This is a genomic window from Paenibacillus xylanilyticus, from assembly GCF_013359935.1.
GTDB classification, from domain to species: domain Bacteria; phylum Bacillota; class Bacilli; order Paenibacillales; family Paenibacillaceae; genus Paenibacillus; species Paenibacillus xylanilyticus.
This window is the reverse complement of the sequence record NZ_JABMCB010000198.1, coordinates 115,344-169,450: the sequence shown is the minus strand read 5'-3', so window position 1 is coordinate 169,450 and position 54,107 is coordinate 115,344. Positions and strand designations below refer to the sequence as shown.

Annotated in this window: 49 protein-coding genes and 1 pseudogene (1 of these 50 only partly in view); 16 read left to right on the top strand and 34 right to left on the bottom strand. The window is 47.2% G+C overall.

Features of this window, described 5'->3' with window-relative positions:
* Window positions 1-533 precede the first annotated feature (533 nt).
* Window positions 534-992, bottom strand: coding sequence for a hypothetical protein (locus HP552_RS24285; protein WP_175397963.1), 459 nt, complete (start codon window positions 990-992; stop codon window positions 534-536).
* Window positions 993-1,098: 106 nt separating this feature from the next.
* Here HP552_RS24285 and HP552_RS24280 point away from each other — a divergent pair, with 106 nt between their 5' ends.
* On the top strand, window positions 1,099-1,422 hold the full coding sequence (locus tag HP552_RS24280; protein ID WP_175397962.1) for a hypothetical protein: 324 nt from the start codon (window positions 1,099-1,101) through the stop codon (window positions 1,420-1,422).
* 97 nt (window positions 1,423-1,519) lie between these two features.
* Here HP552_RS24280 and HP552_RS24275 read toward each other — a convergent pair whose 3' ends face one another.
* The 6 genes from HP552_RS24275 to HP552_RS24250 form a co-directional block, all read right to left on the bottom strand.
* Window positions 1,520-2,131: an SMI1/KNR4 family protein gene (locus HP552_RS24275; RefSeq protein ID WP_246311033.1), complete on the bottom strand. Its 612-nt coding sequence runs from the start codon at window positions 2,129-2,131 to the stop codon at window positions 1,520-1,522.
* A 245-nt stretch (window positions 2,132-2,376) separates the two neighbouring features.
* A complete protein-coding gene (locus HP552_RS24270; protein ID WP_175397961.1) occupies window positions 2,377-3,678 on the bottom strand; it encodes a WD40 repeat domain-containing protein in 1,302 nt (433 codons plus the stop codon).
* A 21-nt stretch (window positions 3,679-3,699) separates the two neighbouring features.
* Window positions 3,700-4,434, bottom strand: coding sequence for an SMI1/KNR4 family protein (locus HP552_RS24265; RefSeq protein WP_175397960.1), 735 nt, complete (start codon window positions 4,432-4,434; stop codon window positions 3,700-3,702).
* 54 nt (window positions 4,435-4,488) lie between these two features.
* Entirely contained in the window at window positions 4,489-5,049 is a 561-nt protein-coding gene (locus HP552_RS24260) for a hypothetical protein (protein WP_246311032.1), read from the bottom strand.
* Entirely contained in the window at window positions 5,046-5,696 is a 651-nt protein-coding gene (locus tag HP552_RS24255; protein ID WP_175397959.1) for a hypothetical protein, read from the bottom strand. Before HP552_RS24255 ends, HP552_RS24260 begins: the two co-directional genes overlap by 4 nt.
* A gap of 34 nt (window positions 5,697-5,730) precedes the next feature.
* Window positions 5,731-6,339 carry a hypothetical protein gene (locus tag HP552_RS24250; RefSeq protein WP_175397958.1) on the bottom strand — a complete coding sequence of 203 codons (609 nt, stop codon included), beginning with the start codon at window positions 6,337-6,339 and terminating at the stop codon, window positions 5,731-5,733.
* A gap of 283 nt (window positions 6,340-6,622) precedes the next feature.
* On the opposite strand from HP552_RS24250, the gene HP552_RS24245 reads away from it, so the two are divergent.
* From HP552_RS24245 to HP552_RS24235, 3 genes are all read left to right on the top strand, one after another.
* A complete protein-coding gene (locus HP552_RS24245) occupies window positions 6,623-7,612 on the top strand; it encodes a multicopper oxidase domain-containing protein (RefSeq protein ID WP_175397957.1) in 990 nt (329 codons plus the stop codon).
* A gap of 53 nt (window positions 7,613-7,665) precedes the next feature.
* Window positions 7,666-8,349, top strand: a complete 684-nt coding sequence (locus HP552_RS24240) for a Crp/Fnr family transcriptional regulator (RefSeq protein ID WP_175397956.1) — start codon at window positions 7,666-7,668, stop codon at window positions 8,347-8,349.
* A gap of 127 nt (window positions 8,350-8,476) precedes the next feature.
* Window positions 8,477-8,902: a YlbF/YmcA family competence regulator gene (locus HP552_RS24235; RefSeq protein WP_175397955.1), complete on the top strand. Its 426-nt coding sequence runs from the start codon at window positions 8,477-8,479 to the stop codon at window positions 8,900-8,902.
* A gap of 102 nt (window positions 8,903-9,004) precedes the next feature.
* Here HP552_RS24235 and HP552_RS24230 read toward each other — a convergent pair whose 3' ends face one another.
* The gene (locus HP552_RS24230; RefSeq protein WP_175397954.1) at window positions 9,005-9,736 is read right to left on the bottom strand and encodes a ZIP family metal transporter; all 732 of its coding nucleotides are present in this window, start codon (window positions 9,734-9,736) and stop codon (window positions 9,005-9,007) included.
* Between the two features lie 198 nt (window positions 9,737-9,934).
* Window positions 9,935-10,657, bottom strand: a complete 723-nt coding sequence (locus HP552_RS24225; RefSeq protein ID WP_175397953.1) for a YwiC-like family protein — start codon at window positions 10,655-10,657, stop codon at window positions 9,935-9,937.
* Between the two features lie 49 nt (window positions 10,658-10,706).
* On the opposite strand from HP552_RS24225, the gene HP552_RS24220 reads away from it, so the two are divergent.
* The gene (locus tag HP552_RS24220) at window positions 10,707-11,408 is read left to right on the top strand and encodes a Crp/Fnr family transcriptional regulator (RefSeq protein WP_175397952.1); all 702 of its coding nucleotides are present in this window, start codon (window positions 10,707-10,709) and stop codon (window positions 11,406-11,408) included.
* A gap of 138 nt (window positions 11,409-11,546) precedes the next feature.
* Here the strand turns inward: HP552_RS24220 and HP552_RS24215 are convergent, their stop codons facing one another.
* The 6 genes from HP552_RS24215 to moaA form a co-directional block, all read right to left on the bottom strand.
* The gene (locus tag HP552_RS24215) at window positions 11,547-13,058 is read right to left on the bottom strand and encodes a nitrate/nitrite transporter (RefSeq protein WP_175397951.1); all 1,512 of its coding nucleotides are present in this window, start codon (window positions 13,056-13,058) and stop codon (window positions 11,547-11,549) included.
* Window positions 13,059-13,784: a respiratory nitrate reductase subunit gamma gene (narI, locus tag HP552_RS24210; protein ID WP_175397950.1), complete on the bottom strand. Its 726-nt coding sequence runs from the start codon at window positions 13,782-13,784 to the stop codon at window positions 13,059-13,061. It lies immediately after the preceding gene.
* Entirely contained in the window at window positions 13,781-14,419 is a 639-nt protein-coding gene (gene narJ, locus HP552_RS24205) for a nitrate reductase molybdenum cofactor assembly chaperone (protein WP_175397949.1), read from the bottom strand. Before narJ ends, narI begins: the two co-directional genes overlap by 4 nt.
* A gap of 23 nt (window positions 14,420-14,442) precedes the next feature.
* A complete protein-coding gene (gene narH, locus HP552_RS24200; RefSeq protein WP_175397948.1) occupies window positions 14,443-15,912 on the bottom strand; it encodes a nitrate reductase subunit beta in 1,470 nt (489 codons plus the stop codon).
* On the bottom strand, window positions 15,902-19,666 hold the full coding sequence (locus HP552_RS24195; RefSeq protein WP_175397947.1) for a nitrate reductase subunit alpha: 3,765 nt from the start codon (window positions 19,664-19,666) through the stop codon (window positions 15,902-15,904). Before HP552_RS24195 ends, narH begins: the two co-directional genes overlap by 11 nt.
* Window positions 19,667-19,744: 78 nt before the next feature.
* Window positions 19,745-20,743 carry a GTP 3',8-cyclase MoaA gene (moaA, locus tag HP552_RS24190; RefSeq protein ID WP_175397946.1) on the bottom strand — a complete coding sequence of 333 codons (999 nt, stop codon included), beginning with the start codon at window positions 20,741-20,743 and terminating at the stop codon, window positions 19,745-19,747.
* Between the two features lie 323 nt (window positions 20,744-21,066).
* On the opposite strand from moaA, the gene HP552_RS24185 reads away from it, so the two are divergent.
* Genes HP552_RS24185 through HP552_RS24170 form a run of 4 tightly spaced genes read left to right on the top strand, consistent with a single transcriptional unit; the run spans window position 21,067 to window position 23,517 of the window.
* On the top strand, window positions 21,067-21,300 hold the full coding sequence (locus tag HP552_RS24185; protein ID WP_175397945.1) for a DUF2249 domain-containing protein: 234 nt from the start codon (window positions 21,067-21,069) through the stop codon (window positions 21,298-21,300).
* 49 nt (window positions 21,301-21,349) lie between these two features.
* Window positions 21,350-21,937 carry a DUF2249 domain-containing protein gene (locus HP552_RS24180; protein WP_175397944.1) on the top strand — a complete coding sequence of 196 codons (588 nt, stop codon included), beginning with the start codon at window positions 21,350-21,352 and terminating at the stop codon, window positions 21,935-21,937.
* Window positions 21,938-21,951: 14 nt separating this feature from the next.
* Window positions 21,952-23,184, top strand: coding sequence for a hypothetical protein (locus HP552_RS24175; protein WP_175397943.1), 1,233 nt, complete (start codon window positions 21,952-21,954; stop codon window positions 23,182-23,184).
* Between the two features lie 24 nt (window positions 23,185-23,208).
* A complete protein-coding gene (locus HP552_RS24170) occupies window positions 23,209-23,517 on the top strand; it encodes a metal-sulfur cluster assembly factor (RefSeq protein WP_175397942.1) in 309 nt (102 codons plus the stop codon).
* Between the two features lie 153 nt (window positions 23,518-23,670).
* Here the strand turns inward: HP552_RS24170 and HP552_RS24165 are convergent, their stop codons facing one another.
* From HP552_RS24165 to HP552_RS24115, 11 genes and pseudogenes are all read right to left on the bottom strand, one after another.
* Entirely contained in the window at window positions 23,671-24,012 is a 342-nt protein-coding gene (locus HP552_RS24165) for a cupin domain-containing protein (RefSeq protein WP_175397941.1), read from the bottom strand.
* Between the two features lie 135 nt (window positions 24,013-24,147).
* Window positions 24,148-26,097 carry an ABC transporter permease gene (locus tag HP552_RS24160; protein WP_175397940.1) on the bottom strand — a complete coding sequence of 650 codons (1,950 nt, stop codon included), beginning with the start codon at window positions 26,095-26,097 and terminating at the stop codon, window positions 24,148-24,150.
* Window positions 26,072-26,842 (bottom strand): ABC transporter ATP-binding protein, encoded by a 771-nt coding sequence (locus HP552_RS24155; RefSeq protein ID WP_175397939.1) that lies wholly within the window; start codon window positions 26,840-26,842, stop codon window positions 26,072-26,074. The genes HP552_RS24160 and HP552_RS24155 overlap by 26 nt, the downstream gene beginning before the upstream one ends.
* A gap of 361 nt (window positions 26,843-27,203) precedes the next feature.
* Window positions 27,204-27,341: pseudogene (locus HP552_RS24150) on the bottom strand (alpha/beta hydrolase); the annotation flags it as partial.
* 151 nt (window positions 27,342-27,492) lie between these two features.
* A complete protein-coding gene (locus HP552_RS24145; protein WP_175397937.1) occupies window positions 27,493-28,482 on the bottom strand; it encodes a sensor histidine kinase in 990 nt (329 codons plus the stop codon).
* A complete protein-coding gene (locus HP552_RS24140) occupies window positions 28,483-29,193 on the bottom strand; it encodes a response regulator transcription factor (protein ID WP_175397936.1) in 711 nt (236 codons plus the stop codon).
* Between the two features lie 83 nt (window positions 29,194-29,276).
* A complete protein-coding gene (locus tag HP552_RS24135) occupies window positions 29,277-30,302 on the bottom strand; it encodes a diacylglycerol kinase catalytic domain-containing protein (RefSeq protein ID WP_246311031.1) in 1,026 nt (341 codons plus the stop codon).
* A complete protein-coding gene (locus HP552_RS24130; protein ID WP_175397935.1) occupies window positions 30,299-31,339 on the bottom strand; it encodes an SPFH domain-containing protein in 1,041 nt (346 codons plus the stop codon). Before HP552_RS24130 ends, HP552_RS24135 begins: the two co-directional genes overlap by 4 nt.
* Window positions 31,340-31,511: 172 nt before the next feature.
* A complete protein-coding gene (locus HP552_RS24125) occupies window positions 31,512-32,534 on the bottom strand; it encodes an iron-hydroxamate ABC transporter substrate-binding protein (RefSeq protein WP_175397934.1) in 1,023 nt (340 codons plus the stop codon).
* 162 nt (window positions 32,535-32,696) lie between these two features.
* Entirely contained in the window at window positions 32,697-37,025 is a 4,329-nt protein-coding gene (locus HP552_RS24120) for a glycosyl hydrolase 53 family protein (RefSeq protein ID WP_175397933.1), read from the bottom strand.
* A gap of 343 nt (window positions 37,026-37,368) precedes the next feature.
* Entirely contained in the window at window positions 37,369-38,082 is a 714-nt protein-coding gene (locus HP552_RS24115; RefSeq protein ID WP_175397932.1) for a YceI family protein, read from the bottom strand.
* A gap of 189 nt (window positions 38,083-38,271) precedes the next feature.
* Here HP552_RS24115 and HP552_RS24110 point away from each other — a divergent pair, with 189 nt between their 5' ends.
* The 4 genes from HP552_RS24110 (at window position 38,272) to HP552_RS24095 (ending at window position 42,508) form a co-directional block, all read left to right on the top strand.
* The gene (locus HP552_RS24110; protein WP_175397931.1) at window positions 38,272-38,958 is read left to right on the top strand and encodes a response regulator transcription factor; all 687 of its coding nucleotides are present in this window, start codon (window positions 38,272-38,274) and stop codon (window positions 38,956-38,958) included.
* Entirely contained in the window at window positions 38,943-40,406 is a 1,464-nt protein-coding gene (locus HP552_RS24105; RefSeq protein WP_175397930.1) for a HAMP domain-containing sensor histidine kinase, read from the top strand. The genes HP552_RS24110 and HP552_RS24105 overlap by 16 nt, the downstream gene beginning before the upstream one ends.
* Window positions 40,407-40,696: 290 nt before the next feature.
* The gene (locus HP552_RS24100) at window positions 40,697-40,849 is read left to right on the top strand and encodes a DUF1540 domain-containing protein (RefSeq protein WP_175397929.1); all 153 of its coding nucleotides are present in this window, start codon (window positions 40,697-40,699) and stop codon (window positions 40,847-40,849) included.
* Window positions 40,850-41,050: 201 nt separating this feature from the next.
* Window positions 41,051-42,508, top strand: coding sequence for a 4-hydroxyphenylacetate 3-hydroxylase family protein (locus HP552_RS24095; protein WP_175397928.1), 1,458 nt, complete (start codon window positions 41,051-41,053; stop codon window positions 42,506-42,508).
* 29 nt (window positions 42,509-42,537) lie between these two features.
* Here the strand turns inward: HP552_RS24095 and HP552_RS24090 are convergent, their stop codons facing one another.
* The 3 genes from HP552_RS24090 to HP552_RS24080 are packed head-to-tail and all read right to left on the bottom strand — an operon-like array spanning window position 42,538 to window position 44,417.
* Window positions 42,538-43,104, bottom strand: coding sequence for a nitroreductase family protein (locus HP552_RS24090; protein WP_175397927.1), 567 nt, complete (start codon window positions 43,102-43,104; stop codon window positions 42,538-42,540).
* Window positions 43,105-43,155: 51 nt separating this feature from the next.
* Window positions 43,156-43,959, bottom strand: coding sequence for a hypothetical protein (locus tag HP552_RS24085; protein ID WP_175397926.1), 804 nt, complete (start codon window positions 43,957-43,959; stop codon window positions 43,156-43,158).
* A gap of 5 nt (window positions 43,960-43,964) precedes the next feature.
* Window positions 43,965-44,417: a flavodoxin gene (locus HP552_RS24080; RefSeq protein WP_175397925.1), complete on the bottom strand. Its 453-nt coding sequence runs from the start codon at window positions 44,415-44,417 to the stop codon at window positions 43,965-43,967.
* 250 nt (window positions 44,418-44,667) lie between these two features.
* Here HP552_RS24080 and HP552_RS24075 point away from each other — a divergent pair, with 250 nt between their 5' ends.
* The 3 genes from HP552_RS24075 to HP552_RS24065 all read left to right on the top strand — a co-directional run bounded on the left by HP552_RS24075 (window position 44,668) and on the right by HP552_RS24065 (window position 46,758).
* Complete coding sequence (locus HP552_RS24075) at window positions 44,668-45,531, top strand: class I SAM-dependent methyltransferase (protein WP_175397924.1); 864 nt, start codon at window positions 44,668-44,670, stop codon at window positions 45,529-45,531.
* Window positions 45,531-46,259, top strand: a complete 729-nt coding sequence (locus HP552_RS24070) for an RluA family pseudouridine synthase (RefSeq protein ID WP_246311030.1) — start codon at window positions 45,531-45,533, stop codon at window positions 46,257-46,259. The genes HP552_RS24075 and HP552_RS24070 overlap by 1 nt, the downstream gene beginning before the upstream one ends.
* A gap of 157 nt (window positions 46,260-46,416) precedes the next feature.
* Complete coding sequence (locus tag HP552_RS24065; protein WP_175397923.1) at window positions 46,417-46,758, top strand: MGMT family protein; 342 nt, start codon at window positions 46,417-46,419, stop codon at window positions 46,756-46,758.
* 136 nt (window positions 46,759-46,894) lie between these two features.
* Here the strand turns inward: HP552_RS24065 and HP552_RS24060 are convergent, their stop codons facing one another.
* From HP552_RS24060 to parE, 5 genes are all read right to left on the bottom strand, one after another.
* Window positions 46,895-48,406, bottom strand: a complete 1,512-nt coding sequence (locus HP552_RS24060) for a DHA2 family efflux MFS transporter permease subunit (RefSeq protein WP_175397922.1) — start codon at window positions 48,404-48,406, stop codon at window positions 46,895-46,897.
* Window positions 48,403-48,849: a MarR family winged helix-turn-helix transcriptional regulator gene (locus HP552_RS24055; protein ID WP_175397921.1), complete on the bottom strand. Its 447-nt coding sequence runs from the start codon at window positions 48,847-48,849 to the stop codon at window positions 48,403-48,405. The genes HP552_RS24060 and HP552_RS24055 overlap by 4 nt, the downstream gene beginning before the upstream one ends.
* A gap of 237 nt (window positions 48,850-49,086) precedes the next feature.
* Entirely contained in the window at window positions 49,087-49,527 is a 441-nt protein-coding gene (locus HP552_RS24050) for a MarR family winged helix-turn-helix transcriptional regulator (protein WP_175397920.1), read from the bottom strand.
* A 229-nt stretch (window positions 49,528-49,756) separates the two neighbouring features.
* The gene (gene gyrA / locus HP552_RS24045; protein ID WP_175397919.1) at window positions 49,757-52,219 is read right to left on the bottom strand and encodes a DNA gyrase subunit A; all 2,463 of its coding nucleotides are present in this window, start codon (window positions 52,217-52,219) and stop codon (window positions 49,757-49,759) included.
* Between the two features lie 12 nt (window positions 52,220-52,231).
* Window positions 52,232-54,107, bottom strand: the 3' portion of a protein-coding gene (gene parE / locus HP552_RS24040) for a DNA topoisomerase IV subunit B (protein WP_175397918.1). It continues 104 nt past the right edge of the window; the window shows 1,876 of its 1,980 coding nt (coding positions 105-1,980); its start codon lies off the right edge, out of view; it ends in the stop codon at window positions 52,232-52,234.

The following is a 54,107-nucleotide window of genomic DNA, read 5'->3' as shown; positions in this document are numbered from 1 at the left end:
TCATTTTGAATCTGACGAGATTAAAAATCTCAATTGTGCTTCGAAATCATACAGTCAGATGACGTGTACCGATTTCTCAGCGTCGATCTTGCAAGCAAGATCGTTACTCACTCGTTGTTCAGTTTTCAAAGATCAAACTTCATTCCCGACTCTTTCAAGGCCGGAATTAGAATATACCACATATCTTCTTAACTTGTAAAGATATTTCTCAAAATATTTTTTGAGTTTTCCGGGCTTCTTGCGGCCGGAAGAATAATATATCATTTTAGGAGCCAGCTTTCTAGTTGTAAAATGTTCCAGTAGTAATCTACCACATCATAGAGAGCAGCTTCCCTTATATCTTTCTTTTTCTAAAACCACCCATAATTAGCTCTCCAATAAAGTCTGCACAGAATTGCTCTCTTCGAAGGTCTTTTTCGAGAATCGAGATAATCATATTAGACTCACTGAAACTGCCTTAAACCCCAAATCGGGAGAAGTTTTAAATCTGCAATTTGGCTTTAGTTTTGATATAGCAATTAGATAGGGGACATTTAGAAGACAAACGATAACCCAGGAATACGATTCATGAGATCTGTCGCTTCTTCTTCTGTAATGCGCATACCACATCCGTCCTCATGGGCTTCCGTATACAAATAGTCACTCCCATCTTCCTTCAGAAAGCACAGATCATCTGGCATAGAAGGATACAGCCAATCCAGGAAACCATCGGCCTCTTCCTTCAGGATCTGCCCAGAGCCTGGCGTACATTCATATATATTGTAGATTCCTTCAGTATAAAACGCTCTTGTCTTCATCATCATTTCTTCCGTGGTACAACTTTCTATCAGATACGGCTTCAATCTCTGTAAAACTCTCGCTACTCCTGCAGGAGTTTCCTCTTTATATCGTCTGTCCACAAGGAAAAAGCGCCCTGTTTTCTCGATCAATTCGTCAATTAAATGTATGTATGCAGCCCCTATCGGAGCCGTATGAAAAGGTATCGCTCTCATTCAAATCCCCCTTAATATTCAACTTGTTCCGACGTTATAGCAGTGTCACGTGATTGCATTATGGCATAGGCTGATATCACCAATCCAAATACAGGAGGCTTATCACATGGCATACGTACCTGGTTCGGTTTCATCTCCGTCATCTGCCGGATATCCCTATCCATACTACCCGCCAGCACCGCAACCACCTTATCCCTATCCTTATCCGTACCCCTATCCATACCCGCCATTTTACCCGCTGCCCTTGCCAATTCCCGTCGGAGGCCCTTGGTGGCATGGCGGATATCCGGGAGGAGGGTATCCCGGCGGCCATCACGGACCATTCCCGGGTGGTGGCTATCACAGCGGCCCATACGGTGGAGCTCCCGGGGGGCATGGAGGCCCTTCAGGTGGGGGGTTTCACGGTCATCGGTTTTTCCAGCAGGGATAACATTCGAACCATTCAGGAGCTGCTGCATGCAGTTCCTGCAATTTTAATTTTTTTCATTTGTTGAGTAGCAACCGCTTCAACATCCAGAGAACCTGGGTCAGTACTCAATCTCATCCATGATCTCCAGGTTGCGGTTGGATTCTTGCAGCAGGCTCTTAAAGGTATCTGTTTTATAATAAACAAAATCCGGATCATGCACATAAATGATAATCTGACCATAACTACCCTGATCTGACGGATCAAAGTCCAGCATTAGATACAGGGAACCCCCAGCCATCGTCGCAAATGGAATCCACGGTTCATGAAATAAATAAGGCTTGATCTCCGGATCCAGTTTACTGATCTCTTCTGCCGAATAGTGCTCTTCCAGCTTCTCACTCCGCTCGCAGAAATATTGCTTGGTTTCCCGGATTTCCTCCAGTGACATCAAGTAAAACGGGGTACATTCCTCTCTCTTGGCATCACCAGTATACAGGACATGAAATGCGTAACCACTGCCATTCTTGCACTTGTAGAATTCCCGAAAATCTTCTGGCAGGCGGACACCAAACTCTCTCTCAAAAAGAGCCAGGCTGTCTTCGGAAGCCCCTCCCAGCTGCTGATATTCTTCATACAACTGTCTAATCTCTTCATCCTTCACTTTTTTATGTAATAATTCATTCAAATGATTCATCTGCTCATTCATTCTTTCGTTCATATCCGTTTGCATAAGACTCCCCCATTCTCAGCTGTATTATGTCCGTTCATGCATATACGACTTGTAACCCAGAACGCCTCCTTTTCCCACCATCTTCGATCAGGATCATGACTGCGTAAGAAAGCAGATTCAGCCACTCTTCCATTTAGAGCAACCTGTTCATCCGAAATAAGTTTGTTGCTGCGCAGCATTCCATCAGGCTCGACCGCCCATGAACGCCCAGATCTTTTTTAACATCTATGGTCCAGATAACCATCCTACCAACGTAACGGTTCTTCTCCACGCCACACAACAAAACGCTCCAGTTCACGGAGAGTTCCTGTTCCAATACTGTAGTCATCCATTCGGTCGGAATGCAGATTAAGGATATGCACCATGCCCCCATACGTACCTACTGCGAGCTTGGATTGATCAGGCGAGATTGCCAGAGAATAAATGGTGCTGCCTACAAAATGTCTCCATACCTCCTGCCCCTTCTTATCCACACATTTGAGGTAACCATATGCATCGCCAAGAACCATACCTTGTGGTATTTCTACGGCAGCATATACACGAGCGCTTTCATCCATCATAGGCCAATCTTCTTTCGATTCATTGCCTTCCACTTCATCCAAATTCACCTGCATCGTAACTCCATTGTAAAAATGGCACGCATTAAACCAGACGTACTGATGATCTCTGGTAAACACCGCATGATGCGGGTAACTGGATTCAGGATAAAGCGCATAGGTATGATGACGTTCACGATCCAGAAGCATATGGTCACTAACCTGACTGCCAAACGCAATCCATCGACCATCCTGAGACACCGCTGCATGCCCCATGGAAATCTGTGTATCCTCCAATTCGTGCTCCTCCACCTCTGCAGGATCAGGGTGCATCGGAGATACCTTGCCATGCTCCACCAGATAAATTCCGTAATGGGACAAAATGATAAGCGCCTGACCACGATCAAACGGAATGAGACCTTCGAGTGTGCGTTCCGGATATTCACAGTCAGCAAGGGATTCGATTCGGGGCAGCGCCTGATGAATGGCTGATTGGATGTCGTCCCAGCGGAACATTGCCACTTCTTTTCCTTCCAGATGACGATCTGGCTGTGTAATCACGCGGATCCCCTCAGTGCCTGCCAGAGCATACTGTTCACCATCCGGCGACTGCCCAGCGAATTGATATTGTGGAAAAGAACGCACATGTTCGTGATCACCGGTATATACGCATCCTTTATCCGTCAGAAAACCACTATTAAAGACAACAGTATCGTTATCCAGATATCCCGCTACGCGCACGGCCTGCATGGATGACTGAAATGTTTCATTGAATGGCCAAGTTGCCGCGGGTAATTCCTTACGCAGTCGATGCAGATCGTTCTGTACGTTTCCCTTCTTCACCATGTCCCATACTTCCGCACTGAACTCTGCCCGTCCGTCGTTCGCCAGTTTCGATTCATCCGGCACTTCTCCCGCGATACTTCTGCGCACAAAATCATTTACACTCTGGGCGTAGCGTTTCCCTTCCTTCCTCCACTTTTCTGCAATTTTTTCGTTTAACCAACTCATCCATGATTCCTCCACTCCGTCTCAATTCATGATTCTACAGTGATGTGCGAGCAAAAAATGCTCTATATCGTAATCCGTGGTCCCTTCCACCCCGTGGATCTCTTCATAAAAGAGGGCAATTTCCCTGCCATTCGCATAATTAAAACGCAGGTATCCACCAATGGAAGCCATGAAGAGCTTGCATGTATACTCATTTTCCATCACCGCATCCCACTTGAACTGTGCTTGACATAAGCTGGCCAGATGTTGGATTGACGTCCGATCCTTGTGATCTTCCAAATGATAAAAAGTGTGATTTCTCAGCTCATTCCAGGGTTCAAAATAGCTTGGCTTTATCGTTTCAGCTTGACCGTAGTACCCACAATAGATTCGGTCCAGCGTGTCGCCAAACTCCGATTCCGTATGTTTCCACAAAGTAATCTGCTCATCGTGGCGAGGGAGCCACAAAAGTCCGTCAATTTCAGGATGAATGGCCAGGAAGTCGCCATCCACGGAGCTACCTATGCTAATACAATCCTCCAGCTGTTGTTGACTGACAGGGGTAACGTCGGTATGCATCCAAAAGTCATATTCTGCAAAAGGCTTCAATACCTCGTGATCCGGCCTCTGTACGTTCATCCAGCCCGAATAGGTTCCTTCCCCATATTGCTCGAGCCACTGCCGATAAGAAACTGGCAATGAAACGGAATGCTGCTGCTCAAAACGTAAAAGCTCCTCTGCGGATACTGGTTTAAGCGTACGGGTTACCACATACATTAATGACATCTCCTATCTTCAGGTCATTCTTCTACAAATCAAATGATGGATTTCTCAGGCAAGCTCCTCCTGAACAATTTCTGTTTTTACACCTTTACGATTCACGATGCGAATGGAGAACGCATCATATCCATCCCGTTTAACCTGGTTAAAATCCATGCAATCGCCAGTGATCAATTCGTAGGTTCCATCTTCATCCACATCTTCCCCGAATTCCTCATCCCACGGCACATTGTAAAAGGCTGACAAGTGGACTTCAAACGTATCCTCTCCCTCCACGTCCAGATATGGACGCAGCGACCTTTTGCTCAGTTCTTCCTCCGGATAAGTTTCACACAACATTGCATCATAACCATGTTTAGCTGCATCGATAAGCAAATAACGCTCTCCGGTCACAGTGTGCTCTGCATATACGATTAATGGTGTCGAATCCTGCCAGGTTATCAGATCATCTTTCATCAAGTCACCATAATAAAAGATATGGAACTTGTCATGACCATCCTTTGTCTGCAACTTGCCTTTCCACTCGACTTCCTGGTTCTCCCCAGCCGTTACTTTTTGAACGATCCCTTCCAGATATGCTGGTCCATTATGTACGCCAAACAAATTCATCATCTCGCCTCCGCTTTATTCATTCGTATCCATACGATTTTTTGTTCTTCATCAACCGTCAGATTTACATCAACGTTCAGCTTGTCGTGAAATAATGCCGTAATGTTAATGTACGGATCACGCGCCGCTTCACTTCCTCCATTATGGGAACGAGTCATCCCCTGATGAATAATGGATTTTACCAAATTCCCATCGCCTTTGCCCGTCGTTTCGTAGGTATAGATCTCCTGCTCTTCTTTGTTATAAAAATGAAGTGAGGTTGTATAATCCTTAGCATTTGAATATTCTTTTTCCGACCTTACGTACGTCGTTTCGGGAGAATGATATTCCACGTTACCTGCTAGAAAAGGATTCTCATTACCTGGTGTGACGCCATACTCCTGATAAGCCAATTGAAAAAGGTAGTTGATATGGTTCATATCCACCCGGTAATATAACTGGCGATTGTCCTCACTCTTATCCATGGCTGCGAAACTGTTCACGAGCGGCCATGCATCATACGGTTCCCGATTTACATCTACCGCGAGCACATAGTCTGATAGCACTCTCTCTTTTTGGAATACACCGTACGTCTGTAAAATAAAATAGGCAGGGATGAGAAGACTACCTAAAATTATTCCAAATATAAGTAGTTTGGCACGTAATTTCATTCCATTCCTCCTCGTCGCTTCCCTTGGTTCCTCCTCAGCCTGTCTTGTGCAAAAGCTTGGTCAGCGCGCGAACCATCTGGTCCCTGTTTTTCGCTTCCTTCATGTAAACCGGGAGATAATGTGACGCCGTCTTGAGCGGTACATTCCCACGTCTCACTCGCAAATCGGCAGAAACATATGAAATCAGGTAATTTAAATGCGCTCGATTAACAGCCCACACCAATTTACCTCGAACATAGTCCAGAAAATACAGCTCCATACCGAAGATTGGATCTCTCCCGTCCCGAGTGTCCATAATATATCTTTTGCAAACAGGCTTGCTATGCAGCTGGGTTTGATTGACGGCGCCGCAGTGTGGACAATCAATGTGTGTTGATTTGTGCGAAGTCTGTTTATCGTCTGTCACTTCGATATTGAACCAACGTTCACACAGAACACAATTACCCTTGGCATGATATTGATATACCGGCTTTTCCACCCCATGAGCATAACATGCTGAGCATTTCCACTGCATTTGATCCTGACATTGCTCGATATAAGCGTGACCGCCGCATGTCTGACATTTGACATCGACACGTTCACCTCGGCGGAGCACCCAATAGAAGTTATATTTATAGGCTCCTTCATCCTCGAACTGTTTCATTTCAAATCTACTCCTCTCACTGGAAACAAATATGTTTTATATGCGCTACCGCAAATTCAACCATCAATATTTTCCATTCCACCCCATTTAAAATTATAAGTAACTCCATCGCGTAGTACAAGAAACGTGCCATATCTGCGGAAATTTTAAAAAAACGAATCATCTCTGGAGAGTGTGTTTCAGGTCACACCTGTCTCCAGTGAACTGTCGTACACTAGACATGGCTGCATCATGATATTGGTTTATTTGTGAATTATATCACTTGAATAAGGTTGTGTTCCCCATGTTCTCTTGGTTGAGTCTAATCAAATTGTCTTTTGCATTGACATTAAGTACGGCCGTCCTTTCCCATTGCAATGCTGCGGAAATAGATAAGCCTGTTCAGCACGACGCTGCTCCTGTGGAGTCAACCAGTCGTCAACCTGTTGATCCCGTCATCCGCAGAGAAGGCTCAAAAGTGTACATTGAGATGACAGCCCAAGTCACCGATATCGAGATCTCCGCAGGAGTAATCTATAATGCCTGGACTTTTAACGGCACCGTACCTGGACCCATTCTGCGCGTAACCGAAGGCGACACATTAATTTTCACTTTGAAAAATAAGGATTCTGCCTTGCCGCACTCCATGGATTTTCATGCCGTACACGCTTCACCAAGCAGCAAATTCGTAGACGTTATGCCAGGTGAGGAGGGTACATTCACTTACAGCACATCGTCGCCCGGAGTCTTCATGTATCATTGCGGAACAAGTCCGGTTCTTGCCCATATCGCGAACGGCATGTATGGCTTGATTATTGTCGAGCCGAAGGCCGGCTACCCTTCTGACGGGCAGATTGATCGTGAATACACACTCGTACAAAGTGAATGGTACAAAGAGCATAGCTACGATGCTTTTATGAATGATGAGCCGGATTACGTTGTTTTTAATGGCAACGACTATGGTCTGGTCAACTCCCCTTTGCTCGCCAAGACTGGTGATACGGTGCGAATTTATGTAAGCAATGCAGGGCCAAACGAAGTCTCCTCCTTCCATGTCGTCGGGACCATTATGGACCGGGTCTACATGGATGGAAATCCCCGTAATATCCAATATGGATTACAGACGGTTATGCTTCCTGCAAGTGGAGGTGCAGTCGTCGAGTTTACCGTAACGGAAGAGGGCGATTATCCCATTGTTACCCATCAGTTCAAACATGTATCCAAGGGTGCTTCTGCTGTTCTTCGTGTAACCTCTGATGGCAAGAATCACGGAGGAAAGGCGATGAAGCACTAGTCCCTTCTATATCCTCAACACATAAATCGAATGAAACGAGGTGGATCCTGATCATGATGTGTGATTCTCAAATCAAGGCTCCCTGCTTTGTCAAAGTCCCCCTTTTCCAGCACCTCGCACCGGAAGAATCCACCCTGCTCGCTTCCTTGCTGCAATCACGGAGCTATCATAAAGGGGAAATTGTTGTGAAGGAAGGGGAAGGTTCAGCTAAGTTATACATGGTTCATCAGGGATGTGTGAAATTATCCAAATACGCCGAGAACGGCAAAGAGCATATTGTCCGCTTCCTGTTTCCCGGTGATTTCTTCGGGCATGACGCTCTGTTACACCAAAAACCGTATGGAGTTCATGCAGAGGTGTTGGAAATATCAACTTTATGCACCCTTCATAGGCAGGACTTTGACAGATTAATAGACCATAATCCGATGCTTGCTTATCATTTTCTTCTGGCTGTTTCCGATCTTCTTGAACAATCCGAAGACTGGAATACTGCCCTTAGTTTAATGAACCCTGAACAACGAATTGCTAAGCTTTTATTGAATTTTCATACGAGAAATATGGAGACAAATGGAATCAAGCTTCCTGTTTTCAAAAAGGATATGGCACTGCTGGCAGGCATTACGCCCGAAACCTTGAGTCGCAAACTGGCCATCCTGCAGTCTGAAGGTCTGCTTCAGGTAGCTGGGAATGTCATTCATCTTCTTCAACTGGAAGAGCTTCAGCAAAGAATTCAATAATCCGGGTATAGAGCCCCCGAACAGGAACGTTATATAACTCATACAAGATGTGAGTATCGTCACAGTGCACCACGAGGATCAGGTATACAGTGATAATAAAAGGAACACTCTACAGGAGGTTAACAAGATGAGTACAATCGTAAAAATGGACAAACAGGCGATCATGCTTAAAATGGAAGAATTATGTTCCGTGTTGCTACAGGATAAAGGTTACCGTGAGATGCGGGAGATGATCGATCAGTTTGCCGCAGATGAGCAGGCTACAGCGCAATATGAGCAGTTTATGGAGAAACATCAGGCTCTGGAGGAAAAAGAACGTCAAAATATTGAATTGCTGACATCCGAAATGCAGGTGTACGAACAAGAAGAACGTGCGCTCTATGATCACCCGCTTATCCGCAGATTCATGTATGCCCAGCGTGAGTTTAGCCTTTTGCATCAACAGATCAGCCAGTATTTCACCAAATCCGTTGAATTAAACCGGCTGCTCAAACCGGGTGAAGTGCACAAGGAAGCATGTGGTTGTGGAGGGAACTGTTCAAGTAATCATTGAGAAACCACTCGTATTCATTGGCAAGATAAAAGAGTATCCGTACCTCAACATTATACTTGAGCGGATACTCTTTTTTTGGTACGTTGCTTTTACTTGGAGATTTTACAGATCAAGCAGCAGGGACACGAGAAGCCCCATGGAAGCAATAAAGCCTACGATGGGCCCGCCTTCTTCAAAAGCTTCAGGCATCATGGTGGAGCAGATCATGGCTATAATACCGCCACCTGCAAACGCCCCAATGGCCGCAGCCATCTCATCCGGAAGCTGTTCCAGAAATAGATACCCACACAAGGCTGCAAGCGCAGAAATCAGTAGTACACCAAGCCACATCAGGATAATTCTGGACTTGGTGTAGTTATTGCCTCGCAAACCCACTGTACTCGATAGACCTTCAGGGATATTGCTGACGAAAATAGAAACGATGAGTACCACACTCACGCCCTTTCCGGTCAGCAGGCTTGCGCCTAGCATGATGGATTCCGGAATGGCATCCATAACCGTACCTGCAAAAATCCCGAGCCCGCTCTGGCTGCTGCCTCCGGGTTTCGAATGTGCTGAACGTTTGCGCCCAGCACCGCCTTTACTGGATATAAGCAGGTCGAACAAAGTGTACACCACAGCACCCGCCGTAAATCCGATTGCTGTCGGGATAATCCCGCCATCATTCAGTGCATCTCCAATCAGTTCAAATGAAGCTGCCCCAATCAATGTTCCCGTACCGAAGGCCATAATCCAGCCAATCACCCGTTTGGGAATCTTGAGAAACAGTGCAGCAAGCGCACCAATAACTACTGCTGAAGCGGAGATGCCTCCCCACATGAATGCAGTCCACATCCGGGTCATCCCCTCTCATGTCTATATAACATCTATCCTTTCATTAACCTGGGTTGCTGCCCCAAAAACATCAAGGAGCCATGCCGCAAGATAAGATGCATATTGCCTGATCGTCTGTATTCCTCATCACATGCCATGTGATCTATGTCACCCGTTAATTTCAGATATCGCGTTATGATAAAATGATGCTGACTAAGACTAAAAGAGAACAAACCAAGCCAGGAATTGCACCGCTCCAGCAATCTCGATCATGCCCACTTTCATGGGGCGCAGAGTCCGACCAGCATATACAAATGCTCGAACAGCCGAGTAGACATATGCTAAGCTCATCCATGGATATCCGGCTAAGACGGGAATGATGAGCAGGATGATATGTAGGAGACGGGTCATGGTTACCCAGCGTTTGTTGTTTCGTTCCCGGAAGACTGATTTCACAAAGAACGTACTTCCTGTAAAATGTAAAAAGGAAAACAACAGAACGCTTGCCATACGGTAATCCCAGACTCCCGTTCCAATGAGATATGCTGCTGCGCCTCCAAGCGAGAACATCAACATGGCACACAGATCATTCGAAAGCGAACGTTCAGCCTTGTGTCTGACATGCCAGATATTAATGAGCAATAATATGACCAGAACTGGGCCAAAGGCCAGTATGGAAGGATGCCCGATCAACGGCGGCACCAGACATACCGCTGCAGCCATCCCATATATAACTGCCCATGTGTACAGGCGGCGATGATCTGCTTTTCTTTTAAGAGATTGCAGCATAGGGTATGCCGCCAGGTATAATCCAAGCCATGCCATAAATAGTGGCAGATGCAGCCACTGTGGTCCGCTGGCCATTACGCCTGCCCCAAAAGGTACACTTACCATGGCCCACCCGCCATGTTCATGAGGAATAACGATTCTAGGTACTGTCACTTCACCATTGACCTCCTAATGGATATGGATATAGAAAGGAAGAATCTTAATGCGCAGGGAAAACAAAGATACGGCAGCGGAGTTCCTCCAACAGTTCCCCATTTTCCAGGATCTGAGTCCTGAGGAATTGAAGCAGGTTGAGGATATCGCCATTTCAAGAAACATTCATAAAAAAACGGTTATTTTTGCCGAAGGCAGCGAAAAGGAAGCTGTATTTTTTATCCGAACCGGCATCGTAAAAGCATATAAAACGGATGAGAACGGGCACGAGCAGATCGTTTCCTTTCTGAAAACGGGAGATATGTTCCCGCATACGGGCTTCTTCAACGCCCATCCTTATCCTGCTACAGCGGAAGCCATCACTCCAGCGGAATTGATTGCCATCCCGGTCAGACTGTTTGAACGCCTGATGCTAAATACACCAGCCATTGCGATCAAAATCATGCGGGTACTCGGCGATAAAATTCGCGAACTGCAGGATAAACTGCAAGTGCTCTCCGGTCAGGACGTGCGCAACCGTGTGCTGTCCTTCCTGTTGATGTTGGCTGAGCAGCACGGTCAGCCTTCCGGTCACAAAATCATTATCAACCTGCCCATGACCCATCAGGAATTCGCCAATTCCATTGGCACGACCAGGGAAACAGCCAATCGTTTGTTGAATCAGCTCACCAAGGAAAATCTGCTTGAAGTGGATCGCAAACAAATCATTATCCATGATCTGCAGGCCTTGAAGCATCAACGCGACACGTAAGCAGATATCAAAACTCTACCTCTAATGCTAAGATTTAATGAACATAAAATCGTATAAACTAATTACGAATGAAAAGACCTTAACACCAATGACACTGTTGTTAAGGTCTTTTGCCGTATTCACTCGTCATGCAGCATATTATGCTGAAGGAAGATCCCTTTTCCCCATATCACTGAACATGCCCGCATAGAACTTTACTTCCCCAGCTTCATTGCGGATCGCAGTAATACTCAGCCATTCCAAATATATCTCTCCGTTTTTCTTCCGGTTCCATATCTCTCCCTGCCAATACCCTTGCTGCTTCAGATCAGCCCATAGCTGTTCATAGAATGATTTATCCTGTTTGCCTGATTTCAGCAGGCTGGGCTTCTGCCCCACAGCTTCATCGGACCGATAACCGGTTACTGCTGTAAAAGCCGGATTCACGGAGCGAATAACGCTGTTTGTATCCGTAATCAGGATGGCCTCGATCGTGTTTTCCAATATGCTCGCAGACAGCTGAAGCTTCTCCTCATAGAACATCCAGAAGACAAGCACCAAACTCACCAGTGCAATCATTGAGAGTGCCATAAATCCGATCGCATAATGACCTGTCATGCTGTATAGCAGCGTCAACATTAATGGTGGGAAAAAGCCGCCAAGTCCCCCCATTGCAGATATAATACCGTTAGCGACACCTGGTTGTTTGACGAAATACATTGGAACCAGCTTAAAAATAGTTCCGTTTCCCGTACCGGCGCATAAGGCAACGGTCAGGCAACCAACCGTATACATGTAAATTGACGGCGCGAAGGATAATACGATCGCTGCAACAGTTAATCCGCCGAATACAAACATCAGTATTTTAAAGGAATTAAAGCGGTCTCCAAGCCAGCCCCCGACCGGACGCATAATGGTAGCAACCAATATGAATCCCGCTGTACGTATCCCTGCATCCACTTTATCCATCTGAAAGTGACTGACCAGGAAATTGGGAAGGTACACGGTGAACGCCACGAAGGAACCGAAGGTCAGGAAGTAAAATAAACACAGCAGCCATAATTTAGGACTTCGCGAGACCGCTTTTAATTGTTGGATCAGCGGTACGTTAACCCTTGTTTCCTGTTTGTCGCCCAATACAAAATTCAAGGCAGCCATTCCCAGCAGCAGAATGCTGTACAGGAGAACCGTTTTGGACCACCCCATCTGATCCGCAATCAGCGGAGCACCAAAAGCAGACAATGCAGTTCCCAGATTACCGATACCATAGATCCCGTTAACAAATCCGTGTCTCTCTTTGGGATAATATTTGGGCAGTGAAGTTACACCTACGGAAAACACCGCTCCGCCAATCCCGAGAAAAAAACCTCCTATAATCAAATCCAGAAAAGAAGTGGATCGGCTGATCCACCATATTGGCGCGAGCAGCAGAACAAAACTGATCATAAAAATATTGCGTGCCCCATATCGGTTTGTCCAGTATCCAATCGGGATCCGGGCAACTGAACCAATGAGTACAGGAATAGCTGTAGACCAAGCTAGCTGTGAAGAGGTCAACGCAATATCCTCTTTAATAAATGGCATTAAGGAAGATAGTATAACCCACACCATGAACCCGAGAACCAAACTTGCCGTTTGCAAAGGCAGTTGGACTTTGCCTTTGTTCTGCATTTACATCGCCCTTTCTTTGTTTGGTTTTTGATCTGGATAAACAGACCCGTCACGTCTGCGGTACAATACATAACTGCGCTTAAGGTAACCGAGCGGCATGCTTAACATGTGCACAAGACGGGTAAACGGAAAGACGCAGTACAGGACAAACGAAAGCAGGATGTGTACTTTAAAGTTCATAGGCACGGTCTGCATCAACGTTGGATCAGGCTGAAATACCATTAACCCGCGCAGCCAAGGGTTGATCGTAGTACGGTAATCAAAGCCGGTATGATTTACTGCATTAGCAGATGTCGCCAATATACCGGTTATGATGACGACAAGAAGCATGACGAGGGCAATCCAGTCCCCTGTACTGCTTGTCGCTCGCACTTTGGTGGCCACGTATCTGCGTACCAGCAGTATGACTCCCCCGGCAAACGCGATAATTCCCGCAGGCAACCCGCCCGCAATGGCAATCAGATGATAGCCTTCGTCACTTAGGCCAATCCAGCGATAGAATTCCACCGGAACAATTAATCCCGCAATATGGCCACAGATCACTGCGAATATGCCAATATGAAACAGCAAGCTTCCCCATTTCAGCATACGTTTTTCTAACATCTCACTGGACTTGGATGTCCAGCTGAAAGGATTCGTTACGTACCTCCATATGGTTGCAGTTACACAAAAAATGAGAACCATGTAAGGGAGGGCACCCCATAAGAACAACTCCGGTGTGCTCATCGGCTCCCCCTCCCCATCCAGGTTGGCACGGCTTGCGGTGCCTGGGTATGGTCCTGAACTTCTTCGTCAACATGAGCAGGCTTGGGGATAACCTTCAAGATTTGCTTTAATAATGGTCCGTAGGGGCTGTTCTGCCCCAATACACTATCTGTGATCGTTACCAAAGACTTATAACAACTCGACACCACTCCATAAGCATCTTCAGAAGGAGCCTCCGCTATAAATTCAAGCACCACGGGCAAATAATCGGGCAGCTCATTCAATTCCATGTAAAACCCCGCAGCTTCGTATCTGCGTTTCAAGTCAATTAAAGCAGGCCCCCGGTCCCTTTCGTCTCCATAGAGAGCATAGGTTAAGTATAAATTTGATTTTTTATCAAAATCAAACGTCCGTACGTATCTGTCCTGCCAGATCGTGGAATCTACAGATTCCGCTTCGTCAACAAATGTAAGAATTACCCTTTTTATTGTTTCATCCATGAAAGATTGCACAGCAGATCGAACACCCTGCAGCCCTTCTCTCCATGCTGTATCTGGATACTGCAGCAGATAGGAGGTCAGCTTACATACTTTTCTAGCCCCACCCACCCGTTCGTCCGATGCCTGACTCCATTCCGTATTTATATCGGTCGTCATCGTAGTCGTTGTCTCCTCTCCCATCAGAATACACCGCAGGAGCCTGGTCCCCCTGCAAAATCAAGCCCGCAGCTTCCTTGTTCACTGAAGAGATCCGCCACTTCCTCCCGATGAGCAGGCGGGATCACAAAGCGGTCATTATATTTGGCAATAGCGAGCAGTCGGTACATGTCTTCGACTTCCTGTTCGTCCATACCCACCCGGTTAAGCAACGCAGGATCACTGGTTTTTCCGGTTTGCTGATTCCGCATGTGGATCCGCATGACCGCCATTTTGCGCAGTACATCACGAATGCGTTCCGTGTCTCCTGCGGTGAGCAGATTGGCCAGATATTCTACAGGTATTCGCATGTTGTCAATGGCAGGGAAGATATCATTTGCATCCAGCGAACTTCCCTGCCCTTCTACCCGATTCGTGATCGGGCTCAGCGGAGGAATATACCATACCATCGGCATAGTCCGGTATTCCGGGTGAAGCGGAAGTGCAATGCGCCAGTCCACAACCATTTTGTAGATGGGCGACTGCTGAGCGGCGATGATCCAATCCTCCGGAATGCCGGCCTCCCTTGCTTCGCGAATTACTTCAGGGTCATGCGGATCCAGAAAAATATCCATTTGTGATTCATACAAATCCTGTTCACTCTCCGCGGAAGCCGCCGCTTCAATGCGGTCTGCATCGTATAACATCAGACCAATGTATCGGATACGACCGACACAGGTTTCCGAACAGATCGTTGGTAAACCCGCCTCAATCCGCGGAAAACACAGGGTGCATTTCTCGGCTTTGTTGGTCTGCCAATTGAAATATACTTTTTTGTAAGGGCAGCTGGACACACAGAATCTCCAGGCTCGGCACGCGTTTTGGTCGACCAGCACAATACCGTCCTCTTCCCGTTTGTACATCGCTCCCGAAGGGCAGGAAGACACACAGGAAGGATTAAGGCAATGTTCACAGATTCGCGGAAGGTACATCATGAACACCTGTTCAAAATCCATTTTGATCGATTCCTCGACACCCTTCATGTTGGGATCTTCCATCCCGGTCACATGTGCACCGGCCAGATCATCTTCCCAGTTCGGTCCCCACTCCAGGTTCATGTATTCACCCGTAATTTGGGATTTGGGTCTAGCCACGGGCTGATGCTTTTTCTCTGGACTACTCGTCAATTTCTCATATTCATAGGTCCAGGGTTCGTAATAATCGTCGATGGTCGGCTGATCCGGATTATGGAAGATATTAAGCAATCGTCTGGTACGTGTACCGGATTTCAACTCCAGCTTGCCATTTTTCATCTCCCAACCGCCGCGATACCGCTCCTGATTCTCCCACTGTTTGGGATAGCCGACTCCCGGCTTGGTCTCTACATTATTCCAATACATGTATTCCGCACCCGATCGGTTTGTCCATGTATTTTTGCACGTAACGCTGCACGTGTGGCACCCGATACATTTATCCAAATTCATGACCATGCTGACTTGTGCTTTAATCTTCAAGCCAATCCACCTCCTGCAGTTTTCTAATGATGACATTCAGGTCACGCTGGTTGCCTGTTGGGCCATAATAATTGAATCCATAGCTTAACTGGGCATATCCGCCGATCATGTGGGTCGGCTTCACATGAATCCTTGTCGGACTGTTGTGCGTACCTCCGCGGGTTTCTGATATTTTGGTCCCCGGAACGTTAATGTGCCGATCCTGGGCGTGATACATGAATGCCATTCCGCGAGGAATCCGGTGAGTAACCACTGTACGGGCTACGACAACACCGTTCCGGTTAAAACATTCAATCCAGTCATTATCGACAAGCCCCGCTTCCTCCGCATCCTCATGATTCATCCAGATCGTCGGGCCGCCCCGAAACAGCGTCAGCATGGGCAGTGCATCATAGTACATGCTGTGAATCGACCACTTGTTGTGAGGCGTGAGATAGTTGAGGACAATTTCCTTGCCGCCTTCAATAGGACGTTTGCTGTTAGGGTGGAAAGGCGTATGTTTCAGCACTGGTTTGAACGTCGCCAGTGTCTCCCCGAACTCGCGAAGCATTTCATGGTCAATGTAGAATTGCTGTCTGCCTGTCAGTGTACGCCATGGAATAAGCCGTTCCACGTTGGTTGTAAATGGCGAGTAGCGTCGGCCGCCCTTTTCCGATCCGCTGAATGCTGGTGACGTAATAACCGTTTTGGGTTTGGAGGTAATCTCATCAAAAGTAAAACATTCTTCTGAACGCTCTTCTGCCAAGTCCTTGAGATGCAAATCTGTTTTTTGCTCAAGCGACTCCCATGCACGTACCGCCATCTTGCCGTTTGTTGTTGTGGATAGGGTCAAGATGGCTTCAGCCACATTTCGGTCAGTGCTCAAGTCAGGACAACCTTGCCCTGCTCCCGCTTGCCTGCGCGTACCCAGAATGCCCTTGAGTTTCTCGTACTCTTCGCTGGCTGACCAAGAGATGCCCTTGGTTCCAATCGGTTTATCCTTCACCACAGGACCAAGCGAGGTCATCTTGTCATATACCGCCGCATAGTCGCGTTCCACAACCTGAATGTGAGGCATCGTTTTGCCGGGAACAGGCTCACATTCTCCCGCACTCCAGTCTCTGATCTCGCCATACGGCTGAGCGAGTTCATCGGGTGAATCATGCAGCAGCGGTGTCGCCACAATCTCATGCTGTGGTCCGTCGAATTGCTGCGCGGCCATCTCCGAGAAGACACGTGCGATCTCCTTGAAAGTGTCCCAATCCGAACGGGACTCCCATTGCGTGGCGACTGCCGGATTAAACGGATGCACGAACGGATGCATATCCGTGCTGCTTAAATCACTTTTTTCATACCAGGTCGCAGCTGGCAAAACGATGTCGGAATACATCGCTGTTCCTGCCATGCGAAAATCAAGATTGATCATCAGATCCAGCTTGCCCTCGGGTGCTTCATCCACCCACTCCACGTGTTCTGGCCGTAGGCCATTATCATCATCGTTCAGCAAGCCATTCGTTGCACCGAGCAAATGTTTCAGGAAATACTCATGACCTTTGCCCGAACTGGAGATCAGATTCGCTCTCCATACAAACAGCACACGAGGGAAATTCGCCGGGTCATCCGGCTGTTCGATGGAGAACTTGAGGTTTTTATTTTTCAATTCCGATGCCACATAAGCACCCATTTCCTCTTTCGTTGTGGCTCCAGACTTGATAGCATCTTGATGCAGATCAATCGAATTTCGATTGAATTGCGGATAAGACGGAAGCCAGCCCATGCGGGCAGCCATGACATTGTAATCTGCGACATGCTGGAATCGGGGTTCACCCTCCAGTGCTGAAGTCAGCTCGCCTACTTTCGTTTCCTCGTATCTCCATTGGTCCGTTGCAAAATAGAAAAACGATGTACCGTTCTGAAGACGTGCTGGCCCTGTCCAGTCACGGGCAAAGGCAATCGTCTGCCATCCCTCCGCGGGACGAAGTTTCTCCTGTCCGACATAGTGAGCCCATCCCCCGCCATTAACGCCCTGACAACCGGTCATGAGAATCAGGTTGATAATCGCACGGTAGATCACGTCCGAGTTGTACCAGTGGTTGATCCCGGCTCCCATGATAATCATGGAACGTCCCTGGGTATCTATCGCATTCTGGGCAAATTCACGCGCAATCTGCACCACGGTTTCCTGCGGTACGCCTGTAATCTGTTCCTGCCACGCAGGTGTGAACGGCTTCACTTGCCCACCATTCAGCAAACCATCCACTGACTCATACGCTGTACTTCGTCGAGCCCGCGCCATGTCAGGGATAGTGATTACTTCGGCAGAATCTGCTGACCGTGTCATTTCACGTTCTACTCCATACTTAGCAAGGACCAGATCATACACTGCAGTTACCATAATCCAGCGATCCTCAAGCCATATTTGACGAACAGGAATTTGACGTTCCATAACATGCCTTCCCTCATCGTCAAAATAAGGCAGCTGAATCGTGACCAAGTCATGATGCACCCCGAGAAGAGATAACCGTGGATCAATGGGTTCGCCATTCTCGACCTGTTCCATTTTCAGATTCCAGGTCCCTTCCTCACCCCAGCGGAATCCCAGGCTTCCTTTCGGCATCGCATATGTACCGCTGTTATCGTCGTAGACGAGTGTTTTCCAGGCCATATTGTTGCCCGTGATGCCCAAGTCCTCTCCGACAAGAAATCTGCCGGCTGTGTGTACTCCATTTTTCTCCTCCACGATCAGCAGGTTTGGAAAATCCGTATATTGTTTGGCATACTGCATGAAATATTCCGTAGGTTGTTCGATATAGAATTCTTTGAGAATTACATGTCCCATAGCCATGGCAAGAGCTCCGTCAGTACCTTGTTTGACTGACATCCATGTGTCCGCAAATTTGACATATTCGGCATAATCCGGGCTGATGGATACGACCTTCGTTCCCCGGTAGCGTGCTTCAGCCAAAAAATGAGCATCTGGTGTACGCGTCATTGGCAGGTTGGAACCCCAGACAAGAATATATCCGGAATTGTACCAGTCACTGCTCTCCGGCACATCGGTTTGATCGCCCCAAATCTGTGGTGAGGCTGGAGGCAGATCGGCGTACCAGTCGTAGAAGCTGAGCAGCGGCGATCCCATCAGGGACAAGAATCGCGAACCTGCGGCATAACTGACCATTGACATGGCAGGAATAGGCGAAAAGCCAATAATTCGATCAGGACCGTACTGCTTGATCGTATGAATAAGGGAAGCCGATATAATCTGCGTTACTTCACTCCATGACGCACGGATCAATCCCCCCTTACCGCGAACGGATTTGTATTTTTTGACCTTATCCGGATCATCCGCAATACTGGACCAGGCCTTGACCGGATCACCATGCAATTGAAGTGCCTCACGCCACAGATCCAGCAATGCTCCTCGAACGTAAGGATATTTAACACGCAGCGGACTGTAGAGATACCAGGAAAAACTCGCTCCGCGCGGACATCCTCTTGGTTCGAATTCCGGCATATCCGGACCTGTGGAAGGATAATCGGTGGCTTGCGTCTCCCAGGTAACAATTCCGTCTTTCACATAGATCTGCCAGCTGCAGGATCCGGTGCAATTGACGCCATGTGTCGAACGCACAACTTTGTCATGCTGCCAGCGCCGCCGATAGACGTCCTCCCAGTCCCGGTTTTCCGGTGACATCTCGCTCCAGCCCTCCGCATTCTTTTCCCGTTTCGCAAAATATTTAAGTTTCCCCATCCATGGTGTGCTTTGCTTACTCATTGTTTTCCTCCTGCTAATATGACATGTAGTTTCAGATCGGAATCACATCCAGAGCCGACATTTATCACTTTTATTCTGCTAACCACCGATTTGGGACATATGCCGGAGGGACGGAACACCTCGGATCTCTTCACCTTTTAGAGCCTTGAGCATGTCGTGTGTCTCGGGCTTAACCCCCAGTGCTCTGAGAAACATGGCTTGAACCTCACTGTCGTTCCCGACATGTGGACGTACGTTGAATTCATCCGACCAATAAAGACAGGGCTTGATATTCCCGTCTGCCGTCAATCTCATTCGGTTACATGTACCGCAAAAGTGACTGCTTACAGGGTGAATCAGACCAAATGTACCAGCTGCCCCATCAATACGGTAACTATCTGCCGGGCCATTACTATAGACATCACAGCTTGTGTAATTCCACCTTGCTTCGCATGTATCCAACACTTGCTGCAAAGACATGAAACTCGATTTCCAGGCATCACCGCTCTCCCCTATGGGCATGTATTCGATGAAGCGGACATGAATCTCATCATCCAGAGTCAAGCGCAGAAAATCCTCCACCTCATCATCATTCACGCCTTTCATTAGCACCACATTCAGCTTAATCGGCTGAAGTCCGGCTTTTTGGCTGGCTCTCACTCCATCAAGCACACGTTGCAGTCTTCCTCCCCTGGTAATTTTGGCAAACCGTTCAGGGTTCAGGGAATCCAAGCTGATATTCACTCTTGTCAGCCCTGCTGCTTTCAGTTGGTCCGCACAGGCGGCCAGATAAATGCCATTCGTAGTCATTGCAATATCTTCAATGCCAGGAATCACAGATAAATTTGCAATTAGTTGGTCAAGTCCTTTTCGAACAAGAGGCTCCCCTCCGGTCAAACGCAATTTTCTGATTCCGAGTGGAGCAAGCGCCTGAACAACGGAGACAACTTCTTCATGTGACAAAATCTGATCCGCTGGCTCAAACTGCATGCCTTCCTCTGGCATGCAGTATACACATCGCAGATTGCAGCGGTCTGTAACCGAAATTCGAAGATAATCATGAATTCTTCCAAAGGGGTCGACCAGTCTTGCTTTCATATCAGGCTCCTCCTTCCTCTGGGTATGATCTCTCTATGACTGGATGGAGGATTGAAACCATCCCTCTCATCACTTGTCATCTTGTCGCTAAATATAAGGATGTCTCCGTATCGTAACTGTGCAAAAAATCACAATAACTGAAACATAATGCACATCACCTATTTCTAAATCTCCCGTAATCCGCGTCCCTAGCTGGAAGCGAGTGAAAATAAGGCAAGATTATGACAAAACAAAATGTGTGAGCACGCTCACACAGGTGTCTACACATCTTTTTTATACTCAGTTTGCAGCACAACACTAAACCGATTCAGGAGGAACAACCCATGAACACATATGCAGCAACCATTAATGCAACCGAGTATCCACCGCATCTGAAACATAAAATCATTTTCGAGACTTTTGAACAATTGCCGCCGAATGAAGCCATGCTGCTGATCAATGACCATGATCCGGTGCCCTTGCGTTTCCAGTTTCAATCCACTCATCCAGACGGTTTCACCTGGGAATATATCGAACAGGGTCCGTCTGTCTTCCAGATCAAAATCAGTAAATTGTAAAATGGAAGCTCCAAACTGAGCACGAACTTAAGGATTGGATGTGAGCCGTATGTCTTCAACGGATTACCGAATAATAGAACTCGATGTCCGGCCCCATTTAAGCAAAAAGATAGAGCCGTTCCAACTCATTATGAGTACCGTTAAGGGGCTGAACCCCATGGATGTGTTTGTGCTCCACACTCCTTTCAAGCCGACACCCCTGCTCGGCATTCTTAAAATGAGAGGCTATTCCCATACTTCGGAACGAATCAATGCCGAGCATTGGTGTACCACATTCGTACACCGGAAAAATAAAACATGGTCCAAGGACGTGACATTCAATAACGCAGAAGTCCTGAACCCGGAAGAAGCTTCCTCTGGCTGCACCGGAGAGTCTGAATCAACTAAATTTACTTACAGCTCTGATGAGACGACCCTGTCCCCAACCATCACATTGGATAACCGGGGATTAGAGCCGCCACAGCCCATGATGAGAACACTGGCCGTACTAAAGCGCTGTGAGCCTGGACAGATGGTTCTCATTCATAATGACCGTGTTCCTGTATTTCTGATGGAAGAGCTGAATAATCTCGGATGCTCTTACACCGTAGAGGATCAGGTGGATGGTACAGCCAAGCTTAGAATCGTAAAAGGATAAGGGAGGGAAGCGTCATGTCCAGGCTGCCATTTTGGTTTATCGGTACAGGCATCCTCGGATTTATTGCGTACCATGCGTTTTCCCTTCTGTCCCTGACAGGCTGGCTTGGTGATGAGTTACGAGGGCCGGAAGGATGGTTCCATGCCCATCTGTTTGTCTTGGGATGGGCGACCATGCTGGCCATGGGGGCTGTATATCAACTGACTCATGTGATTTTGCAATCGGATATTTATAGTACACGGCTTGGTTACATTCACTATATGATCTTTAGCATCGGCGTCCTTGGCATGTTATATGGTTTCATTCGGGCAGATGTGCACTGGCTTGCTTGTTTTGCTACCTGTGCCCTGATTGGGATTCTGCTGTTCGGGTGGAATATGGCGGTCACGCTATATAAAGCATCGCAATGGAACCCGATTACGGTAAGTACGGCCTGTGCTTGTTTCTATTTGGTTCTTACCGGATTGACGGGTATGCTGATGGGATTGAATTTTGCCTTCGGACAATGGGACGGACTGCATGAACGAATATTCGGGGCTCATATCTGGATGGGGACCATCGGGTGGTTCGGCATGTTAATTACGGGATTCAGCTACAAAATGCTGCCCATGTTCTACCTGTCGCATAATTACCCGGTCCGACTTCAAAAGGTAGTCCTGTTATTGTGGAATGCAGCTGTAATCACAGGGATTATGGCATTTCTGACCGATCTGAAAAGAGGTATGCTCTGGCTCGCACTCCTGTTACTGACAGCAGGTATGCTGGTTTACGTATATCATTTGGAACAAATCCAGGAAAAACGTCACAAAAACAATCCCGGCCCAGGCATACGCTGGTCTGTCTACGTAAGCCGTGCTCTGGCAGCATTTATGGTTGCCCTGTTGATCTATGCTTCGCAAGAACCCGAACTACTGCTTCATCCGCGGGTTCTCCTTCTTGCAGGCTGGATCTACCTTGGTGGCTGGGTCTCATTAACCATTCTGGGTTATGCATCGAAGATTGTCCCCTTTCTATGGTGGACGCACAAATATGGCAAGCAAGCCGGAAAACCAGGAACGCCTCTTATGGCTGGCATGTTAAGTCAACGACATGTGAGCTGGGGATTGATCGCAATGGTTGCTTCCAGTCTTCTGCTTATCAGTGGTGTGTTGATCAATCTGGCAGAGGTGATGATGGTCGGCGGTACCCTTTTATCTATCTTCTCTATGGCTTATATCTTCATGATTGCAAGGGTGTTCAAACATTAAGAATGGAACTGGAGCGTGGAACGTATGGAACAGACGGAACAGGTGAACCCACTAGTTGAATGTCTTAAGGAGGTCTACGACCCGGAGCTAGGCGTTAACATTGTTGATCTTGGGCTCATATATGAAGTTCAGGAGGAGCCGGAACGGGTTTCGGTCCGCATGACATTGACCACTCCGGGCTGCCCGCTTCATGATACGATTCTCGGAGCTGTGAAATGGGTATTGCAGGAGCATACAGATCATAAGGATGTCGATGTACAGTTGGTATGGGAACCCCAGTGGTCTCCCGAGATGATGTCGAATGAAGCAAAGGAAATGCTGGGATACTTTTAAGTTGGTAATCCATATGGCTCGTGAGACGAACATATAAACACGATAAAAAACGTACTAAAACTCTGCATTTAAGAGAGTATAGTACGCTTTTTGCTTGGTATGATTTTTTATTATTGTTGTGGAATTTTACAGACTGGAGCGATTCAGTTCCATTTATACGTCCCGGGCATACGATTCATCGGGCACCTTGCTCAATACAACAAATAACCGTGCTTCACGTGATCCCGTGTTATGGAACGCAAAGGTGTCCTCTCCACTGCAGCAGACTACATCCTCCTGCCGGATCTCTTGTTCAACACCATCCAAGCTCAACGTTCCTTCCCCTTCCATAACAAGGACAATCACATCCGTTCCCGGATGTTTATGAACAGGCAGTTGTTGTCCCGGCAAAAAATGAAGTGCAAATGTCACCCCACCGTTGTGTTGAAACAAAATGCGCTTTGTAAAACGTTCTGGATGAAACTCCTTTATGGCTTGTAAAGAGATTGTGCTCATCGTTTATTCCTCCTTCGATGTTCTGGAATAAATTCATCATAGAGCACAATAGCCGGGATCACCTTGATTGGAATCAAGGAATCCCGACTATGGCTCTCCATGATATTCTGTTGAGCAACGCCGGCTTAGTATGATCTATACCATCATTTTGCGCAGCGAAGAGATATATTTTGCACGAATAACAAAGAAATAAAATGTCTGTGCCAGCAAAAACGCACCGAATACAGTTAATACGGGAACGGTATAGTTGGCGATCCCGAATTGAGTCAGGAACGGTCTAACTACAACCAGTGTTTCCACGATCGAGATCAGAATAGGGAAGAAAAAGAGAACCGCAATCTGAATTGTGGATGATCTCTTCATCTCCTGGAAACTGAGTCCCATCTTCGAAAGGGAATGTACCATTCTTCCATCTGCTTCGAGATCCGTGTGCAATCGGAAGTACAGAAAACTTGCTGACGAGATTGAAAAGATCAAACCGATAAAAATACCCAAGAAGGTAATTAGCGCTGTTGTCTGTCTGAATTCTTCGAAATCAGTATATCGTGTCGTAAAATAACCGGAGAATTCCCTATCCGCAGAGCGCTCCTTTATGACTTCATCGATGTCTTTCAAGCGGTCACTGACCAGAGCTTCAGATGATTCACGATCCGGTACAGACTGTCCCCATGATGGGATTTGATAAAGATATTTGCCAGAAAGCTCGCGCTTATCTAATGACTTCGTGAGTTCGTTATATTCTTGATCATTGATAACCGCCACGGCTGTTGAATAGAGGATATCGCTATATACTGGGTCTTTTTCAGTATGCTCGATGTTGACTTCCAGAGACTCCGATTCGGTATTCAGCACGAGCTGATCTCCATCCGCATGTGGACGAAATCTTTCATTCTCTAACGGCCTGTCATCATTCCTGGAATCAATAAAAATTCCTGAGTGATCTGCCAAAGTGTACGTCGGTTTGCTTCGCATGGTGTTGAAACGGTTGAAGTCACTTAAGGACATCACTGTTATACGCATGTCATCCGTGTTCGCATATAGATACTCCAGATAAACCTCCTGATAATCCAGGCCGGCAGCGTCCAGAACCTCATTAACAGGAGCCATATTGGGCTGGTCTAATGCACTATATACGTTGTAACGAATCGGGAACACATTGTCTTTAAAGACCTGACGATTTTGCTGATCCAGGGATAGGATGACTACAGCGCTCATCGATGCGATGGCAATCACGACCGTCACCATAAACAGCATGCGTGCATTATCCTTAATCTTGTAACTCATCTCTGAAATCCACAACAATCGGGTTCCGTGCCACACCCGCTTACGGTTGCGTTTCATCAATCGAATAGCCAGAACTGAGAGCTGGGAGTAGAAAAAATAGGTCCCAGCTATGCCTGCTACCGCAGCGATCAGTATGTTTCCACCCGATAAATCATTGTATAGGGCAATAAAACCGACCGACAGCAACGCAAGCCCTATAAGTGAAAGCAGCCAGGATGCTTTGGGCTCCTTTTTCGGTTTACTCGTACCTTTTAACAACTCGAGCGCCCGCTTGTTACCGATAAAAAGCAACGTAAACAGGGAAATACAGAAAAACAGCAGCAAAAAGGCACCAACCGTAATCAAAATCGCTTTTGTCGGGAAATAAAAGGGCAGATCCTCCATACCGATAAACCGAGTAGTGAGCATAAGAAACAGCTTGGACAGCAACATGCCACCACCTATTCCAGCCACAATGGACAGGGAACCAATCAGCATATTTTCCATGATGACGAGTCTTCGAATCTGTCCTGGTTCTGTACCCAATATGGTCAAGATGCCGAATTCCTTATTCCGCGATTTTAGAAAAGCACTGATGGAGTACATGACGAAAAAGATTGCAAATACATACACAATAATTGAAGCAATTTGCATTCCAGACGCCGTTGTCTTGCCAATCGGCATATTCGCCACATAAGGATGATAGCTGAATACCGCATAAGCGAAGAAGATCATAACCATAAATACACTACTCAGAAAAAAGGCAACATACGCCCGTCCATTCCGCCGAATATTATTAAACGCGAACTGAGGAAAGCTCATGTGAATTACCTCCCCAGAAGGATAAAGTGTCGATGATCCGCTGAAAGAAGGTCTGACGGTTATCCCCGCGATGGACCTCTGCAGCCAGTTTGCCATCCTTGATAAATACGATGCGATGACAGAAACTGGCGGCAAGTGGATCATGCGTCACCAGCATGATGGTCGTTTTCTCTTGCTGATTAATCTGTTCAAGTGATTCCATCACGGCTTGCGAAGAGGTGGAATCCAATGCCCCTGTCGGTTCATCCGCGAGCACGATCGATGGCATGTTAATCATTGCTCTGGCAATGGCTGTACGCTGCCGCTGTCCGCCTGAAATTTCATAAATGCGTTTATCGAGTATGTGATCAATCCCGAGCTGGTTCGTGATCCGTGTCAGCCTGCTCTCCATTTCCTTATATTTTACCTTGTCCAGCGTTAACGGCAATACGATATTCTCTGCAACCGTCAGCGTATCCAGCAGATTGAAATCCTGAAATACAAATCCGAGTTCCCTGCGCCGGAACATGGCGAGTTCTTTTTTTCTCATATCAAAAGGATTCATGCCGTTAATCAGCACTTTGCCCGAACTGGGTTCATCTATTGTAGAGACCATATTCAGGAGCGTCGTTTTACCACTTCCTGAAGGACCCATAATGCCAACAAACTCACCCTGTTTGATCGTCAGATGAATATCGCTAAGGGCCTGAGTTTGAACTTTACCCTGGTATATTTTATTAAGTGCCGAGACCTGTAACATCTCCATAACTATTCCCCCCAATGTATCATTCTTGTGTTCCCTTATTTTATCCTAACGGACCGGCTTCAGGCCCGCCATCGATTTACCTTAAACTTTCCTTACAGTGAACTTAAGGTTATGTTCTCTTCCATGATGTAAATTAAATCATAGCTGTTCTTGTATTTCAGCTCTACGAACCGGGCTTTTCGAATGAGTACAAAAAAAAGAAGACATGACGCATAGAGCAACGTCATGTCCTTGCTGAAACTAACCCCGAACTTATCACATTTAGAATGCCAATTACGATATGACCGATTCAGATCCCAGATCCCATACCACCCTTATTCCATCCTAATTATTCTAATCCTTTAACCCAATTTCCCACCGTATTCTGACCGAATATCGCCAGATTCAGTGGCATTTCTGCAACATAGACCCGGTGCCCCCTTTTAGCGAGTTCCCTAGCCAATGGGGAATAGCTCTCCGGTTCTACCAAGCCTCCTGGATAAAAAATGATGTTGGGCTTGATCGACTGCATATCTTCCGCTCTCCGAGACATTCATCAAAAAGCAAAAAACAGGACAGCCAATCGTGCCTGGCCAACCTGATCACACACATAAACATCTGATTCCGAATTACAATACTGCCCTTTTTTACTGCCAACTGGCATAGTGCTCTTACTTTTGATTCATCCAACTGAAGCGGACCAGCGTTCCTTCGTCTAGTTTGGAGAATAGTTCAACCTGGTTCCCCAGACGTGCACTGATCTCGCGGACAAGATATAGCCCCATGCCGGTGGATTCATGATACTGTCTTCCCCTCTCCCCTGTGAAGTAAGGATTAAACACTCGATGAATGTCTTCCGCTGATATGCCAATTCCTTCATCCTGAACATCCAAAATGGTGCGGTCTCCCTGAACGTATGCGGTCATAATGACCTTTTTGCCAGATCTGCTGTCCGAGTAGTTAACGGCATTCGTCAAGATTTGGGTAAACATAAAACGCAGCCATTTGGCATCACTGTATATGTGGAGATCGCCTTCAATTCGGATGTCCGGTGTGATGCCTTTGCGAATAAACAGGCGACGATTTTCAGCAATACTTCCTCGGATCACTTCACCAAGAGAGAGACGCTCTACACGAAAGTCTCCTTCAAACTGCTCTAATCTGGAAGAATGAAGAACCATCTCCAGCCCTTTGCGCATTTTGTCCAGTTCATCCTGAATGCTTCCAGCTGTCTGATCCTCCACATCCTCCAGTGTTAATTGAATGATTGACAATGGCGTCTTCATCTGATGAACCCAGCGATTCATAAAAACGACCTGCTGCTCGTTTCGAGTACGCAGTTCACCCAGCTCTTGCTGTCGATTTCGTTCTTGTTCATGGATTAACCCTTTAATGGCTTCTGCCATTGGAGCATGACCCAGCGGCTGAAAAGGTTCCCTGACCAGCTGCTTTGGCTCGTGCAGTGCGCGGTAGACATGATGAAGCTGAGCATAACGCACAAACAGGTACACGACGAAGATAACCGTACTGATCAACATGCCGTACAAGACAATACTAATAGGACGAGCTTCGCCCGAAAGCCAGTATACTGAAGGGACTATCAGCATCTGAAGCAAATAGAAACCAATCAGGGGTAACTGGTCTCTGAAGAAAAGTCTCATTTACAGTCCCTCCTGAGCAGCCGTCCCCAGATCGAGTAAACGGTAGCCCGCTCCCCGCACCGTCTCCAGCAAATCCTCTGCACCCAGATCCTTCAGCTTGCGACGAACACGGGTTATATACACATTCAATGTATTATCATCGATAAAGTGCTGATCCTCCCACATCAGATCAAGCAAACGTTCGCGGCCAACCACACGCCCAGCCTTGCTCATCAATGCTTCAACCAGGACAGATTCTTTCTGGGTCAGCTCCACAGTTAGATGATGAAGTTCAAGTACAAACCTTTCGGGGTAGAGCACCATGGGTCCATTTCTCACTTTTAACTCTTGCTGTGCTGCAGCATACGTGCCATACGCCCTGCGCAGATGGCTTCGCACCTTGGCTAAAACCACCTCGTATTGAAAAGGTTTGGTAATATAATCATCCGCACCGTGTTCCAGCGCCATAACCTGATCCATACCGCTGTCACGTGCTGAAATAAATAAGATGGGACATATGGAATGCGTACGGATCTGCCTGCACCAATAGTATCCATCATATTGTGGAAGGTTCACATCCATAAGGACCAGATCCGCACCGGTCTTCAAAAATTCATCCAGTACATGGCGGAACTCCTCCACGACATGTACCTGGAATCCATTTCGGTTGAGATACGATGACAGTAAGCCTGCGAGCTTGGCATCATCTTCAACCAACAATATCGATTGCATTGTATAACCTCTCTTTCCGCACCAGGATGCCCTGTTCACATCTAGTTACCCATTCTAGACGGAAATGGCACGGAAATAAAGGGTCAGACGACGAGACGTCCTCGTTTCTCTGCAAGTCCAATGGTGGCCTCCACTCCGGAATTAAATTCAAGAAAGTCCTGTTCTACCCCATCACTGAAAATGACTCCGTCTTCCGGCATCTGTGATACAATCCGCAGAGGCTGCTTCTGATGAACCTTTCCGAATACCAGGTTGACCGCTGTTGTCCGGCTGGGAAACGGTTCTCGAACCGTAAAGTACAAATAAGGGGAATCCCATCCAAAGTTCTCCATTCTATGTTCATGAGTAATGGCACTCACCGAGTTGCCATCTTCATTTATGTGCATATGCTTCCATGCCTCGGAGCCGACAATGCCGGCTGCACCAGCCAGCACACTCTTGAACCAGCCCGTCGCACCCAAACCGGTAGATACAATCACACCGCTGGATGACTGCTGTTCTACCGATGAACCGAGACGAACTTCATAACGGGCAGATACATGCGTCTTCCGTCCGATAAACAAATCATTAACTCCATAGAGAAATTGTCCGTCATTCAGTTCCACTTTCGCCAGTGTCACTTCTCTCAGGGAACGCTGCTTTCGTATAACATCCGGTATGATCATCTTCAGATCCTCCACGGTAAATGGAAGCAGTACTCCATCCCAACGCATGGGGTCAGGATTCACGCCGATGAGCGGCTGCTCTGTTACATATTTCAGCGTATTCGCCACAAGTCCATCCTGTCCTACTACCACAACGATGTCCTGTTCTCCAAATATAAAATTGGGCACATGTTCCCGATCAATGGTCTGCACCCGGCCGAGCTGACTCAGCTGATGCTGAGCCTGCTGCACGGAATGCCGATAACGTCGATCCTCCTCCATATAATCGCTAAAATCAGCACCAAGACGTTCGATATAAAATTGGGCTTGTTGTACAGTGTTATAACGAACTACCAGTTCTTCCAGTCTTGTTTTACGTTTCACCAAAATGAGTTTGCTATCGCCTAGATGGTTTTGGTCAGCATGTTGTATGCGCGAGGACTTACTTGTTTGCCCTAGTCTCATCGTGATCGACCTCCCTGTTCTCTGGCTGGTGCAGACATTAATCCTTGCAACAAATCAGGTGAGATGTTGAGCTGACCAATTTTGCCCGCGTTCTCAGCCAGTTCCTGGAACGCCAGAGCAATCAGTTTATCCGAATTCATCCCCATGTTGGCCATCGCCTGAAGCACATTTGGTTCCACCTCCTGCAATGATTTCATGACCGCAGCAATTTCATAGGCTTTCGCATCAGCTTCGGCATTGTGATTGGCGATCGTCAATTCGATGAGCTGCTGTTTCCGCTCCTCCATGGCCGTGTTGAATTCAAGCTGCTCCTGCTCCATTTCATTCTCTTTCTGTTTGACCGAGCGCTCTGCCTGCAATTGTGTTTCTCTGATTTGCTGCTTTTTCGTTTCTACGGCAATTTCCGTATTGAGTTCGTTTTCCTTCACTCGACGCTCCTGCTCAATGGAGGCATTCCGGCGCACATATAATGCTTCATCCGCCTGACGTAAAATTTCTTCGCGTGCCTGCGCCTCCAGCGCCCGCATCGTTTCCTTGTTTGGCAGAATGGCAAGAATGGATAAACTCATCAGCTCCACTCCCAGTTTCTCCAGCTCCTCACTTTGCACCACTTCACGCTTCATGCTGCTTGCGAGCCGTTCGCTGGATTGAATGGCCTCCTTGAGGGGCATCTGTTCCAAATGCTTTTTGGTCAATACTTTGGCTGTCGTTATCACGCGTTGGTCCAGCTTGCCGGGATCGTCAGAAATATACTTGTTCTTGCGTAAATTGTACGTGTAATTCAAACTTTGCGTAATTTTCAGGTAATCCACAATGCGGTAGCTCAATTGGCCCTGAACCGTCACTGTTTGATAGTCAGCCGTAATTTCTTCGAACATAAAAGGAACATCCACGGAAGATACGGGCAGTACAACAACCGAAGTTGTTGGCTCGTAGTAGTAAAAGGACAATCCCACACCCTCTCGCTGTACCTTCCCGTTTTTAATTTTCATTACATATTCACTGGGCTGAAACTTCACGAATCGGAATCCAAACATCGCTCATTCCCCATTTCTTGATAATGTCATTATGATATTATCGAAATGATAACAAACGTTTTTGATAATGTCAATATGACATTAATGATTTCTTTAATATTTTTTTGCTATCAAAAAAAAAAACCGTCTCTTGGCCATAGCCTTAAGACAGGTCTGAATTTCGTTTATTTGCTTAATTATTGGCTTGTGCACTCTTGGTGATTAGATCCACGAAAAGGTCAATCTGTGCTGTAATGGCAATCGGGTCATAGCGATAGAACGTATCAAAATCATTTTCGAAGAAGCGTTGATTCTTCACTGCCTCCAAGCCATTCCACACCTTCGATTGTTTGAATTCCTTCAATGCATCTCCCTTTTTCTCAGGATCGTATACCGTCATAAACATATAATCTGCGGCATACTCCGGCAGCACTTCAAGAGATAATTGCACAGTCTGGTTGTCATTGCTGATTTTACTTGGCATTTTCAGCTTCAACGCATTGTATACGGCTTGTCCGCCACGGCCTGCGTTGTCTCCAAATGTCCAGAGATCTCCTTTGTCGGTCAGTTCATATAGTCCTACAGTTGTATTCTCGTCGACAATGCCTTTCAGCTTCTCGCGTCCTTCTTCAGCCTTTTTCTCATAGGCGGCAATAAATGCTTCAGCTTGCTCCTTCTCACCAATCAGGTCACCGAACAGCTCCACAGTCTTGTAAATGTCCGTTGCTGTTCCGTAGGGAATATGCACCGTTGGAGCAATTTTGGACAACTCTTCATAATTATCATCGTACATCACCACAATCAGATCGGGCTGCAATTCCAGCGTCTTCTCTACATTCACCGGATAACCAACATCCGTCGTATTCTTCAGCTGTTCCTTAATAAACGGATTTTCAAAGGCACTTGGCTCCACACCAATCAGGTTGCCTCCCACCGACAAAATCTCGCCGCCATAATAATCCGTTACGATACGCTGCGGATGCGCGGGAATGGTAATGTCGCCTTTGGCTGTTTTGTAGATACGTGTTTCGTTTTCACTTGATCCCTCGGATGCATTACCATTTCCGGCACTGCCATTATTTTCTGTTGTCTGTCCGCTGCCGCTTCCTGTTTCATGATTTGCTGTCTCCGCACTGCCGCACCCGGCAAGAACAAGAACACAGACAAGAAACAAAGTGCATAACGATAGAGTGGATCTGAATCTGAACTTAAACATGATGGCCCCCCAAAAATCACATTATTTGATAATGGGAATCATTATCATTTGAATCATAGCAGAATTATTTTCATCTTGTCCAGATTAATGTTCGTTCTGAAAAAAAAGTTGGAGGTCCAGCCTATATATGGCTCAACCCTCCAACTCACTAATCTACCTGTTTCAATACAGCTGTTCCATCATTCTAGCAACGGCAACTGCACCTTGAGCACGGTTAGCCGTCTGTTTTGGTGCGAAGGTTCCGTCGCTCATTCCCTTCAACAAACCTAGCTGCTGCATGGAGGACACAGCCTGCTTCGCATAATCTGCGATATGTTCGTTATCCCTGAACTCAGCACCAGCGACTGAAATTGGGCCTGAATCTCCACCCTGTTTGGCAGCTTGAACTGCACGATCAAGTATCACTGCCATTTCTTCACGCGTAATAAGATCATGGACTCCAAAGGATCCATTGGCACGTCCCTGAATGATGTTCATCTCCAATCCAAGACGGATCGACGCGGAATACCATTGTCCTTCTGGCACATCACTCAGCAAAGATTGGGTTGCGTTTGGCATATGAGCGCTGCCAATCCCTTGAATGACCATATGCAAGAATTGCCCTCTTGTCAGTTCTCCCAGCGGATCGAAACGGTTCTCGGACATCCCTGAGATAATCCCTTTTCCATACAAATTCTTTACTTCATTTACTGCCCATGAATGGGTCTGTATATCTTTTAGAGGTATCTGAACCTCAGTTACAACAAATGAACCGGATTGAAGGGGCTTGAAGATCATTCCCCCAGCAGTCTCATCATATTTGGAATACGTGACTGGTTTCATATGACCATCTGGCAATATGGATTGCACAATGAGAACAGTATGTTCTGACTTGGGTTTACCTGTATCTGAGAATACGATTTCAATGGTCCGATCATTCCATGGTAATACTTCACCATCCACCAACAGATTGACGTTGATAACGGGATAATTACCGATGGCTGCTTTTTGTGTTTCGGATAAATTCTCTGTGGAACCTTTCGATACTACAACATCAATTGTTTTGGCAGCAGCATCGATCCCCTGCAGTGATTTCACCGGTATACGTACCGATGTATGATCAACAGTCAGCTCCAGTGACTGAACCTCCTGCGTTTGAATCCAGGCTGCCAATGAACTCGCAGGCACATGGAACGTCACAGCCTTGAATGTGCTGGGAACGTCAGCAATCAGCTGCAGCTGTTTATTTCCTGCTTTCAATTCTTTGCCCCATTGAATCCATTGCTGCGCATCGGGTTGAATGGCGTAATGTTGATCCCCGGTCAAAGTTCCTTTGACTAGGTTCGAACTACCTACTGTCTGGTTTTCCGTTTCCGGTGCAGGTTCAATAACAGCAGGACTTTCAGTAGATGATGGCTGTGATGGTTGACTTGGTTGTGAAGGTCCAGGGACTGTCTCTTGCCGCACCAACTGACGTATTGCCTCTTTTAACGATGAGTCAGCATGACTTATGTCCTGAACAGAAGCTTCTATATCGTCAATCCATTGTTTGGCTGCAGCGAGCGCCTCCGCCAATTTGCTCCAGCTTGCGGCCGTATATTGATTTTGCTGCAGTTTCGAAGCTGAATCCACGGTGGTCTGGAGAACCGATTTGTCCGCGGGGAATGTGCCATATGCTTCAAAATCCATGAATCCCACCCATGTTGAGCCAGCTGTAACGGTAACCCGAATATAACGCGCCTGTGTACCCTCTGGCAGAATGTGTCTTGGACTGGTGGAAACAACGACGTCACTTGTTGTATCAACAACCGTGACATAGTTTTGATTATCCTTAGACACTTCGATTCTGTATTTGATGCCGCCACTCCACATGGACATTTCGAACTTGCGGATATTCGCAACGGTTCCGAGGTCTACTTGCCACCAACTGTCCACACTTTGATCCGTTCCCCAGGACGTATTGGGATTGCTGTCAATGGCTCCGTTTGGTGAGTTGTCCTGTCCGCCGCCCGTACCTGCACTTGAGGAAGCCGTTGCTGTCTTGCCAGTTGTTAAAGCTTCCAGCAGAACAAGGTTGCGACCAGCTTGTTGAAGCTGTTCCAGAGCCTGATTGACTTCAGCCTGTACTGCATCCGGCTTGTCTCTCACGACAATGGCTGCCTGCAGAGCAGTTTGCAAAACGTTCCAGCTCCGATAAGTATACGAAGATTCGCTCCGCTGCTGATCCTCTTCTATGAGCTGTACCAACATGGTTTTGTCTACATCAGATAATCCCTGAATGGCTTTGTCCAAACTTGCAACTGCTTTGTCCACTTCGGTCTGGGTAGCTCTTGGATCGGCCAGAATCTGTTTCGCCTTGGCGAGTGCTTTACTAAAAACAGTCCATGTTGCCGGTGACCAATCCGCTTCATGGAATGTCCCTGCTTCTGCGATTTTAACTTCAAGCGCCTTCCGAACGGCAGGAATGACTTCAAGCTGCTGCATGACGGCTTCGAGTGCTGCTGCTGCTGTATCTGCCTCTTGTTGTGTCAGAACCTCCGAAGTGTAAGCTCGCTGGTACACGCGATCCGCTGCCTGAATGGCTGGTTCCAGCATTGGCCAACTGGCTGGTGTAAAATCCGATGCCACCAATTCACTTGCACGTTTAATGGCAGCCCATAATTGCTGACGATCTGCCGGCACAGATTCCATGCCCCGTTTGTACACGTCCAGTGATTCCAAGGCACGTCCTTCGAATGAGAACCCTCCATTGGCAGGATATTCATCATAGTCGAACATCGCGTGGTTCTCCCAAGCGTCACCCTCTGAAGCAATCCAGCCCACATTAGCCGCAATCCATGCCGGTTCCCAGTAGAAGAACCCTGCTCCGCGTCCATCAGGAACTTCTGCAATCAGATCCATAATGCCGGCAATGGCGTCATGTTGCCCTTGTACAGTTGCCGGGAAGGTTGCGCCCCCCACATGAAGTGCTTCTGGACTGCCAATAATGTTGCCATGAGCATCCCCATTTTTATAGGAGAATGGATAAGAAGTCTCGGCAATGATGACTTCTTTTTTATATTTGGCGGAGACATTATTCATCGTTTGTCGTACGTCCGCGAAGGTTCCGTGCCAGAACGGATAGTAGGATAGCCCGATAATGTCATAATCCAGTCCGCGCTTCTCCACTTCTCCGAAGTACCAGTCAAACATCTCCGGTTTGCCGCCTTCAGCCAGATGGATCATGATCTCAACCTGATCGCCCCCATCAACGGCCCTCACTCCATTTACACCGCTCTGCAGCAGCGCAACATTTTCATCAAAATTCACATTGCTGTTCAAGCCGTTAAGGACACCGCTGTTAATTTCATTTCCGATCTGGACCATGTCTGGCATGGCACCTGCTGCTTTCATGTCGCCTACTACCTCGACAGTATAATCATAAACGGCCTTCTTCAGTTCTTCAAAAGACAGGTCCTCCCATGCTTTTGGTCGAAGCTGCTGACCTGGATGAGCCCATTCATCAGAATAATGGAAGTCGAGCAGGATCTTCATCCCCTTTTCCTTCACCCGCTTGGCTAAGCGGATTACATCTGCCTTGTCATTATAGCCACCTGACTTCTGTGGATCATTCCACAGACGGAGCCGAACATAGTTCACACCACGGTCCTTAAGAATGTCGAGCAGGTCTCTCTCCACTCCATTGCTGTCCAGATATTTACCGCCATTGTCCTCGATTGCCGTTAACGTTGAGATATCCACCCCTCGTATAAAATCTTCGCGGTATCCCCCAACCTGTACGTTAGCCACCGGCTGAATAAGTGCTCCATATACCGCACCAGTAACGGTGAAGCTTCCGCTGGAAGCATACTGGGCAGGTTCTATTTCATTCCATGCCACCGGAATATTTGCCGATTTTCCGTTCTGATAAAGAGCCTGAACTTCAGCAGGCATCACCGGTGCGACACCCATTAAGGTGGAAATATTAATCGGAGAATAAGCAGTAATATGTTCTGGCTCAAGCCCCTCTTCCTGTCCCCAGACTTTCAGCTCGGCAATGCCTGGCCACCAATCCGGTCCAGCGTAATAAGGAATGGTTACCTTCACGTATCTCACGTCATCTGCCTGAAAAGTCACCTTCGCCATGTCTTCGGCTGTTTCGTTTGCTGTCTGATCAGCACCTGTTGTCCATTGAATGGCATCTGATGATACTTCAACACGATACTTCACGACTTGGCCTTGATCTTTCCACGTCAGCTCAGCTCCTGACACCTGATATGTTCCTCCCAGATCAACCATTAACCAATGCGGCTGATCTGCTTCATTCCTGCTGTCTGCACTCCACTTCGTATCGGCGTTACCGTCTACGGCATACTCCTTGTTCCCATTGTATTGCAGATCTTCCGCACTGACGGTAACCTGTTTGTTCAATGCCACGTTCACTTGTGCTGCAGCAGCCGGACGTACCAGCATTCCCAAATCACAGAACAGCATTAACAAGACAAGACAGCCGCTTATGTATTTCTTGTTCACTCTTTGTCTCCCCCTTTTTTTGTAATTGGTCGTGCATGCTTAATCATGGATGAAGCCTATCTAATTGTAAGCGCTTCATGTGAGGTGCGACACGGCATTATCCAAAGGAAACAGCAGTTATTTTAACAGGTTGATGTAGTGGGCTTTTACCTAAAACGACTCCGTCTGTCCGGTCCACCTGTATGAAAACTACACCACAACGCAAAAAACCTGTCCCCTTTGCCTAAAGACGGCAGGGAACAGGTTTTGATAATGATAAGTTATATTATTATATCGATTCGGGGCAGTGCTGATCTTGTTATAAATCCAAAACCTTATCTTGTCCTTTCAATAGACAACCTCATTATTTGCTAAGTTTCAGTTCCAATTGTACCTGAATGTCGTTCTCGGTGGATAACACGACGGAGTGTGGATTCTTCATGCCGAAATCTTCGAACGTAACCATCGTTGTGGCAGACAACAATACCTGATCATTTTCATAAGCGGCCTTGGCATCAAAAGTGACCTCCTTTTCGACGCCTTTGACCGTCAGGGTACCGCTCATTTTAAAATCTGCCGTTTGTCCCGCCGTCCACTCCGTAGGAACACCTTCAAATGAAGTTGCCTTAAACGTCGCCTGCGGGTGCGTGCTGACATCGAAGAAGTCCGCTTCTTTTACGTGCCCGTCCCGCTGACCGTTACCCGAGTCAATTCCGCTCATCTCAATTTGGCCGTCTGCTTTCATCTGGGAAGCATCGTCCACATGAATAGTCCAGGTTCCACTGACCTGCTCGTCCACAAAGTTTACGGTCTCCTGCGATGTCGTTACAGAGAAATACACCTTTGAACCTTCGCTGATCGTCCAGTCCCCGTTCAATTGCTCCGCGCTGGCTGCTTCATTCACTACTGCTGTGCCTGTGCCTGCATCTGTTGTCGATGCTGCCGTGCTCGCTGGAAGCACCTGCTCGATATCCACGTTGTTCCCCATGTAACTGTTTGCGAAATAATAACCTCCACCGCCAAGAATAGCAATCGCGGCCACGCCGGATATCACCCATGTTTTTGTCTTTTTGTTCATCTCTATCTCCTCCAATTGGGTATTGTATATGTTGGTTGTTGCATGAATCTTAACAACCCAATGTGTCAGGATGACGTCAAAACTTGACGCACAACTCATTTTTTTCTGAAAATAATTGCCTAATTGGCTTTAGACCCCGGCTCATGTAAAATCAGTACACAAGCTTATGTCGTGAAAGGAGACACCTTCTTGAAATCCATACTCATCGTCGAGGATGAGCAAGCTATTGCACGTGTACTGGCTGCTTATCTGAGAAAAGCGGGGTTTGACGTCCGTCATGCAGCTGATGGACCCACTGCCCTAACTCTATTTGACTCTGATGTCCCTGCCCTAGTTTTGCTCGATGTAATGCTGCCAGGAGTGGACGGATGGGATCTGCTGCGGATGATACGTGAAAAGAGCTCTTGTCCTGTCATAATGCTAACAGCACTGGATGACATTCAGGACCGTCTCAACGGTTTGAATGCTGGTGCTGACGATTATATGAGCAAGCCCTTCGTGCCGGAGGAAGTTGTTGCAAGAGTTAACGCGGTACTTCGCCGCAACCCGCATTGGACTGCGGAGGGTGAGGGCAAACGTTATTTCGGGAATCTGGTCATTGACCTGGCAGCCAAGCAGGTGCTGCTAAATGGTGCAGAAGTTGCACTAACCCCTCGTGATTTGTCCTTGCTGATATTTCTGTCTGAATATCCCAATCGTACGTTCACCCGGGAGCATCTCATTGAACAGGTATGGGGCATGGATTACGACGGGAGCGACCGCGCCGTGGATCTCTCGATTAAACGGCTGCGTCAGGCCCTTTCTCACTGGCTGCCAGAAACGGGAGAAATCCGGACTTTACGGGGAATGGGGTATCAATTTTGGATCGCAAACTAAACCGAAAAAAGCCAAAACGAAAAACATCCATTCTGTCCTATTGGACACTTCAATATTTTCTGATCCTGTGTATCGGGTTCATCATTATCGTTGCAGGTGCACTCTACTGGATCAGAACAACTTCCCTTGAAAAGGGCCTCAAAACGGCTGAGCTTCTGGGACTGGAAATTGCAGAAAAGGTGTCCGTGTCCGGGAACAGGCTGCACATCCCCCCTGATCTCGACAGGCTGGTGGATAAGCGTATAAAGCTTTTTAATACGGATAATCATTTTTGCATCATGATCCTCGACAACAATAACCAATTGATCTATTCCAAACCGAAAATGACACAGCAAGATGTATATTCCAGACTGTCTGACGATCTGCTGGAGCCGCGAAACAACAAATTTGCCGGCGTTACTGTCAATGTAGTGGATGCCAATCAGACACTGGGCAAGGTATGGGTGATGCAGTCCAAAAAAGCCATCACATACAGTTCGGATACACTGCTGATTGTAGGTCTGCTGTTTGCAGCCCTGATTCTATGCGGCTGGTTTACGATCTACCTTCTATCTCGTAAGCTCTCCAAGCCTATACGTCAGGTCGCTCATGCCGCAGAGCAGATTCGAACCGGTAACTATGAGGTCAACCTGGATCTGGATACCAGGGAGCAGGAGATGAACGAACTCGTGAATTCCTTTCGCGAGATGTCCCTTCGTTTACAGCAGCTGGAGGAATGGCGTACTATCTCACTGGCGGGAGTAACTCATGAACTGAAAACCCCGGTGACTTCCATCAAAGGATTGGTTATGGCCGTTCGTGATGATATCGTCAGCCCGCAGGAAGGTAAAGAGTTTCTTGATATTGCATTAAAGGAATCCGAACGTATGGAACGCATGGTGGCTGACCTCCTGGACTATAATGCGATGAGTGCAGGCAGCGTTGCTGTACGCCATGAACGCATTGATCTGAATTTGCTGGTGGGAGAAATTATCTATCAGTGGAAAATCGCTTATGAGGATAAATCACCAGAGGTTGCATTACATGCACCCGGCGGCTCGTTTTATACCATTGGAGATGCATTGCGAATTCAGCAAATTATCGTTAATTTGCTGAATAATGGCTTACAGGCGACCGCCTCCGGCCAAAGAGCCGCCTTTGAACTTCGTTTGCGTGCTGAAGAACAATTTCTCTTCGTAGACGTACTGGACAACGGTACAGGCATTGCTGAGGAAGATCGGTCCAAAATATTCGAACGTTTCTATCGTGGGGAGATCAAAAAACGTCTGTCGCGTGGACTGGGACTCGGGCTCACTTACAGCCGTCTTCTCGCTCAAGCCCAGGGGGGCGATCTGACCCTCACGTCAAGCAGCCCCCAAGGGAGTCTGTTTACCCTCAAACTGCCACGGTGGAAAGCACCTGATGCGCCGTCCCTTGAAAAAGCCTATCGTTCACCCGTGAATGCTTGATTCGCTAGACATATAACAAGCACAGCCCGGCCGGGCCTCCTGAATGGATTCCTGGCTGGGCTGTTTCAAGTTTCGGTTCCATGAGCCCACGAAAATGCAGTGCACCAACAGCCCATGTTGCAAGCTATAACAAAATTTGCTATTCTGAAAGTGCATCGTTGTGTATAACGCAAATAAGCCCTCTATTTATAGAGAGCAGCAAAGTTCCAAATGAGCAAGCGGCAACTTGCAAATCGGGATATTTCTTTATACCAACGAATGTAATAAAACTCAAAGTGAGGTTATTTATCATGGCAAAAGACGTATTGTGTGAAGTAAATTCCTGTGTGCACTGGGCTGAAGAGAACAAATGTAACGCTTCTTCGATTTATATCGTGAGCCACAGTTCCAAAGAGGCTAGCCAGTCTGCTGAAACAGACTGCAAAACATTTGAAGTAAAATAACAATTTCATTTTTGCTTTAAATTAAAGGAGCCCTGGCCGGTTCCTTTTTCTTTTTGTATTGTAACAAGAATGATAATTATTATCAAGCCCTATTCTGCAAAACGTTATTCCACTCCCAGGATGCACATTGAACAGGCTGCTCACGTAAACTACGAGAGCAGTGAATCTGCCTATGAACGATTATCCAAGAGGTGAATAACGATGCCTGTTAAAAGTGGCAAGCAGTATATGGAACGCATCAATGCCCAGACCGTGCCCTGTTGGTATAAAGGTGAACTCATTACTGGTAAGAGATCAGAACATCTTGCTTTCAAAGGGCTAATGGAGACGCAAGCGCAACTTTACGACATGCAATCTAATCCGCAACTGGCAGGCCAGATGACATATGAGTCACCTGCGGACGGAAAACCTGTGGGTTTATCGTTTCTGCCACCAACAACGGTTGATGATCTTCGCAGGCGCCGTGAAGCCATGAGCATCTGGTCGGGTACTCATCACGGATTCCTGGGTCGGTCACCTGACTACATGAACACAGCAATCATGGCATTCTACACGGCTGCAGATATGCTTACCGAGTTATCACCTCAGTACGCGGAAAATCTGAAGAACTACTATGCATTCTGTCGAGACAACGATATTACTCTCTCTCACGCTTTTATCCAGCCCCATGCCAGCAAAATATCCGGACAGATGGACGCGACCGAGGATGCAATTGCAGCCAAAGTGGTGGAGCAGACTCAAGATGGCCTTATTATCAGCGGAGCATTCATGATGGCTACACAGGGTGCAACAAGTGACGAAATTTTTGTATATCCATCGCCTTCGCCTGCTCCATTTGATGATGAAAATCCTTTTGCCTTTGCCTTTGCCGTACCCAATGATCTGCCTGGCATCAGCCTCATTTGCCGGGATACCTACGCGGCCGAATCCCGCTTCAACTACCCACTCAGTTCCCGATACGAAGAAATGGATAATATCGTCATCTTTGATCATGTACTGGTACCCCATGATCGAATTTTCTTTGCTGGAAATGAAGAAATGTCCTCACGTCTCTTTAGCGGAAGCAATTTCCACATTCACGCAGGACATCAAGTTTTATGCCGATATATTGCCAAAACCGAATTTATCCTCGGTACCCTCCAACTGCTCACCGATACGCTTGATCTGGCTTCCGAAGCACACGTCGTTGAGAAAACAGCCCGTGTATTAGCTGGTCTGGAGTCTCTTAAGGCCATTGCCGTTGCAGCCGAAGTTCGAGCGATCCCTGACGGTAGAGGCTTTATTTTACCCGCACCCCAGCCGTTGATGGCTGCCAATATTCTATATCCGAAGCTATATCCCGAGATGATTGAAATCATGCAACTGCTCGCATCCAGCGGAATGATCATGGTACCACAGGAGGAAGAATTCGGGTCTAACGTTGCTGGCCATTTGGATACTTACCTGAAAGGCAATGATCAGGCTGCACACCAGCGTACTGCCCTGTTTCGCCTGATTTGGGAGCTGGGAGCAGGATCATTCGGTGGCAGGCAGACACAATTCGAACGTTTCTTCTTCGGAAATACCATTACGGTGTCCAATCGCTTGTACTCGACCTATTCAGGGGATAAAACATACCGTCAGCGCGTAAACGAATTTCTTACAGACAAGAATAAATAATATCCCTGTTCTTTTAGCCGGCAATGATTTTAAACCAGATGGTCGTACACTGTCATCAGTTCAGAGGCTGGTCTGCTTATATCCACACCTCTTAATGCAGGCTGGTCTCCGTAACCGATATGAAATACGCCCAAAACCTGTTCCTCACTGGTTAAACCCATCAGATTCATAAACACGGGGTGCTGTTGATAATCATTCATTTTCCAAACGGCCTGAAGTCCCTGTTCAGCTGCCAGCATGGAAAACCGTCTGCTCCAGGCCTTAGCCGGCAACAGATGATCCTCTCTTCCACTGGTCGGTGCAACGACGATCAGATGCGCGGGGATGGCTTCCGTATATTGATAGGCAGCCCAGTCACCATAACGGTCCGCCAAGTGAGGAGGGTAGCTCTGCCTGACCGCTTCCAAATAAAGCTGGCGCCCTTCTCCAGCAAAAAGCATAAATCGCCAAGGTTTAGAGCTCATCACATACAATGAAGGGTCCGCTTCATCAAGCAACCGTCCGATTACTGACTGTGGTACCGGAAGCGGACTGAATTCGCAGCTTCCTGCACGTTTCTTGCCACTCCCCATATCCTGATTCACACCGGTTAACATTGTATCGCTCCTCCCTTATCTTCACTTTCGACCGACAATCTTCTGCAAAACTCACATGAGCCAATTCTTCTTGGGCTCCACTTCACCTCTCCGCCGGTCAACCTCCTCATGAATGCGTGCTTTGTCACGGGAAGTGAAATGACCGGATTCCAAATCTTCCGCTTGCGGAATACTGTCGCGTACAAGCCTGATATAATCCATTGAACGAATCAGAGACTGACGTCCCGGGATATATCGAATTTTACGACCTTCCAGCAAACAATAAATTTCAATCATGCCTGGCAGCTTGCCGAAGGCTTCCCAGCAGAACACACTAACCATGTGCTGAAATGCTTCGACCACGTTAGGATCATGAACCACCATGAATTTCTGAACGAGCAGAGAGTCCCATCCTTCAGGTTGCCATGCAGCCTGGAAAATCATCGACAAATGCATCGAGAGTGAAGGAATTTCGGTTCTCCACTGTTCGAACAGGATCACTGGATGCTTCAAGTCATCGTTCATGGCGATTGCCAGCGACAACTCATCGATCATTTTATTTTTTACATCCCAGTAATGAAGGACTGAATCAAAACCCGTTGCCTTTTTGGGCCACCATTTTTCGAGCAAATATTGTACCGGGACCTCCTTGCGCACATCGGGGTCCATACTATAAAAGGCGTTGACCGCATGACTGACCGCATACTGAACACGGTGTCTCCATTGCAGCGGGGAGCGCTGAGCAGCCTCCGGTTCTGGGCGAATGAACCGATGCGGGCTGCGCAGCATCTCCTCCAATTTATAATCTTCAAGCAATCGCTCCGGATTGTCTGCACCTTTCGGTTGCACGGCTGCCTGAACATTAAGTTTTCTCACGATCTCTAGGATACCTGTAATCCGGCAGCGGCGAAGCGTTTGCCAAAATCACGGCAAGTATCCTTCTCCTGCTCCATAGGACTGTATTCAATCTTCAGCATCTCTGGAGATACCTCCGCCCCACGTTCCTGCAGCTTCGCAGCAGCCAGGTCCACTGCCCCGCAAAATTGCTCATAAGAAGTGTCTCCACTTCCGAAGACAGCCGCTCGTTTGCCGCTTAGGTCCAGTTCATCCAGCTCTTCGTAAAAATCAAGGAATTCATCCGGCAGCTCGCCATCTCCCCATGTGTACACACCAATAAGGAAGCCATCATAATCCAGCACATCGGCTGCATTACAATCCATAACGTCCTTGAGGACCACTTCATGCCCACCCTGAGTAATTCCCTCCACAATCAATTCTGCAATTTCTTCCGTATTCCCGGTCATGCTCGCATAAGCAACCAACAATTTAGCCATCTATTTTTCCCTCACTTTATCTTAGTCATCTAGATCAAACGATTAAAAGGAACTTTGAATTATCAAAATCATATGTGATAATGATTATCATTGTCAAATTAAATTTTGAACTTTGCTCCATTTTCAGTATATAGTCTTACACCCTCTTCACAATAGCAAAAGAATCCTTACGCTTGCTCCAACTGGCGTACAGGCCCTTAATTGTTGTACAATAGTATCCAAATGACTTTTGAAGGATGGATAAACAACTATGTACGTAGCATCGAACTGGAAGGACTATGAAGTAATCGATACAGGAGGCGGCGAGAAACTGGAGCGTTGGGGCGATGTCATCTTGCGCAGACCCGATCCACAGATTATCTGGCCTCTCGAAAAAGAAACGAATGAATGGCGTCAGGTGCACGGTCACTATCACCGCAGTTCCTCCGGTGGCGGTAGCTGGGATATGAAAAAGCCAATTCCGGAACGCTGGACGATCGGATACGAAAACCTTAAATTTCACATTAAACCAACCAGCTTTAAACATACGGGTCTGTTCCCTGAACAAGCAGCCAACTGGAGCTGGATGATGGATAAAATTGCAGGTGCAGGTCGCCCCATCTCCGTGCTGAACCTATTTGCCTATACGGGCGGCGCAACGGTTGCAGCAGCCTATGCTGGTGCTTCCGTAGTACACGTGGATGCAGCCAAAGGCATGGTGCAATGGGCCAAGGAGAACGTTCAACTCTCGGGTCTTGCAGACCGCCCTGTTCGTTTTATTACCGATGATGTATTCAAATTCGTGCAACGTGAACAGCGTCGTGGTAACCGCTATGACGCGATTATCATGGATCCGCCTTCCTATGGCCGGGGACCTAATGGAGAGACATGGAAGCTGGAGCAGAACCTGTATCCATTCCTGAAGTCCTGCATGGATATTTTGTCGGATAATCCGCTGTTCCTGCTCATCAACTCGTATACAACAGGCATCTCTCCAACTGTTCTGCGCAACATGTTAACGATGACGATGTCTGCCAAATACGGCGGCAGCATTACTGCTGGCGAGATCGGACTGCCAATTACGCGTAGTGGGCTGGATCTGCCTTGCGGTATTTTAGGCCGCTGGGAGTCCTGATGATGTCTGATCATGTGAAGCCATCCGGGGGAATTCCTGTACTATTCGAAGACAATCACCTCTTAGGCATTACGAAACCCGTTAATGTGCCTACCCAGGAGGATGCTTCAGGAGATCCGGATTTACTTACACTGTTGAAACAGGATTTGAAAGAAAGATACAACAAACCCGGCAATGTCTATCTCGGTCTGGTTCACAGACTGGATCGTCCCGTTGGGGGTGCAATGATTTTTGCGAAGACCTCCAAGGCGGCTTCAAGATTGTCCGAGACCGTCAGGGGACGTCATTTCAGGAAAATATATGCTGCGGTTGTCCATGGGAAGCTGCCTGCCCAGCAGGGGACGTTAAAACATACTTTGCTGAAGGATGCGCGTACCAATACAGTAACAGCTGTACCCAAAGGCACGCCTGGCGCTAAAGACGCAGTGCTTGATTACCGGGTCATTGGTCAAACGGATCGATACAGTCTTGTACACATTGAACTACACACCGGCAGATCCCATCAGATTCGGGTTCAAATGAAAGAAGCGGGCTGTCCTCTATTCGGAGATCAAAAGTACGGTGCTGGTGTGAACAAACCTGGACAGCAGATTGCCCTCTGGTCTGCCATCGCTGCTTTTCCGCATCCAGTGACCAAGGAAGAGATCACATTAAGATCACTGCCTCCCCGGGAGTTTCCATGGGCTGAGTGGCCATCCAGCGTCTATGAGGAAGCTTTTAAAGGATAATAGACAAACCGTGTATCCGGATTTACGTCTGGGTACACGGTTTTTTTACAGAGTCCGGATCAGGACTGCAGCAATATGATAAATTGCTATTCATTGAGACAAAGATCTGCTGGAACAGCGAATTTTCCCAAAACGGAGAAAGGAAGACAGCATTTATATGACACCGTTCACTAAACAAGTCGTAGCCATTATCGCAGCCATACCGGAAGGTAAGGTAATGACCTACGGCCAGATTGCAGCCCATGCGGGCAGTCCACGTGCGGCCAGACAGGTAGTGCGCATTCTTCACTCCATGAGCCGTAAGGAACGCCTTCCCTGGCACCGTGTCGTGAACGCCAAAGGTGAGATTACCATCCCTGATGAACACTCGCGCATGATGCAGGAGACCGAGCTCATCAGCGAAGGTGTTGAATTTCAACTGGATGGAACCATTAACCTCCAGCAGTTTGGTTATGATCCCGGGCCAGATTTTTGCGGTCTGCCTGCGAATCCGGAGTAATAACATATCACCCAATTCCGTATACCAAAAAATAGCCCCGGCAGTTTAAAAAACTGTCGAGGCTATTTTTCATTTAATCACTGTATGAAATAGATGTATTCCAAATCATTACGAGATAATCATAGCTGAATTACCTTTAAGCTGTTGCATTCGCTTTTTGTTGTTGTTCAACCGGTGTTGGTTCAATTGCTGGCTTCGTTTTACGGATAAAGAACGCCAGCAGCATAGCTGCAACGGTCATCCAGGTAGCTACCGTAAAGGCATAGTTTACACCGTAGATGGTTGCATCCGCTGTAGCACCGAGCATAGCAGCTTGATCTTTGGGATTAATCTGTCCCAAGGCAAGAGTATCAGCCAAGTGTGTTTTCAATTTGCTGCTCATGATCGTAACCAGAATGGCTGTACCGATTGCACCTGCAACCGTACGAAGTGTATTCGACATTGCTGTACCGTGAGCATTCAGACGCTGTGGCAGTTGGTTCAACCCGGCAGTCTGGATTGGCATCATCAACATCGACATACCGAACATACGCGCAGTATAGATAAACATCATGTAGCCATATGTCGTATCAATCGACAGGCGGCTGAGTCCCCAGGTCGTAATCGCTGTAATCGCAAGACCTGCAACGGACAGCCAGCGAGCGCCGACTTTATCGAAGATGCGGCCTGTAATTGGAGACATAATCCCCATCAGGATTGCTCCCGGCATCATAAGTAAGCCTGATTCAATTGGTGAGAAGCCGCGAATATTTTGCAAGAAAATCGGAAGCAGAATCATACCGGCAAACATTGCCATTGTCACAAGCATATTAATAATTGTTGTTAAAGTGTACATGTTGTATTTGAAAATGCGGAACTCGAGCAGTGGATGATCGGTTGTCAACTGACGAATAACGAACAGGATCAACGATATGGCCCCTACGACCAGGCAGCTGATAACAATTGCGCTTCCCCATCCATCTGTACCTGCATCACTGAAGCCGTACAGCAAGCTACCAAATCCAAGTGTGGACAAAATAACGCCTGGGTAATCCAGCTTCGGTTTGGATTGACGTGTCACATTTTTAACAAATGCGATTCCGATTGCAGTAGCAATAACCGAGAACGGCAAAATGATGTAGAACAACAGTCTCCAGGAATAATGTTCAACGATATAACCGGATAGTGTCGGTCCAATTGCCGGAGCAAGGATCATGGCGATCCCCATTGTACCCATGGCCTGACCGCGTTTTTCAATCGGGAAGATTGTCAGGAATACAACGGTCATCAGCGGCATCAGAATACCTGCACCTGCTGCTTGAATAACACGACCGACCATCAGGACGGCAAAGTTCGGACTGATCCCGCAGACCAGTGTTCCTAAGGTAAATAACGACATCGCCGTAATGAATATTTGGCGGGTTGAAAATCTGGCGATGAGATATGCGGTAACCGGAATCAGCACGCCATTGACGAGCATGTATCCTGTTGTCAGCCATTGGGCTGTATTGGCCCCGATAGCGAGATCTTCCATGATTTTAGGAAGAGCTACGTTCATCAGGGTTTGGTTTAAGAAGGCTACGAATGCACCAATTAAAAGTGCGGCTACAATCGGTCCCTTCTTAATGTTGTCCATCGTAGAAGATGGAGCTGCAGCGGTAGTACTCATGGGTTGTTCATCTCTCTTCCTTCTAACTTTTCAATCATTTGTGTATGGATTCTTAGCAGGTGTTCAAGGTCTTCTTTTGGAATATCCAATATGGGGGATACTCTTTCCATCCACAAACGGTGTGTTTCCTGCTGTACCTTATCCCCTTTTTCCGTAATTTGCAGCATGACGGATCGGCGATCGGAATGGGAACGGCTCCGGACGATGTACTCACCTTTGACCAGACGTTCAACCACAGCACTCATCGAACTGCTGCCCATATGACAGAGTTCAGCCACTTCGTTGATTCCAATGGATGGACGCTCCTTCAAAATGGATAACACCATGAATTGAATTGAAGTTAACTCGATCTGCTTGTTTTCATTCCAGAATGCTCGAAACAGCATTTGATTTACTTGCCGGAACGAATTGATAATGTAGAATACTTCATACGTATCAGTCATTAATTCACCCTTTTTACTTTTGGAATATAATATTTCGCACACGAAATATCAGGGGAACAATTATTTATTATAACAAAAATAATGACATAGTCAACTCTTTACATATAATATTTTAAAATTTATTCTAAGTCATCCGAAGCTGGCAAAACTCTACACACACGATAAAATTAAAATAACCATAGTCCTCCGGCTTTAATCAGCAAGAGTTCCATGGTTATCATTATCCATACATCGTCATTAAGACGTAGAAGACAAAGCATGCTCCTTCGTTTTTGGGGTTGTCATCTTACCCAGCAGATAGACGAGCAGCTGCTGGTTGTGCATTGAAATATTACTCAGTACGGAGTTCATAAATTCGTTTCGAATGGCAATGCCCCGTTCTGTCTCCATACGTCCTTTGTCAGACAAGGATACCCACACGATTCTACGATCCTGATCATCCCGTACTCTGCGGATCAAATCATTCTTCTCCATTCGGTCAAGCAGCATGGTTACCGCCGCAGGTGTTGTAGCCAAAAAAGGAATCAGATCGGATGGCTTCATTTTCTGATGATCCTCAAGAACCTCCAGCACAGCCAGTTGTGCCTCTGTTAATGAGGGGGCCAGTTCATGATCCATATGCAGTTTGTAGTCCTTGGTGAGCCTTGACCAGCACTTGGCAAAATCGGAATTGTACATCTTGCATCGCTCCTCTCTGCAACCCGGTTTATCATTTCACTAGCTTAACTTTTCGCGCTCCAAAGCCGCATTCCTGCTGCATTTTTTCAATTTCCCAGCGATCGACCGTAATCGACGAAGGTTGTTAAACTTCGCATGTTCAGCCTCTTTTAATCCGAGTTTGAACAACAAAAAAAGACTCTTCACACGACAGAATAACCTGCTGTGCAAAAAGTCTTTTTCATTCATTTTATGAAGTTGATGCCGGTTGGTTCTCATCAAAATTCATGAGAAGTTCCACGATTTCATCCTGTTTGTCTACGTGAACCAGCAGCTTGCCAATATGTTTGCGTTCCGTAATCGGTACACCTTCCGAAGAAATCGGATAAGCTTGCCCTTCTTTGGTCATAACCGTTACATTTCGTTGTTCCCTGCAGTAGAAGGCCCCTGCTATGCGGCTGCCATTCGGTTTCACACGTTTGCCTTCCTTGAATTCAAATGTCGCAATGCCTTTGCCTCCACGACTCTGCAATGCATAATCCAGCAACAATGAACGTTTACCATAACCCAAATCGGACAGTACGGCGATCTCGCCTTCATCACCTTCCACCCATAGGGCAGAAACGACTTCATCCGTATCTTTTAACTGAATACCACGTACACCTCCGGATACACGCCCCATTGGATTAACTTCGTCCTCACGGAAACGGATCGCCATTGCTTCCTTGGTAATCAGCATGATATCCTTGCCACCCGTGCTCAGATGTACGGATAATACCTCATCGTCCTTGCCCACTTTGCAAGCAGCAACAGCACCGGAGCGTTTGGTCACGTACTCTTTCAGTTCGGTACGCTTCACCTGGCCCTTGCGTGTGACGAAGACGAGACTATGACCTTCCTCTTCGAACGATTTGACCGCAAGCACACTCGCGATACGATCATCTTTTGCTAAAGGAATAACATTAACTATTGCCGTTCCAGGGTCTTTCCACTTGAATTCCGGTACCTGGTGAACAGGCAAGAGGAAATACTGTCCCTTTTTCGTAAAGACAAGCAGGTTTTCAAGTGTGTTGACTTCAAGCACCTGGGAGATATAGTCGCCTTCCTTCACACCGCTTCCGTTGCGTTCGCCTCCGGAACGGGTAAAGGACTGCATGCCAGTACGCTTCACATATCCTTCTTTGGATAATGTAACAAATACATCTTCCGCATTGACCAGCACTTCGAGATTTACTTTAAGCTCTTCCACTTCACCTTGAATGGCCGAACGACGGTCTATCCCGTATTTCTCCCTAATTTCCATCAATTCTTTGCGAATGACGCCAATCAGCTTGCGGTCACTATCCAGAATGGAGCGCAGTTGTGCAATCTTTTTCATCAGATCATCGAGCTCTTTCTGGAGGGATGTGATCTCCAGATTGGTCAAACGATACAATTGCAGCGTCAGAATGGAGTCCGCCTGCCGTTCCGAGAAACCAAACATCCACATCAGGTTATTTTGTGCGTCCTGACGATTTTTGGATGCCTTGATTGCTGCGATGACCTCGTCAAGGATGTTAAGAGCTTTGACCAGACCTTCCAGCACATGTGCACGGTCTTCCGCTTTCTCCAATTCATACTTGGTACGGAATGTCACAACCTCGCGCTGATGGGCAATATAGGCTTCCAGAATGGATTTCAATCCAAGCTGCTGAGGCGCTTTGTTCACAATCGCAACCATGTTGAAATTGTAGGTTACCTGAAGATCGGTTTTCTTCAGTAAATATGCCAAAATCCCTTGCGCATCTGCATCTTTTTTCAATTCAACCACAATGCGCAGACCGTCACGTCCACTCTCATCACGAACTTCGGCAATACCTTCCACCTTTTTCTCAAGGCGGATATTCTCCATCGCTGTGACAAGACGGGATTTAACCACTTGATAAGGAATCTCTGTGATTACGATCTGCTGCTTGCCGCCACGCATGTTTTCGATATCGGTTTTGGAACGGAGATAGATTCTTCCTTTGCCTGTACGATAAGCATCCAGAATTCCGTCGCCGCCCATGATTAATCCACCGGTTGGAAAATCCGGGCCTTTGATAAACATCATGATATCGTCCAGCTCAATCGATGGTTTTTCCATCACTGCAATGCAGGCATCAATGACTTCACGCAAATTATGTGTTGGAATCTCCGTTGCAAAACCGGAGGAAATACCGCTTACGCCATTCACCAGCAGGTTGGGATACCGGGATGGAAGTACAACCGGCTCCTTGGCCGTATTATCAAAATTGTCCTTAAACAGGACCGTCCGTTTCTCGATATCACGCAGCATCTCCATCGCGATCGGTGACAAACGGGCCTCCGTATAACGCATCGCTGCAGCAGGGTCATCATCCTGCGATCCCCAGTTGCCATGACCGTCCACGAGCATATGGCCCATTTTCCATGGCTGTGCCATCCGCACCATACCTTCATAGATGGAAGAGTCACCGTGGGGATGATAGTTACCCATAACGTCCCCAACGGTTTTAGCTGATTTGCGGTAAGGCTTCTCAGGCGTGTTTCCGGAATCGTACATGGCATACAGAATACGACGCTGCACGGGTTTCAATCCGTCCCGGACATCGGGAATTGCCCGATCCTGGATAATATATTTGGAGTAGCGACCGAACCGGTCACCTACGACCTCTTCGAGAAAGGCCGGCATAAATTGTTCTGATAGACTCATTCCAAGCACCTTCTATTCTTCGTACTCTGTAAAGTCGACATTCTCTACAATCCAGCGTTTACGCGGATCGACTTTATCACCCATAAGTGTTGATACACGGCGCTCGGCTTTGGCTGCATCTACAATCTCCACCTTAAGCAATGTCCGTGTCTCCGGATTCATCGTCGTCTCCCACAATTGATCCGGATTCATCTCACCCAGTCCTTTATAACGTTGAAGTTCGACATTGTTTCCAAATTCCTTCATGTAGTTCGCCAGCTCATCATCCGTCCAGGCATAACGAACACTTGCCATTTTGCCGGATTTGCGGGTGAGCTTGTAAAGCGGTGGCTGAGCAATAAACACTTTACCCTGATCAATCAACGGTTTCATATAACGGTAAAAGAAAGTCAGCAGCAACACCTGAATATGTGCGCCATCCGTATCCGCATCGGTCATGATTATGATTTTGGAATAATTGCTGTCTTCAACGGCAAACTCAGTCCCAATGCCCGCTCCGATCGCAGCTGTAATCGCACGATATTCCTCATTTTTGAGGATATCGGCCAGCTTTGATTTTTCCGGATTAAGCGGTTTTCCCTTCAGAGGCAGTATGGCCTGAATCTTCGAGTCACGTCCCTGTTTGGCAGAACCGCCTGCAGAATCACCTTCGACAATAAACAGCTCATTCCGAGTAAAATCCTTGGATTGTGCTGGAGTCAGCTTGCCATTCAGGTTGGAACTCTCGCTGCGTTTTTTGCCTGTACGCATTTCATCCCGGGCTTTGCGCGCAGCTTCTCTTGCTTTGGAAGCTTGAACCGCTTTGCGAATAAGCGTCTGCGCTACTTGCGGGTTTTCTTCCAAAAACCGCTGCATGTTCTCCGAAACGACCGAATCGACCGCACTGCGAGCGGAAGCGCTGCCGAGTTGATCTTTCGTTTGTCCAACAAACTCAACTTCGGACATTTTGACGCTGATTACGGCCATCATCCCTTCACGCAGATCATTGCCTTCCAGGTTTTTGTCTTTTTCCTTAATCATGCTGGTACGTCTTGCATAGTCGTTCATCACACGGGTATAAGCTGTTTTGAATCCGGTCTCATGTGTACCCCCGCCCCTTGTGGGAATCGAGTTAACGAATGAAGCCAGCGTTTCGGTATACCCTGCGTTATACTGGATTGCCACTTCGACTTCGATGTCGTCCTTCTCCGCATAGAAGTGAATGACATCATGCAGTACATCTTTATTTTCGTTCAAATAAGCAACAAACTGGCTTGCTCCGCCTTCATACATGTACTCGTCCTGATTGCCTGACCGTTCGTCTTTGAGTACAATTCTTAGCCCGGAGTTCAGAAAAGCAATCTCCTGAAGTCGCTCTGCCAGTGTATCATAATTCAATTGAATGCCGTTTTGGAAAACGCGAATATCGGGTTTAAACGTAACCTTAGTCCCTGTACGGTTGGTATTACCAAGTACTTCGAGACCCGATACCGGCTCCCCGACATGTTCGACACCCTTTTTGTCCTGCCAATATTCGAAACGTTGACGATGGATCTTGCCATCACGGAAGATCTCGACTTCAAGCCACTCTGACAAAGCGTTTGTAACCGAAGCACCTACGCCGTGCAGACCACCTGATTTCTTGTATCCTGATCCACCAAACTTTCCGCCTGCGTGCAAAATCGTAAACACGACCTGGGGAGTAGGAATCCCTGTTTTATGTATACCTGTCGGAATTCCCCTTCCGTTATCCTGAACCGTAATAGAACCGTCCTTATGCAGCGTGATATCGATTTTGGAGCAGAATTTGGCGAGATGCTCGTCGACAGCGTTGTCTACAATTTCCCATACCAAATGATGAAGACCTGAAGTGCTGGTGCTGCCGATGTACATCCCCGGCCGTTTCCGT

Coding starts and splice junctions, on each gene's coding strand:
- HP552_RS24285 (WP_175397963.1), bottom strand. CDS start 992: ATGAGAGCGATACCTTTTCATACGGCTCCGATAGGGGCTGCATACATA.
- HP552_RS24280 (WP_175397962.1), top strand. CDS start 1,099: ATGGCATACGTACCTGGTTCGGTTTCATCTCCGTCATCTGCCGGATAT.
- HP552_RS24275 (WP_246311033.1), bottom strand. CDS start 2,131: ATGCAAACGGATATGAACGAAAGAATGAATGAGCAGATGAATCATTTG.
- HP552_RS24270 (WP_175397961.1), bottom strand. CDS start 3,678: ATGAGTTGGTTAAACGAAAAAATTGCAGAAAAGTGGAGGAAGGAAGGG.
- HP552_RS24265 (WP_175397960.1), bottom strand. CDS start 4,434: ATGTATGTGGTAACCCGTACGCTTAAACCAGTATCCGCAGAGGAGCTT.
- HP552_RS24260 (WP_246311032.1), bottom strand. CDS start 5,049: ATGATGAATTTGTTTGGCGTACATAATGGACCAGCATATCTGGAAGGG.
- HP552_RS24255 (WP_175397959.1), bottom strand. CDS start 5,696: ATGAAATTACGTGCCAAACTACTTATATTTGGAATAATTTTAGGTAGT.
- HP552_RS24250 (WP_175397958.1), bottom strand. CDS start 6,339: ATGAAACAGTTCGAGGATGAAGGAGCCTATAAATATAACTTCTATTGG.
- HP552_RS24245 (WP_175397957.1), top strand. CDS start 6,623: ATGTTCTCTTGGTTGAGTCTAATCAAATTGTCTTTTGCATTGACATTA.
- HP552_RS24240 (WP_175397956.1), top strand. CDS start 7,666: ATGATGTGTGATTCTCAAATCAAGGCTCCCTGCTTTGTCAAAGTCCCC.
- HP552_RS24235 (WP_175397955.1), top strand. CDS start 8,477: ATGAGTACAATCGTAAAAATGGACAAACAGGCGATCATGCTTAAAATG.
- HP552_RS24230 (WP_175397954.1), bottom strand. CDS start 9,736: ATGTGGACTGCATTCATGTGGGGAGGCATCTCCGCTTCAGCAGTAGTT.
- HP552_RS24220 (WP_175397952.1), top strand. CDS start 10,707: ATGCGCAGGGAAAACAAAGATACGGCAGCGGAGTTCCTCCAACAGTTC.
- HP552_RS24215 (WP_175397951.1), bottom strand. CDS start 13,058: ATGCAGAACAAAGGCAAAGTCCAACTGCCTTTGCAAACGGCAAGTTTG.
- narI (WP_175397950.1), bottom strand. CDS start 13,784: ATGAGCACACCGGAGTTGTTCTTATGGGGTGCCCTCCCTTACATGGTT.
- narJ (WP_175397949.1), bottom strand. CDS start 14,419: ATGACGACCGATATAAATACGGAATGGAGTCAGGCATCGGACGAACGG.
- HP552_RS24195 (WP_175397947.1), bottom strand. CDS start 19,666: ATGAGTAAGCAAAGCACACCATGGATGGGGAAACTTAAATATTTTGCG.
- moaA (WP_175397946.1), bottom strand. CDS start 20,743: ATGAAAGCAAGACTGGTCGACCCCTTTGGAAGAATTCATGATTATCTT.
- HP552_RS24185 (WP_175397945.1), top strand. CDS start 21,067: ATGAACACATATGCAGCAACCATTAATGCAACCGAGTATCCACCGCAT.
- HP552_RS24180 (WP_175397944.1), top strand. CDS start 21,350: ATGTCTTCAACGGATTACCGAATAATAGAACTCGATGTCCGGCCCCAT.
- HP552_RS24175 (WP_175397943.1), top strand. CDS start 21,952: ATGTCCAGGCTGCCATTTTGGTTTATCGGTACAGGCATCCTCGGATTT.
- HP552_RS24170 (WP_175397942.1), top strand. CDS start 23,209: ATGGAACAGACGGAACAGGTGAACCCACTAGTTGAATGTCTTAAGGAG.
- HP552_RS24165 (WP_175397941.1), bottom strand. CDS start 24,012: ATGAGCACAATCTCTTTACAAGCCATAAAGGAGTTTCATCCAGAACGT.
- HP552_RS24160 (WP_175397940.1), bottom strand. CDS start 26,097: ATGAGCTTTCCTCAGTTCGCGTTTAATAATATTCGGCGGAATGGACGG.
- HP552_RS24155 (WP_175397939.1), bottom strand. CDS start 26,842: ATGGAGATGTTACAGGTCTCGGCACTTAATAAAATATACCAGGGTAAA.
- HP552_RS24145 (WP_175397937.1), bottom strand. CDS start 28,482: ATGAGACTTTTCTTCAGAGACCAGTTACCCCTGATTGGTTTCTATTTG.
- HP552_RS24140 (WP_175397936.1), bottom strand. CDS start 29,193: ATGCAATCGATATTGTTGGTTGAAGATGATGCCAAGCTCGCAGGCTTA.
- HP552_RS24135 (WP_246311031.1), bottom strand. CDS start 30,302: ATGAGACTAGGGCAAACAAGTAAGTCCTCGCGCATACAACATGCTGAC.
- HP552_RS24130 (WP_175397935.1), bottom strand. CDS start 31,339: ATGTTTGGATTCCGATTCGTGAAGTTTCAGCCCAGTGAATATGTAATG.
- HP552_RS24125 (WP_175397934.1), bottom strand. CDS start 32,534: ATGTTTAAGTTCAGATTCAGATCCACTCTATCGTTATGCACTTTGTTT.
- HP552_RS24115 (WP_175397932.1), bottom strand. CDS start 38,082: ATGAACAAAAAGACAAAAACATGGGTGATATCCGGCGTGGCCGCGATT.
- HP552_RS24100 (WP_175397929.1), top strand. CDS start 40,697: ATGGCAAAAGACGTATTGTGTGAAGTAAATTCCTGTGTGCACTGGGCT.
- HP552_RS24095 (WP_175397928.1), top strand. CDS start 41,051: ATGCCTGTTAAAAGTGGCAAGCAGTATATGGAACGCATCAATGCCCAG.
- HP552_RS24090 (WP_175397927.1), bottom strand. CDS start 43,104: ATGTTAACCGGTGTGAATCAGGATATGGGGAGTGGCAAGAAACGTGCA.
- HP552_RS24080 (WP_175397925.1), bottom strand. CDS start 44,417: ATGGCTAAATTGTTGGTTGCTTATGCGAGCATGACCGGGAATACGGAA.
- HP552_RS24075 (WP_175397924.1), top strand. CDS start 44,668: ATGTACGTAGCATCGAACTGGAAGGACTATGAAGTAATCGATACAGGA.
- HP552_RS24070 (WP_246311030.1), top strand. CDS start 45,531: ATGATGTCTGATCATGTGAAGCCATCCGGGGGAATTCCTGTACTATTC.
- HP552_RS24065 (WP_175397923.1), top strand. CDS start 46,417: ATGACACCGTTCACTAAACAAGTCGTAGCCATTATCGCAGCCATACCG.
- HP552_RS24060 (WP_175397922.1), bottom strand. CDS start 48,406: ATGAGTACTACCGCTGCAGCTCCATCTTCTACGATGGACAACATTAAG.
- HP552_RS24055 (WP_175397921.1), bottom strand. CDS start 48,849: ATGACTGATACGTATGAAGTATTCTACATTATCAATTCGTTCCGGCAA.
- HP552_RS24050 (WP_175397920.1), bottom strand. CDS start 49,527: ATGTACAATTCCGATTTTGCCAAGTGCTGGTCAAGGCTCACCAAGGAC.
- gyrA (WP_175397919.1), bottom strand. CDS start 52,219: ATGAGTCTATCAGAACAATTTATGCCGGCCTTTCTCGAAGAGGTCGTA.